A 54,323-nucleotide genomic window follows, 5' to 3' on the forward strand; every position below is an offset into this window, starting at 1 on the left:
CGTTCCGGAGGGGGAACAGCGGGCCGGTCACCGGTTCGTCGTGGAGAACATCGACCTGCCCGCCCTGCTCGCCTACCGCCGCAGCGGCTATACGACGCCGCACGCGCCGATGAAGGCGAGCGGGACCGAGCTGGCCTGGCTCGCGGGTGACGACCCGCTGCCGTTCCTCACGATGCTCGCGCGCTTCGTCCGGCCGGGCGCGAAGCACCTCTACCAGCTGTGGCGGACCAACCGCCGTGGCGGCAGCACCGGTCCGGGCAGCTGACACCGCACGTCCCGGCCGGCGGCACGACCGGTTCGGACGGCCCGCTCGCCTTCCCGACCGGCGGCACGACCGTCCGGGCGGCCCGTCCCGCCGTCCGAGCCCGCCCACGAAGTGACGCATCCGCACGTCAGCACGTTCAGCAGCACGTCCTGGGGAGGGACTTCGTGAACCAACCGGTAGCAGTCATCGGTGCCGGGCCGTTCGGCCTGTCCACCGCCGCCCATCTGCGAGCGCGCGGCGCCCCCGTGCGCGCCTTCGGCGAGCCCATGGTCAGCTGGCGCGACCACATGCCCGCCGGAATGCTGCTGAAGTCGACCCCGGTCGCCTCCAGCATCGGCTGCCCGCAGCGCGGCCACACCCTCGTCGACTACTGCGACGCGGCCGGCATCAAGCGATTGGTGACCGACGAGGACATCATCCCGGTCGAGACCTTCATCGGCTACGGCGAGTGGTTCCAGCAGAAGCTGGTGCCCGAGCTGGAGCGGGTGCGGGTGGTGTCGGTGGACCGGCGGCCGGGCGGCGGCTTCGAGCTGAAGCTGGACTCCGGGGAGCAGTTCACCGCCCGTGCGGTCGTGGTCGCGACGGGCCTTTCGGGCCTCGCCCATCTGCCGCCGGAGCTGGCCGCGGCCGCACCGGACGGCCCCGCACCCACCGGGCCGGTCTCGCACAGTTCTCAGCACCACGACCTGAGTGCCTTCGCCGGCAAGGAGCTGATCGTCGTCGGCGCCGGCCAGTCCGCACTGGAGACGGCGGTCCTCGCGGCGGAGGCCGGTGCGCGGGTGCGGGTGGTGTCACGGAGCCGCGGCAAGGTGGCCTTCGGCGCCCCGCCCTGGGCCCAGCCGAAGCTGCGCCCCGGGTCGCCCTTCGGCCGCGCCTGGTCGCTGTGGGCGCTGAGCCACTACCCGCACCCCTACCGCTACCTCCCGGCCCGCACCCGCCACTACCTGGTCCGCCGCGTGCTCGGCCCGCTCGGCGCCTGGTGGCTGCGCGACCGCTTCGAGGGCACCGTGCCGGTCCACGAGGTGAGCCGCATCGTCAGCGCCGGGACCACCGACGGCCGCCCGGCGCTGACCGTGCGCACCCTGGGCGGCAGCACCCGGGAACTGACCGGGGACCATGTCATCGCGGCGACCGGCTACCGCGTCGACATGGCCGCGATGGGCTTCCTCGGCCACGAGTTGCGCACCGGGCTCGCGGTCAGCCGCGGGGCCCCGAAACTCCGCGCGGGCTACGTCTCCTCCATCCCCGGCCTCTACTTCACCGGCCTGTCCGCGGCGGCCTCGTACGGCCCGGTGATGCGCTTCGTGTGCGGCACGGAGTTCGCCTCCCCGCGGCTGGCCGGGCACCTGGTGGCGGCGCACGGGTGAGCGCGGCGCCGCCCTCGCTGCCGAAGCACCGCTGGTGGCAAGGCAGTTGGGAGAAGCCGACCCGGGAGACGGTGGGCGCCGCCGTCGTCCGGATCTCGTTGGGCAGGTGGGGTGACGGGTCCGTATTCTCTGATCATGGCCGCCTCCCTCGCATATGCCCTCATCGCCACTGACCTGGACGGAACGCTGCTGCGCGGCGACGACACCCTGTCCGAACGGTCACTCGCCGCGCTCGCGCGGGTGGCGGCGGCCGGTGCCCGGCACCTCGTGGTGACGGGACGGCCGGCGCCGAGGGTGCGGGCGCTGCTCGACGCCCTGGGCACCACCGGGCTCGCGGTGTGCGGCCAGGGCGCGCAGCTCTACGACGCCGGAGCGGGCCGCCTGCTGTGGTCGGTCACCCTGGACCGCGAGCTCGCCGAGACCGCGCTCGGCAAGATCGAGGCCGAGGTGGGGGACGTGTACGCCGCGGTCGACCAGGACGGGGCCGACGGGCTGACGCTCATCGAGCCGGGGTACCTCATGCCGCACCCGACCCTGCCCGCGGTACGGGTCGACCGGCGCGACGACCTGTGGCGCGCGCCGATCAGCAAGGTGCTGCTGCGCCATCCCGCGCTGTCCGACGACGAGTTGGCGTCGGCCGCCCGGAGCGTGGTGGGCTCCCTCGCCACGGTCACCATGTCGGGCCCGGGAACCGTCGAACTCCAGCCGTGCGGCATCACCAAGGCGACCGGGCTGGCGCTGGCCGCCGAGCACTTGGGGCTGGGCAGGGAGAGTGCCCTCGCCTTCGGTGACATGCCCAACGACATCCCCATGTTCCAGTGGGCCGCCCGGGGCGTCGCCATGGCCAACGCCCATCCGGAACTCAAGGCGGTGGCCGACGAGGTCACCTTGTCGAACGAGGACGACGGAATCGCCGTCGTCCTCGAGCGGTTGTTTCCCTAGTGCTGCGACCGGGCGGGCGGTCGAGCGGGCTGTCGGTACGCGCCCGTCGGTACGCGCCCGTCGGTGTGCGCCCAGTACACGCCCGTCCTTACGCGCCTGTCAGTACGCGCCGAAGACGTTGTCGATCGAGCCGTAGCGGGCGGCCGCGTAGTTGCAGGCGGCCGCGATGTTCGCGACCGGGTCGTAGATGTCGAACGACGTGCCGGCCACGTGGTAGGCCCTGAAGGTCGGGTCGATGACCTGGAGCAGGCCCTTGGACGGGATGCCCCGGGCGGCGTTGGAGTCCCAGAGGTTGATGGCCCGCGGGTTGCCGGACGACTCGCGCATCACGTTGCGGTAGATGCCGTTGTAGGTGCCCGGGATGCCCTTCTGCCTCATGATCCCGAGCGACGCCCGGATCCAGCCGTCGAGGTTGTTCGGGTAGGCGACCGTGCCGGCCGCCGGGGCGGAGGTCGTGGGGGCCGCGGAGGCGCTGGTCGCACCGAGGAGCGGAAGCGCGAGGACGGCGGCACCCGTGCCGCTGACGGCCAGGGCGCGGACGAGACGAGCTATACGGGAACGGCGCTGACCGTTTGCAGGCATGGGGAATTCCTCTCCACCGCCTGCGAGGTGAGCTGTCGGGTTCGGGCGGGGAGGTGCCCGGCCGCGCTCCGAAGAGCACGGCTTCACCCCAAGCCGTTCCGGCACGGCGTACGAGTGTGACGTACGACGTCCGGCCCGGCGGCTTACCTGGGTCCCCCGCTCCTGCCGTGAGTGGTTCGGTCGATGGGTTCCCGGGCGGCGGCAGGATTAGGCGTCCGCCCGACGGCCGGGAACGTATGCGAGAGCACATATCCAGAACAAGTGCCTGATTCACACCTCGCCCCAATTGACCTTGATCTGAGGCGTATGAGGTACTTGATCCTTTGCGTCTGCCAAGGGTCAACTGGCGTGCGGCGGAAGGGGAAGCGGGGTGGGTGGGTGAGAGTGGCACTGAAGGGCGGGAGTGACCCAACTCACGGTTTGAACGACCCAAGGGCATTTGCGGCCAAGGGGACTTGGAATCTCAATAGGGGTAAATCGGACCGACCGGTGTCGACGGTGTGGGGCCGAAGTCCGACGGGGCGCGGCGGGGCGCGACGGGGTGCGGGCCGGGAGTGGGCCGAGGCGGGTCGGGGCCGCCGGGAGCAGCCGGGGGTGACCGGGGTGGAGGCGGCGCCGGGGTGGGTCGGGGTGCGCAAGGGTGGCGAGTGGCGGGTGGGTGGAGTCGGCGTGGCGGGCGTCGTGGCGGGCGTCGTGTCGAGTGACGTCGCGGCTCGCTCGTACGCGTGTACCGGCAGGCGTGCGTGCACACGAAGCGAGAGGGTGGGTAGAGAGGGGTAAGTCGATAAATATCTACTCATACGTGGTGATCAAAAACATATCGGGCGTGATCCGATACCGCCCGGCCTGTATCGGTGGGCGCTATCGGTGATCGAAACATGACCGGATACGCTGACTCGAGTGATGGCAGCGACCTATCGACAAACCGTGTAATCGCCAGCAGACACCAGCAGACAGGAGACCCCTCGTGACCGTCGTCGGGCCGTTCGGGCTGAGCGTGCGGGACCAGGCTCTCGAAGCCGATGTCCAGGCCGGATTGGCGGCTGTCGAGGAAGGGTTGCTCGAAGCCACCAAGAGCGAGGTTCCCTTCATCACGGAGGCCGCGCAGCACCTCGTCAAGGCGGGCGGGAAGCGGTTCCGCCCCCTGCTCGTGATGCTCGCGGCGCAGTTCGGGGACCCGTACGCGCCGGGCATCGTGCCGTCGGCCGTGGTCGTGGAGCTGACCCACCTCGCGACCCTCTACCACGACGACGTCATGGACGAGGCCGCCGTGCGGCGCGGGGTGGCCAGCGCGAACACCCGCTGGGGGAACTCGGTGGCGGTCCTGACCGGCGACTTCCTGTTCGCCCGGGCCTCGCAGATTCTCGCCGACCTCGGTCCCGAGGCGGTGCGGGTGCAGGCCGTGGCCTTCGAGCGGCTGGTCACCGGGCAGATCCTGGAGACGGCGGGCCCGCAGGACGGCCGGGACCCCGTCGACCACTACCTGGACGTGCTGGGCGGCAAGACGGGGTCGCTGGTGGCCGTGTCGTGCCGGTTCGGGGCGATGATGTCCGGGGCCGACGAGACGGTCGTGGACGTGCTGACGCAGTACGGCGAGCGGCTGGGCGTCGCCTTCCAGCTGGCGGACGACGTGCTGGACATCGCCTCCGACTCGCACGAGTCCGGGAAGACCCCGGGGACGGATCTGCGCGAGGGCATCGCGACACTTCCGGTGCTGCGGCTGCGTGAGCGCGCGGCGAGGCTGGGGCTGGCCGAGGACCTCGCGCTGTGCGAGCTGCTGGACTCCGACCTGAGCGACGACGCGCGGCACGCCGAGGCCCTGGCGGCGCTGCGGGTCCACCCGGCGCTGGAGCAGGCCCGGCGGGACACCGTGCGCTACGCCGAGGAGGCACGCGCCGCGCTGGCCCCCCTGCGCGAGTGCGACGCCAAGGTGGCGCTGATGGAGCTGTGCGACGCGGTGGTCCACCGGGCGGGGTGACCCTGCCGGCCCACGCCGGGCCCGCACCGCCATCCCGCACCCTGCACCCTGCACCGCCATCCCGCACCCCATAGCGCCACGCGCATCCCGCGTCCCGGCGCATCCCGCGTCCCGGCGCATCCCGCGTCCCGGCGCATCCGGCGCATCCGGCGCGTCCGGCACCGCCACGCGCGCCCCGCGTCGCCCCGCGCACCCCGCGTCGCCCCGCGCACCCCGAGCCGCGACTCCGCATGGCCTCCCAGCACCCTGTCCCGGTTCTCCTGCCCGGTGCCCCGACCATCCTTCGCACCCACCACTCCGTCCTCCGTGCTCCGCCTCCGGTCTTCCGCCTTGTGTCCCCTACGGGGCGGGGGAGGCGCGGCGCCGTCGCGTCATACCCCAGACGTACACGGAGTTGGCTCCGCGGTCTGACGCTTTCGCGCGGACGATTTGGTCAGATGGAAACCACGGACAACACCACTCCTCACCGATTTGGGTGAGAATGGCGGCTCGGGGTGGACCCGGTACAGATGGAAAGCCGCCGCCGACGACGGAGGTAGGGCACACATGGCACCGTACGAATCCGACGACAGCGCCGGCGCCGAGGAGGTCGACGACCTGCGCTCGGGGCGGCGCAAGGCCGCGCGCTACGTCGTCCCGGTCGCGGTGGTGGGGGTGGCGGCGGCGACCATCGGTCTCGTCCCGGCGCTCGCCGACTCCGGCGACCCCAACCTGCCGAAGATCACCGCGCAGCAACTCATCGAGAAAATCGCCAAGTCGGACGTCCAGCAGCTGTCCGGCACGGTCAAGGTCAGCACCGACCTCGGGCTGCCGAACCTCGGCGGTCTGGAGAGCGGCCTGCTCTCCGGCGCCACCAAGGGCGGTGACGGATCGTCGGCCGACCCGACGTCCAAGCTGACCGAGCTCGCCGCCGGCACGCACACCCTGCGCGTCGCGGCCGACGGCCAGGACCGGCAGAAGGTCTCGCTGATCGAGAGCGCGGCCGAGTACAGCCTCATCCACAACGGCAAGAACGTCTGGGGCTACGACAGCAAGTCGAACGAGGTCTACCACGGCACCGCGGCCGAGGGCGAGAAGAAGCAGAGCAAGCACCGCGACGAGGTCCCGGCCACGCCCAAGGACTTCGCCGACGAGGCCCTGAAGTCGGTTGACGACACCACTTCGGTGACCGTCGACGGCACCGCCCAGGTCGCCGGCCGCGACGCCTACAAGCTGGTCGTCAAGCCGAAGCACGCCTCCGGCACCACGGTCGGCGTGATCAGCATCGCGGTGGACGCCAAGACCGGGCTGCCGCTGAAGTTCACGCTGACCCCGGCGAGCGGCGGCGCCGCCGTGGTGGACGCGGGCTTCACCCAGATCAGCTTTGCCAAGCCGGCCGCCTCCACCTTCGACTTCACCCCGCCCAAGGGCGCGAAGGTGACCGAGGAGAAGGACAAGGGCGCCGGGGCGACCGCGCACTCCAATGAGTCCGCCCCCTCGCGGAAGGACCTCGCCAAGAGCGGCCCGAAGGTCCTCGGCAAGGGCTGGAACTCCATCGCCGTCTTCGACTCCGGCAGCAAGGGCGGCATCCCGTCGTCCTCCGGCAAGGGGGACCTGAGCCGCTTCCTCGGCTCGCTCGGCGACCACGTGTCCGGCAAGTTCGGCAAGGGCACGGTCTTCTCCACCCGCCTGGTCAACGCCCTCATCACGGACAACGGCAAGGTCTACGTCGGCGCGGTCACCAAGGACGCGCTGGTGAAGGCGGCGAACGCCGGGCAGTGAGCGGGACACGGGCACGACGAATCGAGGGAGCCGATGGACGGGGCGTCCGCCACGGAGTCGCAGCCGGCTGCGCGGGACATGGGTGACAGCGTCATCCTCACCCGCGCGCTCACCAAGCGCTACCGCGGCGGGCAGCTCGCCGTCGACGGTCTCGACCTGACCGTCCCGGCGGGCAGCGTCTTCGGCTTCCTCGGTCCGAACGGCTCGGGCAAGACCACCACGATCCGCATGCTGATGGGGCTGATCGAGCCCACGTCCGGCACGGCGCGGGTGCTGGGGCGCCCCATGCCCCGGTCCTCGCGCGCCGTACTGCCGCAGGTCGGGGCGCTCATCGAGGGTCCCGCCCTGTACGGCTTCCTCTCCGGCCGCGACAACCTCCTGCGCTACGACGCGGCCGACCCGACCGCGGACCCCCGCACCCGGCGCACCCGTGTCGCGGCCGCACTGGACCGGGTGGGCCTGACGGCGGCCGCGGGCAAGAAGGCCAAGGCGTACTCCCTGGGCATGAAGCAGCGCCTCGGCCTCGCCGCCGCGCTGCTCCAGCCGCGCAGGCTGCTTGTCCTGGACGAGCCGACCAACGGCCTCGACCCGCAGGGCATGCGGGAGATCCGTTCCCTGGTGAGGGAGTTGGCCTCCGACGGCACGACCGTCTTCCTCTCCTCCCATCTGCTCGACGAGATCGAGCAGGTGTGCACCCACGCGGCGGTCATGGCCCAGGGCAGGCTGGTCACCCAGGGGGCGGTGACCGAGCTGGCCGCCGGGGCGCGCGGCCGGCTGGTGGTCACCACGCCCGACACCGGGGAGGCTGCCCGGGTGCTGAAGGAGCAGGGGGTGGGTGACCTCGTCGTCGCCGACGACCGGGTGACCGGCGAACCACCGGAGCGCGACCTCGCCGAGGTGAATGCAGCGCTGGTGACGGCGGGCGTCCGCGTCCGTGGCTTCGGGGTCGAACGGGCCTCGCTGGAGGACGCGTTCGTGGCGCTGACGGGGGAGGGCTTCGATGTCGCGGGCTGAGGCGGGGCAGCAGGCGGGTCAGGGGGCGGTTCCGGCCGTGGCCGTCCTGCGCGCCCCGAGTCCTCTGTGGAACTTCGGGCTGCTGCGCAGTGAGCTGGCCGTCACCTTCCGCCGCTGGCGCACTCTCGCGCTGCTGGGGGTGCTGGCCGCCGTTCCGGTCCTGGTCGGGGTGGCGGTCAGGCTCGAGACGAGGGACGGCTCGCCGGCCGGCCGCGGGGGCGGCGGCGAGGGGCCGGCTTTCATCGCGCAGATCACCAACAACGGACTGTTCCTGGTCTTCACCGCGCTGGCGGCCACGCTGCCGTTCTTCCTGCCGATGGCCGTCGGCGTGATCGCGGGCGACGCGGTCGCCGGCGAGGCCAACGCGGGCACCCTGCGCTATCTGCTGGTCGCCCCCGCCGGCCGCACCCGTCTGCTGCTCACCAAGTACGCGACGACGATGGCCTTCTGCCTGGTCGCCACCTTCGTCGTCGCCGTCTCGGCCCTGGCCGTGGGGGCGCTGCTCTTCCCGCTCGGCGACCTGACGACCATCTCCGGTACGCAGATCGGCTTCACCGAGGGCCTGGGCCGGGCGCTGCTGATCGCCCTCGTCGTCGCCGCGTCCCTGACCGGCCTCGCGGCCCTGGGCCTGTTCGTCTCGACGCTGACCAACAGCGGTATCGCGGCCATGGCCACCACCGTGGGTCTGCTGATCACTGTCCAGATCCTCGACCAGATACCCCAGCTCCAGGCGATACAGCCGTACCTGTTCTCCCACTACTGGCTGTCCTTCGCCGACCTGATGCGCGAGCCGGTCTACTGGGACGGCCTGCTGAAGAACCTGGAGCTGCAGGCGCTGTACGTGGCGGTGTTCGGCTCGGCGGCCTGGGCGCGCTTCACGGCGAAGGACATCAACACCTGAGCTCTAGTGCTGCGACCGGAGAGGTTCACCGGCTCGCGACGCCCGGCAGGGCACCTCGCCGCGGTGTCGCAGCACCCGAGTACGTCCAGTACGCGGGCGATGCTCCGCCTTGCGATGCACCGCACCGGACGCCGCGAGCTTTCCGGCAAACCTTTCCGGCAAACCTTTCCGGCCACAGCACTAGCCGGCACTGACCCGCTGGTGCGGGAAACGCCCGAGCGGCGGCTCCTGCGCGAAGAACGTCTTGGCGCGCGCGAGGGCCTGCGTGTCCCTCAGTACGTCGCCGGGCGCGCTGCCGTTGCCGAGCAGCACCCCGCCGAAGCGCATCCGCAGGTACGCGGCCGAGTTGTTGAGGGTCCCGGCCAGCGGGTCGGCGACCGAGGGCTCGTCGTCGGCGAGTGCGGTGACGCCCCACAGGGTGCGCCCTGCCAGGGTCTCCCTGAAGTCCGCGCCGGGGGTGCGCAGCCAGGCGGACCAGTGGTCGAGGTAGCGCTTGGTGTGGCTCGACACCGAGTACCAGTACAGCGGCGAGGCGATCACGATGTCGGTCGCCGCCAGGGTGGCGTCCAGCAGCAGTGCCGCGTTGCCCTCGGTGGGGCGTACGTGGTCGCTGTCGTGCCGCAGGTCGGTGAAGTCGGGCAGCGGATGGTCGACGAGCCGCACCCACTGCTGTTCGACGTCGGCGGGCAGCTGATCGGCGGCCCGCCGGGCGAGGAGCTCGGTGTTGCCCTCACGGCGGGCACTGCCCAGCACGAACAGGAAGCGGCGGTTCATGGGTCCCCCAGGGGCGCACGACGGGCAAGTTCTTGCACCTGCATTATATGCACACGCAAGAATAATGGATGGAGGTCGACCGCGCGGTCAGCGCGGTCTTGCCGCCGTCCCCGTCAGACGGGCCAGCGGCTCGGTCTCGCGCGGCGGCCGCCCGCTCAGGTCGCCGGTCCGCCAGGCCGGCACCCAGGGGACGCGGTAGACGTCGATGACGGACTCGATCGGCTTCACCCGCTGGGCGAGCTGCCGGGGCAGCCGGCCCGGCGCGTCCGCGACGAGCACCACGGCGTCCAGGTCGAGCCCGGTCGGCGCCTCGCCCCTGCGGAACACCTCCAGGGCCCGGGTGACGGCGTCCAGTCCGGCCGCGTGCGTCCGGGCGACCAGCAGTACCGAGCGCGGGGCCTCGGGCCCCGGCCAGTCCCGCCCGCAGTCGTGGCCGCCGTAGACCGCCGCGAGCGTGGTCGTGCCCGCGCCGCCGTGCGTGGCCACCCACGAGAAGCGCCGGGGTGTGACGGGCATGCCCGCGGGCCTGACGGGCATACGTCCAGATGCGTCGGCGACGGCGTCGGCGCCGGTGTCCTCGGCGGCCACCGGCCCGCGGATCCAGATCTCCGGTCCTTGCTGCACGCCTGTGCGCATGCCCGTTCCCTCCCACGTCATCCCCGAAGATCTTCGCGCTCGGGGCGTTACCCGTGTCACAGGGCGACGGTTCCTGGTGCGAGTCTGTGACGTCGTGGTGACGCGGGGAGCGCGGGCGAGCGGAGAGACTCGACAGTACGCGTACGACCGGATGGCACGCATCCGAGTGAGGGAGCCGATGTCTCGACTGAGCCGCGAGAAGAAGCGGGAACTGAAGCACGCCGGGCACTCGGTGGCATCCGTGGCGACGCCGATCACCGTCCATGTCCCCGTGGACGGCGCCGGTGCCTCGGTCGGCGGCGTACCGGTGCACTCGGCTCCGGGAGAGGAGATCCAGCACGCGGTCCTGAACCACCTCCGCCGCCTCGCCCTCGCCAGCGGCCATCCCGTCCTCGCCACGGTCACCGACGAGCGCATCGGCTACGTCGTCCCCCTCCAGGTCCGCGGCGACGGCTCCAGCGCCTTCACGGCGGAGCCCCTGCGCACGGCCCCGCCGCAGCAGGCCCCGACCCGACCGGCCCCGCCGCAGCCGGCCGCACCCCGGCCGGCCGAGCCGCCGCGGGACAGGGCGACGCACGTCCTTCGGCAGGTGCAGGAGCCGACGCGGGAGTCCGCTCCCACGTTCCCGCTCCGTGCCCTCTCCGAACCCCAGCTCCAGCCGCGTCCCCTGCCCGTGCCCCAGCCCCAGCCCCAGCCCCAGCCGCAGCCACCCGCCGGGACGGCCCACACCGAGACCGCGCCCACGTTCCCGCTGCGCGCCCTGCCCGAATCCGCCGACGCCGCCACGGCGGCGCCTCCCGGTACGGCAACGGCTCCCATCGGGGAGTTCGGCCCGCCGCCCGTGATGGACGCACGGCCGCCCGCGACCGACGGGACACCCGCCGCGGAAGCCTCGGCGGAACCCGCCGCAGCAGCAACTGCAGGACCCGCCGCAGAGGCCTCCGCGGTAGCCGCAGGTACGGCAGCCGCCCGCCGGTACCCCGACCCCGCCCTCGGTACGGAGCCCGAACCCGACCCCAAGCCCACCCCCGCCCGCGGTTTCGACGCCGTGGCCGAGGCCGTGCTCGGGGACGACCCGAGGACGATGGCAGGTGAAGGCGGCGCCGTCCTGTTCGCCGAGCCCCTGGCGCGTGTCAACGAGGCCGTGAAGGCGGGGCGGATCGAGGAGGCGTCGGCCCTGGCGGAGCGCACGGTCACGGAGGCGTCCGGCACGCTCGGCCCGGAGCACCCCGAGGTGCTGCGCCTGCGCGAACTCACCGCGTACATCGCCTATCTGGCGGGCGAACCGCTGCGCGCCTTCGGCCTCTCCCTCGACCTCGCCCGCATCCGCCGCCGTGCCCGGGACGCGGAGGGCGCTTACGGCAACGTCCAGAGCGCGACCGCCGCCTGGCGCGCGGTGCGTGACCCCGAGCAGGGCCTGCGGCTGGGCCGCGACCTGATCGACCTGTGGACCGAGCTCACCGCCGAGGACGGCCCCGCCGCCGACGACATCGAACAACTGGAGTCCGCCCGCGCCCGCATGGGCCGCCTCGCCGAACGGGCCCGCAGGTCGGCACCCCGGTCCGGCCTCTGACCAAACCCCGCGACCAGCCCAAAGCCCCAAGCCCCAAACCCAAAGCCCCAAGCCCCAAACCCCAAGCCCCAAGCCCCAAGTCTCAAATCCCAAGACCAGCCTCGCGGTCCTGACCTGCCCCAGCCGCACCGGCCCGCGCAGTCCTGCGACACGCAGCCCTACGAGATGCAGAATTCGTTCCCCTCGGGGTCCGCCATCACCACCCACTCCCCGGCGGGCTCCCTCACGTGCCGCAGCACGCTCGCCCCGAGCGCCTTGAGCCGCTCCGCCTCCTCCGCGCGCCGGCCCTCGCCGGGGTGCAGGTCGAGGTGGAGCCGGTTCTTGACGGTCTTGGCCTCCGGGACTTGCCGGGAAGACGTAACCAGGCGCACGCTGGGGTTATGACTCGTTGTGTTGCTTTGTACTGCCGACTGTCCCCCCGCCCCGATGGAAGCTATGAAGGTGTCGACCTTCAAGAGGGGTGGGGCCGCTCGTACGCCGCGAGCATGTGGCCGGGCCTGCCCGTGGTCGTGTTCGCCGACGCCGGTATCTCCGCTGCCAACGGCGACCACAGACCCCGGTACGAGGCTTTCCGCGCGGCCCTGGCAGGCGGGGAAGTCGCCCACGTGTGGGCCGTCGAACAGTCCCGGTTGGAACGGCGCGAGGTTGAGTGGTTCACTCTCGCCGCAGAACTGGACGCAGCCGGAATCCGTGAGCTGCACACGAACAGGGATGGCGTTGTACGCGTACAGGACGAGGTTGCCGGAATCCGCGCGGTACTCAATGCCGGGGAGGTGCGCAAGATGAAAAAGCGCGTCAACGATCGTCTTGCCGAGAATGCCGCCCAGGGGCGCGCGGCAGGGTCCAAGCCGTTCGGGTACGCCCACGGCGTGGACGAGTCCGGGAACAAGACGTACGTCATCATTCCGGAGCAGGCAGAGGCTATCCGGTGGGCCGCTGAAAAGGTGCTCGATGGATGGTCGCTTGCCAATATCGCTGCCGAGTTGCGCGAGCGGGGATTGGTCGGCGCACACAAGGTCAAGGTCAAAGACGCAAGCGGCGAAATCGTCACCGATGCGACGGGCAAGCCTGTCACGCGTCCGTCGACGCTCACGGCAAGCTCTGTTAAGTCCATGGTGACCAAGCCGACCATTGCAGGGTTCCGGGTGCATCAGGGCGTGATTGCGGGCCGTGGCAACTGGGCGCCCATTCTGGATGAGGCAACGTGGCAGGCGTGCAGGGCAAAGCTGTCTGCCCCGCGCACCGTACGCAAGTCGGACGGATTCACCTACCCGATTACCGACGCGCACAAGGGGAATCCTGCGGGCCGCAAATACACCCTTACCGGTGGCCTGGCCGTGTGCGGAGTGTGCGAGGCGCCCATGGTCGGCTCGGTGAAGAAACTCAAGAACGGCAAGCGGACGCCTTACCTGTTGTGCCACCCGAACCGGGGCGGTAAGGGCTGCACGGGAATCATGCTGGAAGCCACCGAAAAGTACGTTGCGGATGAACTGTTCAACTTGCTGGACAGGCCGGAATTCCTTGATGCGCTCACGTCTGACGACCATGCCGCGCGCCGGGATGAACTGACCGCGCAACTCACGGCAGTTGAGGAAGAGCGCAACGAAATCGCGGCCGAACGGGGACGTGGTGAACTGATGCTCGCTGAGTGGAAGAGCGTGCGGGCCGGTCTGAACGAGCGGGAGGAGCGTCTACGGGGCGAACTTGCCGCCGTACCTGTTCCCGTCGCGGCAATGGACTACAGGGCCGCACGCGGGGCCTGGGGCGCCATGACACTGGACGAGAAGCGCGCGTTCCTGCGCTCGTTCATCGACCGCGTGACGATCAAGCGTGCCAAGCCGGGCACCAAGGGGTTTGATCAAAACCGCGTCATGATCGAATTGCGGCAGATGAACTGAACCCCCCACCGGCGCAAGGAAAGCGGCTCTCCCCAGGGGGCCGCTTTTTCTTTGCCCAAATCATCGCCAATGTGAGGCCGGTCACAAACCCCCTACCGGTGGCAAGCAATGTGTGCTTGCCTGGCTGGCAACCGGGCCGCGACAGCGAGCGGCCCCGTGCCCATGACAGGGCATATCCGGGACGCCTCATGCCCATCTCTCCCGAGGCCGCGCGAATCCGCGCACGCATTGCCGCGCAGAAACGGCATCACCCCGACGCGGACACCTCCGCCCTTGAACGTGAGCTGAAAGACGCCACTCAGGCAGCGCATGTACGGCTTGCAATCGACGATCCCGTACAACTCGCCAAAGCCGCACGCATCGTGCGCGCAGCCCTCGACCGCAAGCGCATCGCTCTGGCGGACCTGACGCCCCTTCCCGCCCCGGACGGGGATTCCCTCGATGCCGCATAGGCAGATATCGCGCCTGTGCACTCTGTGCCCTTGGCGCTAATCCCCACTGCCCACAAGTCCACACCCGCCCAACTGCGAGGGGAACGAACCCTAGGCGCAGCGGCTGAATCCCGAGCGGGGCAGACATCCCGCCATGACCGGTCAGCCATGGGGCGTCATGAATAACCGTCATGCTGATTCGCCAACCAGCCGGAGAGGTGCACCACCATGCCCAAGAAAAAGAAGAAGAGGAAGCCTAGGCCGGCGCCGATAGGACCACCTAAAACGGTCCTCACGTTCGCCCAGAACTATAAATGCAGCCACTGTCACTCGCGCGTTGCTGACATCGTTCAAGACTCATCTGGGGTCTATCACGTCCGGGTTGGTCACGATGAAAGCTGCCCGGTATTGCGGGGTGTCCTGCCGGACGCACCCGATGCAATGCGGGCAGCCATGGCCACCGGTCACGTTTCAAGGGTCATAGATGACCCAAACAGCGGGGGTACCGGTTGAGTGAAGCACACGAAAGCCTATGCACTCACTTTCAAATCAAAGGAATGTGCAACTTCCCAGGGTGCCCGGACGGCACTAGGCCGAATCAGGACCCAAACCCGCAAGCGCCCAAAGAAAGATCCAAAGCAGAAATAACAGCTCGACAGGCTATCGGATACTGGGCATCCCTCGATAATACGGCGTATGACTCGTTCGATGAGGAAGTACAGCGGCTAATCTCACGCATTGGCGCTCTTCTGCCGGATGACATGAAGGGCTTTGACCCTAAAATCAGCGCACTTATGAAGGTGCGAGCGCAAGAGGCCGCCATTGAAGAGAAGGCAGACGAACTTGCCCTCTATTACTTGGCGCAGGATCGAGCCCGTAAGAAGCATGCCGCCAAAAAGTCAGCGGAAATCGTGGCAACTCTTAGAGGCAGCCTTTTCGATGCTGGCGACATAAATGACGTAAAGGTTGAGTACCTCGTTCACTCTCTATTGGCGAAAGACTCGCTTGCATGGATGTATGGCGATCCCGGCTGTTACAAGTCATTTGTTGCACTCGACATAGCGGCATCCGTTGCCCTGGGCGCAGGCGTTGAATGGGCAGGGGCACCAACGAAACAAGGCCCTGTCCTTTATATTGCCGCTGAAGGGTCAGCGGGTATGGCAAAGCGTAAACGCGCCTGGGAGGCAATGACGGGCAAGTCCCTCGACGGCAAATTGAAATTCCTCACTATGGCGATACGTATAACGGAGGAAGGGTTTCTAGAGGAACTTATAGCCATCTGCCAAGAGATCCGTCCAGCTCTGATTGTGATTGACACACAGTCCCGAGTAACGCCGGGCCTAGAAGAGAACGGGTCAGTCATGAGCACATACGTTGACGCAGTTACGGCGCTGCGCATGGCGACAGGGGCATGTGTGCTCACCCTGCACCACACCACTAAGGGAACGGAGGTCCTTCGCGGGCATGGCTCACTGTTTGGAGCTGCCGACACAGTCATATACGTGAGCAAGTCCGCAGGTGCCGAAACCGAGCGCTTTGCAAAAGTCTCAATCAAGAAACAGAAGGACGACAGGGATGATCTTTTCTGGAACGTCCGGATGAGTGTGCAGCACTTTTGCGAGCCGCCTGCCGACCAGGAACACGACGCAACGCAGTGTAGTTCGCTGGTCGTCCGTTCCGCTAACTGGTCGGAAGTGATCAACGCCCAGGCAAACGCCTTTGAACGCGTTCTGCTAGTGATCCGCCAGCTTGAACCGCTGCAATCGATCACTACTGCGCAAGCGGCAGAGCTTACGGGGTTGCCGGTATCCACGACCAGGAACGCACTCAGCACCCTTTGCGATCAGGGAGAACTAGAGAAATCAGGAAGCGGCAAGAACACTGCCTACCTCCGCCCAGCAGCAAAGATCACGGATGATTCCGCTGTTACCGCTAGCTTCCGCCAGCCTGGCTAGCGGTACCGGCATTGCTTCCGCTAGCCGCTAGGCCCCCTTAAAGGGGCCTAGCTAGCGGAACGCTTGGCAGGGCAATGCGCATCACAAAGTCAGGCCCTGAATCCCTGGACGAAAGCCAGCAAAGCAAGCGAAGATGAATGCACGTCTCGCGCGCCCTCCCCGGGGGACAGGAAGGCTCCGTACCTCACTGGTCGGAGCCTTTCCTTATGCCCTGCCCCAGGAACGCGCCATGCGCCCGCCTGGGCGCCTCTGAGACGCCTGCCGGTACCCGGCACCACTGAACCCAGCAACGGCCGTCATGCGCCCGCTGGGCAGCTGACCCGCGCACATCGCGGCGGGGAGGAAACACGCCATGTCCAATAACGAAATGCAGTCCGCTCGCTGCCACATCTCAAGCCTCCGTGATCGCACGGACAAACTCCTATCTGACGTCCTCGACCGTATCGACGCTGACGGCGCCGTAACCGAGGACGGAGAACCGCATCCCTTGCTTGCCGCCGCAGCAATGCTCACCGACACGGGGACAAATCTTCGGGCCCTCGCGCTCGCGCGTCGACTCGGAATCGGAACCCTTGAAACGCGCCCCGCGCGTGGAGAAATGAAATGACCAAGGAACAGCTAATCGAGGATCTGCGCGTCCGTCGCGCTGAAATCCGGAAGAACTTTGACCTTGTCGTCAGTCGCGCAAAGGATGAAGGCCGAGGGATTAACGAGGCCGAAAGCCGGAAGCTCGACACGCTAGAGGAATACGCGAAGCAGATTGACGACCGCTTGGACGAACTTGGGGTGCAGGTCGCTATGGATGCCGTTGCCGCTCCCATGCAGCGAAAGTACGCGCCGCCCGTCGCGCGCAGAAATGGGAGTACGCCAGTGCCCACACAGTCATTCAGCGTGCCTGTTACCGACCCCGGTGAATACCGCCCCAAGCTGCCCGGCTACGCCTACCGCAAGCACTTTACGGTCACGCGTGAGCCGGAGATCTACCGCGAGCACGATCACGAAGTCTCATGGTTCAAGGACCTGTACCTTGCGCGCAGCGCTGGAGACGTAGCGGCAGCCGAACGGCTCGCCCGAAACAACCACATGGCAGCCGACCGCGCGCGTGGTGCCGGCGAAGTGGGAGCAGAAAAACGAGCCATCTCAACGAGCACCGGAGCAGGCGGCGAGTTTGTTCCGCCACTGTGGCTCGAAGCCGAATTTGTGAGGTACGCGCGGCCTGGTCGCGTAACGGCTGACAGGTTCGTTACCGCGCCCCTGCCGCCCTCCACCGACGTCATTTATATCCCCAAGGTGTCAGGAGGCGCGACGGTAGCCGCGCAGGCAACGCAGAACACGGCTATTTCTCAGACGGACATTACGACGACTTCCGTAAGCTCACCCGTAGTGACTATCGCAGGCGGGCAGACTGTCTCTCTCCAATTGCTCGAACAGTCGCCGCTCAACATCGATAACGTGATCCTTGAAGACCTGGCCGCCGACTACGCAATGAAACTTGACACGCAGCTCATTAACGGCAGCGGTACGGGCGGGACGCTCACCGGCCTGCTCACGGTTTCGGGCACGGGCAGTCAGGTATGGACGAATGCCAGTCCAACACTGAGCGGTGCTAATGGGCTCCTTGGGCAGATTGCATCGGCCATTTCCACCGTGCACACGAACCGCTATGCGCCCCCGGACACGATCGTCATGCACCCGCGTCGCTGGGCTTGGGTAGTAGCACAGGTGGATTCGCAAAACCGACCGCTGGTCGTTCCCTCGGCGGCAGGCCCGGTCAACGCTGTAGGCGTCGTCAGTCAGATAATGGAAGAGGGCTACGTAGGCCAGATTCTCGGACTGCCTGTATTCCTCGACAGCAATATTCCCACCAACCTGGGCGCAGGCACTAACCAAGATCGAATTTTTGTGCTGCGCGCCTCGGACCTCCGACTCTGGGAGGGACACGTCCGGGCCGAGGCATTTGCCCAAACGTACGCCAACCAGATGAGCGTATTCGTTCGCCTCTACAACTATGCGGCGGCCATCCCTAACCGCTACACAGCTTCCATCTGTGTCATTTCTGGGACCGGTCTAGTTACGCCTAGCTTCTAGTGCACGCCTTTAACGGTCACATTCCGTGAGGGCGACCGGGGGGGAGTCAATCTCTAGCGCGTGCGCCTCGGCGACCCGGCCCCCATGAAGCGAGACATTTTCGCGAAATTTCGAGCCTGGGAGTCACCTCCCCCTATATTACGGTCTGTGAGCAGAGCACGGAAAACGCCCCTCTGGGTTTCGCTACAGCGAGCCTGGAGGGGCGATTTTTGTGTTTCTAGGCTCTGGAAGGCCTTTAGAGGGTGATTCCTGCCCTCTGAGCGATCCGGGTAAGCCGTTCATTGCTTCGCTTGTGCTTGGACACCAAGACTCGCGTGAGCTCCAATGATGTGGGGTGGACTGCCGCCATTTCTGGTGACGTCGCCCAAGCCTTTTCAAGGCTTTCTAGGGTTCCGTCCTGGTCGCCTAGGGCTAGCTGAGAGCGTCCGAGGTTCATGAATACCGGAGCCACTCGGTTAGCAGGCAGCGTCATACCCGCTCGAATCAGGTTTTCTCCCGTTTCTACTGCCCTTCGGTGCTGCTCCATATCAGAGGCTGTAGAGATGACGTGCGTAGCCGTCTGCTCGGGGCCAAATTGCATCCCATGCTCGGCCATCTCTACCGGGATTTCCTCAGCCATCCGCCAAGCTGCTTCAATGTGCCTTTGGGTGGTCTGCTTGTCCTTCAACCGTCCGGCGAGGGTCAATCCGCGCAGGTGCAAAACCCCAAGCCCGAACGCTCGATCTCGTCCAGTCAGCGTGGATTCCGCCTGGACGATTGCGCGGTCAATGATGGCCAGTCCACCTGAAAAGTCGCCGGAATTAAGGAAGGTGCCAGCATCGTCCCGAGCCGCGACGATAGCCGCGATAGGGTCTGCCCTTTCGGCTGCCAGCCGTTGTTTCATTGTCGCCAATTCGGCGAGATGCATCCACCGATGGCGAGCTGCGAGCCAATAGATGACCCCGTATACGTCCGCGACCAACCCCCATGCCTCCGGTTCGCCTGTGAGGTGCGCATGGTTGGTGACCCTGGTGAGCACTCCGGGAAGCCTCTGGAGAACTTTGGACAGCTCCGTATTCCACCGAAGCTGGTTTAGTTCATCCACTTCCGTTGGGAGTCGTTCAGGATGCTCCGGAGGTGCTCCAGGGATATCAAATCGCCGGATAGCCCAGTTGAGGTCATTGAGGTTTGCTTCCGGGGCGCTGCCCAGTAGTTCGTCAAGAGTGAAATTCATTGCGCGGGCAAGGGCAGCGCCTACGCCCTGCGTGAGCGCGCGGTCCCCAATCTCAATCTTGCTGAGAAGGGATACCGACACCCCCGCCCTACGGGCTAGGGCTACCTGACTCAGCCCGAGTTCCTTCCGGCGCGCAGCGACGTTGGCGCCTGGTCCGGGTACCTGCGTAGCGCTCATACCTTGCGTCTTCCCCGCTCGGTGACGTCCTCACGTCCCATGGTCCCCCAGGCCCGTGCATCCCGCCCCGCATCTGTGCAAGAAGTGTGCAAGTCGGTGGGCCAGATGGGGCGTTGACTCAAGACGACAGAGACCCCCGCGACCGTGCGACCGGCCCGGGGGCATGGCCAACGCTTTCAAGGAGCGCTGACATGAGCGACCTTATCCGAACGGCCCTCGTACGGGTGATCAGTGTCCTGTTAGGGCGACGCGCCCCAGGCAGGCACAGCAACGCCTACACACCCCCCGCAGCGCCCCCAGCGCCCCGCAGGCGCGCCACACCGGACGTCCGGGGCGCCCGCCTGGTCGTCGCCCGCAGGCACCGCCAGGAGCGGCACGCAGGCGCCCCGTACCCGCCCCCGTACGCCGAGCGCGCCGAGTGGTTCCCGCCCCGCGACTGGGAGGCAGAGGAAGCCTGGGACGGCACGGCCACCATGGTCCGGCCCTACGTCGCGCACCTGGACGTCATGCAGCGAACTGCCCGCGTCGGGACGGAAGTTGACCCGTGGGGAGCCGTCCAGTGACCATGACCATCGCTGTGTACCGGATCAATCCGGAAACCGGTGCCCGCACGGTGGTGCGCGAAAAGCGCACGGTGAAACCCCTCGAAGTGCCCGCCGCGACTTCGGCACTTCCGCCGTGTTCCTGCCCGCGCTGCGTCGGCAGCAGCATCCTGCTGCGCACGCGGCTGGCCGAGGTGAACAAGCGCAGCCGGGGGGAATGGTGACCGGCTCGACCCCGGCGGACACGTCGACCATGTCCGCAGAATGCGGAGTCGCCCAGCGGCCTGAATTTAGGGGCATGCACCGTGACTGCCGCCAGACCAGGGACATTCCCCTACCGGGCGCGCCAGGCATTGTGCTTGTGCGTCGCTGCACCTGTACGTGCCACCACTACAACCGGGCGAAAGCCTGAACCGAGCACCACACCGGATGGCTGCCGCTTCCTGGGCGCTGCGAGGCGCAAGGGCAGCACACATGACCCCCGCCCCTGCGGGTCGAGCACCTACAGGGGCGGGATGCAGTACGGCGCGGGGACCGTTTCCCCGCAGCAGCACAACGAAGGGATCAGCACCATGAACGCAGTCCCCGAGTTCGAGTTCCGCACGTCTACCGCGTGCACCTACAACAACAGCGACCCTCGATGTGTGGAAGTCGCGACCAACGTTCCTGGCAAGGTGGCGGTCCGGAATTCCGCGACCGGTGAAACCGTCGAGTTCACGGCAGTGGAGTGGACCGACTTCCTGAGCGGTGCCAGGCTGGGCGAATTCGACGTCACGGCGTAGGGAGTCGTCATGGGGCAGTGTCCGCAGTGCGGCGGCAGCGCACAGAGCGACCCGGAGCACCTCAGCGTGTTGCGGTGCCTGGCGTGCTGGCACGCCTGGACGCTGCCCCATGAGCGCCCTTGCCCCGGCTACCGGCCCACCCTGGGCGCGGCCCTGCGGAAGCTGGAAGACGACAGGGGCCTACGCCGCTAGACCCCCGCGCCGGAACCCCCGACCGTGCGGGCAGCGCCCCCGACTGCATGAGCAAGGGCCGCAGTCGGGGGCGCGTCTGTGGTTACGTCTTCGCTACGACTTGCCTCCGGTACCCGCTGGAACAGCAGCCGCCGCCCCAGCCCCGTGCCCTTCTCCTTGTCGTACGGGTCGTCGGGATGCCGTACGGCGATCAGGTCCCGGAAGGCGGGGCGGCCGTGGAACTCGACGGTGGCCGCGCCCGGCAGTGCCCCGAGCTCCAGCAGCCGCTCGATGAGGGCGCTGTTGTCCTCGAGTTCGTAGTGCAGCGCGGCGGCCCAGAAGTCGGCCTGCGCGTGCGGGTCGGCGGCGTCGATGACGAGCTTCCAGTGCAGCGGTGTGGCCGCGGGGGCCGCAGGCGTCTGTGTCATGTAACCATTTATAGTGGTTACATGAACGCACGGGCAACGGAAACGCCGGAACCGTCACCGGGCCTGGCACTGGTCTCGTACGAGGGCAAGCCCTACCGCTTCGACCCGGGGGCGCTGTGCCTCGAGCTGCTGACGACCGGCGGCCCCGGCCCGTTCGCCCGTCACGAGGTGCTGCGCACCCCCGCCGACCTGGTCGCCTGGGCCGACCGCAGCCGGCTTGCGGGAGGGCTGGAGCTCACCGTCGGCGAGGACGAGGTGGAGCGCGCCCGCGCCTTCCGCGACGCCCTGTTCCTGCTCACCGCCGACCGCGCCCACGGCCGCCCGCCCGCGCCCGCTCACCTGGACCTCGTCAACGAGACGGCGGCCCACCCGCCCCTGGTCTCCCGGCTCACCCCGGCCGGCACCCGCGCCTGGGCGTCCGGCGCAACCGGCAGCCAATTGCTGTCCACCGTCGCCCGTGACGCGATCGACCTGTTCACCGGCCCGTACGCCGACCGTGTCCGCGAGTGTGGAGCCCACGACTGTCACCTGCTCTTCGCCGACACCTCCCGCCCGGGGCGGCGACGCTGGTGCGCGATGGAGCACTGCGGAAACCGGGAGAAGGTCCGGGCCCACCGCGCCCGCGCGAGTACACCCGGCGCATCCGGCTAGTGCTGTGGCCGGAAAGGTTTGCCGGATAGCTCGCGGCGTCCGGTGCGGTGCATCGCAAGAGGGAGCATCCTCGGGCACCGTCGTTGCCCGGAGGCCGGTGCCCAGTGCTGTGGCCGGAAAGGTTCACCGGCTCGCGACGCCCGGCACGGCACCTCGCCGCGTTGTCGCAGCACCCGAGTACATCCAGTACGGTGCCCGAGCAACGAGGGTGCCCGGACCCCCGCCACGTGTCAGGCCTCGACCGGCTCCGAGCTCTGCTGGGCGTCCAGCGGACCGGGGCCCGCCACGGCGGTGCGGGGCGCGGCGAGGCGGGCCCTGAGCTGCGCCGCCCGCCGCGCCGAGCGCAGCCCGTTCCAGGTCAGCAGGGTCAGGGCCAGCCACACCAGGGCGAACCCGGCCCATCGCTCGGCCGGCATGGACTCGTGGAAGTACACCACCCCGAGCAGGAACTGGAAGACCGGCGCGAGGTACTGCAGCAGACCCAGCGTGGACAGCGGCACGCGGATCGCGGCCGCGCCGAAGCAGACCAGCGGCAGCGCGGTGACGATGCCGGTGGAGGCGAGCAGGGCGGCGTGCCCGGCGCCCTCGGCGGCGAAGGTGGCGCGGCCCTGCGCGCCCAGCCACAGCAGATAGCCGAGCGCGGGCAGGAACTGGACCGCGGTCTCGGCGGCGAGCGACTCGACGCCGCCGAGGTTGACCTTCTTCTTCACCAGGCCGTAGGTGGCGAACGAGAAGGCGAGGCACAGGGAGATCCACGGCGGGCGGCCGTAGCCGATGGTGAGGACGAGGACCGCGGCGGCGCCGGTGCCGACCGCCGCCCACTGCACGGGCAGCAGCCGTTCCTTCAGGATCAGCACGCCCATGGCGATGGTGACCAGCGGGTTGATGAAGTAGCCGAGGGAGGCCTCCACGACGTGCCCGCTGTTCACGGCCCAGATGTAGACGCCCCAGTTGACGCTGATGACCGCGGCGGCGACCACGACGAGCCCGAGCCTGCGCGGCTGCCGCAGCAGTTCTCCGGCCCAGGCCCAGCGGCGTACCACGAGCAGCGCGGCGACGACGAACGCCAGCGACCAGACCATCCGGTGGGCGAGGATCTCGATCGCACCGGCGGGCTTGAGCAGGGGCCAGAAGAGGGGCACGAGGCCCCACATCCCATAGGCCGCGAAGCCGTTCAGCAGTCCTGTGCGCTGCTCGCCCCCGGCCTTCTCGCTCACGGGCCCCTCCTTCGTGCCTGGCTGCGTGTCGTGCAGCAAGCACGAAGGTAGCGCCGAGCACCCCCGCCTGTCATGCCCGTATCGGCATACGGTCATGACAGGCGGGGAAGGGGACGGCCGGGCCGGGCGGGTCAGCCCTTCAGCGCGGCGCCGATCGCCTCGGCGAGCGGGGTGGCCGGGCGGCCCGTCAGACGGGACAGGTCGCCGGTGTCGACCACCAGTTCGCCGTTCTCGATCGAGGCTTCCACGCCCGCCAGGACCGCCGCGAGCGGCCCGGGCAGCCCGGCGCCGGCCAGGATGCCCTGGTACTCCTCGACGGAGACCGGGCGGTACACGATCTCCCTGCCGGACTGCCGGCCCACCTCGGCGGCGAACTCGGCGAAGCTCCACGCCTCGTCCCCACCCAGCTCGTACGTCCTGTTCTCGTGCCCTTCGCCGGTCAGCACCGCGACGGCGGCGGCCGCGTAGTCGGCGCGCGAAGCGGAGGAGACGCGGCCCTCGCCGGCGGCGTGCACGACGGCGCCGTGCTCCAGCACGGGGGCGAGGTTCTCGGTGTAGTTCTCGTGGTACCAGCCGTTGCGCAGCAGCGTGTACGGCACTTTGGAGGCCAGCAGCGCCTCCTCGGTGCCGCGGTGGTCGTCGGCGAGGGCGGCCTTCAGGGTGCCGGGGGCGCTGGTGTAGGCGAGCAGGGCGACCCCGGCGGCCTCGGCGGCGTCGATGACGACCCGGTGCTGCTGCACCCGGCCCTTGTCGAACTCGTTGCCGGAGACCAGCAGTACCTTGTCGCCGGCCGCGAACAGGCCGTCGAAGGTCTCGGGTGCGTTGTAGTCGGCGACCGCGATCCGCACGCCGCGCGCGGCGAAGTCGGCGGCCCTCTCCGGCGTGCGGACGACGGCGGTGATCCGGTCGGCGGGAACCTTCTCCAGCAGCTGTTCCACGACGTGACGGCCGAGGTGTCCGGTGGCGCCGGTGACGACGATGCTCATGACGGAAATCTCCTTGTGGGTGCGTCTGGCGCTAACCCTAGGATGTGCGCTTACTTCTGGAAAGTACCCACTTTGAAGTAAGGTACTGTCATGGCAGTAAGTACCGAGGGAGCCGTGAAGGCCGCGCAGGACGACACCGGTGCGGCGGTGTGCCCGTACCGGCTGGTCCTGGAGCACGTCACCAGCCGTTGGGGCGTCCTCGTCCTGATCGAGCTGCTGGAGCGGTCCTACCGCTTCAGCGAGCTGCGCCGTGCCGTCGGCCGGGTCGGCGGGAAGGGCGTCAGCGAGAAGATGCTGACGCAGACGCTGCAGACCCTGGAGCGCGACGGCCTGGTCCACCGCGACGCCAGGCCGGTGATCCCGCCGCGCGTCGACTACTCCCTCACCGGGCTCGGTCGTGAGGCCGCCGAGCAGGTACGGGCGCTCGCGCGGTGGACGGAGGACCGCATGGCGGACGTGGAGCAGGCCCGGCAGGCGTACGACGAGGCCCGGGCGGCGCTCACCACCCGGGCCTCGTGACGGACTGGCCGGCTCAGCCGACGACCGTCCAGGTGTCCCCGCCGGCCAGCAGGGCGGCCAGGTCGCCCTTGCCGCGCTGTTCGACGGCGGACTCGAGCTGGTCGGCCATCGCGGTGTCGTACACCGGGCGGTCGACGGAGCGGAACACGCCGATCGGGGTGTGGTGCAGGGTGTCCGGGTCGGCCAGCCGGGACAGCGCGAAGGCCGTGGTCGGCGAGTCCGCACGGGCGTCGTGGACCAGGATCTCGGCCTCGTTGTCCGCGGTGACGTCGACGACCCTCAGATCGCCGGTCTGCCGGTCGCGCACGACACCGCGAGCGCCGTCCGTGCCGAACCGGATCGGCTGTCCGTGCTCCAGCCGGATCAGGGCCTCCTGGGCCTGCTGGCGGTCCTTGAGGGCGTCGAAGGCACCGTCGTTGAAGATGTTGCAGTTCTGGTAGATCTCGATCAGCGCGGTGCCGGGGTGGGCGGCCGCCGCGCGCAGCACCTCGGTGAGGTGCTTGCGGTCGGAGTCGATGGTGCGGGCCACGAAGGACGCCTCCGCGCCGATCGCCAGCGACACCGGGTTGAAGGGCGCGTCCAGCGAGCCCATCGGCGTGGACTTGGTGATCTTCCCGACCTCCGAGGTCGGGCTGTACTGCCCCTTCGTCAGGCCGTAGATCCGGTTGTTGAACAGCAGGATCTTGAGGTTGACGTTGCGGCGCAGCGCGTGAATGAGGTGGTTGCCGCCGATGGACAGCGCGTCGCCGTCACCGGTGACCACCCACACGCTCAGGTCGCGCCGCGAGGCCGCGAGGCCGGTGGCGATGGCGGGGGCGCGGCCGTGGATGGAGTGCATCCCGTAGGTGTTCATGTAGTACGGGAAGCGCGAGGAGCAGCCGATGCCCGAGACGAAGACGATGTTCTCCCTGGCCAGGCCCAGCTCCGGCATGAAACCCTGGACGGCCGCGAGGATCGCGTAGTCGCCGCAGCCGGGGCACCAGCGCACTTCCTGGTCGGACTTGAAGTCCTTCATGGACTGCCGGGCCTCGGCCTTCGGCACGAGGGAGAGCGCCTCGACCGTGCCCGTGCCCTCCGTGGACGTCTCAGCCATCGATGGCCTCCTTGAGAGCCGTGGCGAGCTGTTCGGCCTTGAACGGCATGCCGTTGACCTGGTTGTAGGAGTGCGCGTCCACCAGGTACTTCGCTCGCACCAGGGTGGCGAGCTGCCCGAGGTTCATCTCGGGGATCACCACCTTGTCGTAGCGCTTCAGGACCGCGCCGAGGTTCTTCGGGAAGGGGTTGAGGTGGCGCAGGTGCGCCTGCGCGATGGACTCCCCGGCCGCGCGCAGCCGGCGTACGGCCGCCGTGATGGGCCCGTACGTCGAACCCCAGCCCAGGACGAGGGTGAGCGCGCCGTTGGGGCCTCCCCTGCTCGAACGCAGTTGAGAGCCTGGGGAAGGGTCGTCGACCTCCACGTCCGGGACCTCGATGCCGTCGATCTTGGCCTGCCGGGTGCGGACCATGAAGTCGTGGTTGGCGGGGTCGTAGGAGATGTTGCCCGTGCCGTCCTGCTTCTCGATGCCGCCGATGCGGTGCTCCAGGCCCGGCGTGCCCGGGATCGCCCAGGGGCGGGCCAGCGTCCTGGCGTCCCGCTTGTAGGGCCAGAACACCTCGGTGCCGTCGGCGAGCGTGTGGTTGGGGCCCTGCGCGAACTGCACCCGCAGGTCCGGCAGCTCGTCCAGTTCGGGGATGCGCCAGGGCTCGGAGCCGTTGGCCAGGTAGCCGTCGGAGAGCAGGAAGACGGGCGTGCGGTACGTCAGCGCGATCCGGGCCGCCTCCAGGGCGGCGTCGAAGCAGTCCGCCGGGGTGCGCGGGGCGACCACCGGGACCGGGGCCTCGCCGTTGCGCCCGTACATCGCCTGCAGCAGGTCCGCCTGCTCGGTCTTGGTCGGCAGACCGGTGGACGGGCCGCCGCGCTGGATGTCGACCACCAGCAGGGGCAGCTCCAGCGACACCGCGAGGCCGATGGTCTCCGACTTCAGTGCCACACCGGGGCCGGACGTCGTGGTCACGGCGAGCGAACCGCCGAACGCGGCACCCAGCGCGGCGCCGATGCCCGCGATCTCGTCCTCGGCCTGGAAGGTGCGCACGCCGAAGTTCTTGTGCCGGCTCAGCTCGTGCAGGATGTCCGAGGCCGGGGTGATCGGGTACGAACCCAGGAACAGCGGCAGGTCCGCCTGGCGGGAGGCGGCGACCAGGCCGTAGGCCAGGGCCAGGTTCCCGGAGATGTTGCGGTACGTGCCGACCGGGAAGGCCTTGGCGGCCGGGGCGACCTCGTAGGAGACCGCGAAGTCCTCGGTCGTCTCCCCGAAGTTCCAGCCCGCGCGGAAGGCGGCGATGTTGGCGGCCGCGATGTCCGGCTTCTTGGCGAACTTCGACTTCAGGAACTTCTCGGTGCCCTCGGTCGGCCGGTGGTACATCCAGCTCAGCAGGCCCAGCGCGAACATGTTCTTGCTGCGCTCGGCCTCCTTGCGGGAGAGCTCGAACTCCTTGAGCGCCTCCACCGTCAGGGTGGTCAGCGGCACCGGGTGCAGGTTGTAGCCGTCCAGCGAGCCGTCCTCCAGCGGGGAGGCGTCGTAGCCGACCTTCTGCAGGGCGCGCCTGGTGAACTCGTCGGTGTTGACGATGATCTCCGCGCCGCGCGGCAGGTCGCCGATGTTCGCGCGCAGCGCGGCCGGGTTCATGGCGACCAGGACGTTCGGCGCGTCGCCCGGGGTGAGGATGTCGTGGTCGGCGAAGTGCAGCTGGAAGGAGGACACGCCCGGCAGGGTGCCTGCGGGCGCCCGGATCTCGGCCGGGAAGTTCGGCAGCGTCGACAGGTCGTTGCCGAAGGACGCCGTCTCGGATGTGAAACGGTCGCCGGTGAGCTGCATACCGTCACCCGAGTCACCCGCGAACCGGATGATCACCCGGTCCAGACGGCGTACGTCCTTGGCTCCGGCCGCCCTGCGCTGCTCTCCTACGACGGCTCCGTCGGCCTGCTCCGCTGGACTGCTGACCTGGCTGGTCACTGAACTGGACCTCCTTCGAGGCGGCTGTGTGGGAGCGGCCTTCCCGAAGACCTTCCCAGGTTCAACCCTACGACCGTGAAGGTCGCCTTCCCTGTGCCGTTCGTATGCTGGACGCACTCATGAGACGGCGTGTTGCCCTGATTCGCCATGTTCTGCCAGTCCCCCCGTACCTCTTGTGAAGACGCTCCCCGCCCTGTTCCCGGTTCTCGGTGATCCGGGCTCCACCCTCCGTGTCGCGTGGCGCGCACGGTGGCCGAACCCCTTACTTGACACAGTGTCAGCCCATCAGGAGTTCAGGTACGTGAGCACGGCCAGAACACGCCGGTGATCCCCGTCACTCTGTGCCAGGCCGAGCTTCAGGAAAATGTTGCTGACGTGCTTCTCCACCGCTCCGTCGCTCACCACCAGCTGCCGGGCGATCGCCGAGTTGGTGCGCCCCTCGGCCATCAGCCCCAGGACCTCCCGCTCCCGCGGGGTGAGCCCGGCCAGCACGTCCTGCTTGCGGCTGCGTCCGAGCAGCTGGGCGACCACCTCCGGGTCCAGGGCCGTACCCCCCTGCGCCACCCGGACCACCGCGTCCACGAACTCCCGCACCTCGGCCACCCGGTCCTTGAGCAGATAGCCGACCCCACGGCTGGAGCCGGCCAGCAGTTCGGTGGCGTACCGCTCCTCGACGTACTGCGACAGCACGAGCACGCCGAGTCCCGGGTGCGCCTTGCGCAGCTGCACCGCCGCCCGCACCCCTTCGTCGGTGTGCGTCGGCGGCATTCGCACGTCGGCCACCACGACGTCGGGCAGCGCTCCCTGGTCGTGCAGCTCGGTGATGGTCTTGATCAGCGCGTCGCCGTCGCCCACACCCGCCACGACCTCGTGTCCGCGGTCGGTCAGCAGCCGGGTCAGTCCCTCCCTGAGCAGTACTGAATCCTCGGCGATGACCACCCGCACTCTGTCCTCCACGATCCTCGGCCCCCCACAGCCTCGCTCCACGGTCGTTCGCATGAGTGTTCACGACCCCCATGAGTCCTCACGAGTCCCAAGTTCTCACGAGTCCCAAGAGTCATCACAAGTCCTGCGAGTTATCACAAGTCCTGCGAGTCATCACAAGCCCCACGAGTCCCCACGAGCCCCCCACGAGTCACCACGAGTCACCACGAGTCACCACGAGTCCTTATGACGTGGTCCAGCATTCCAGCATTCGGACCCCGCCGCGTCGGGGCCGGCGGAAGTGGGGGAGCCCTCCACTGGTTCGCGGCCTGCCGTCCATGGCCCTCGGGGCCACGGCCGGCAGGCCGCGATCACATGACTTCCGGTGCGCTCAGCGCCGCCAGGGCAGCTCCGCCGTCACCCGCGTGGGCCCCCCGGCCGGCGAGTCGACGACCAGGATCCCGTCCACCGCGTCCAGCCGCTCGGCCAGCCCCGCGAGACCCGACCCCGCGGCGGTGCCGGCGCCTCCGACCCCGTCGTCCACGACCTGCAGCATCAGCCGGTCGTCCGCCCGCCACACGTCCACGGAGGCGGACCTCGCACCGCTGTGCTTGCTGATGTTCTGCAGCAGCTCGCAGACCGTGAAGTACGCGATTCCCTCGATCGCCGGCGCAGGGCGCTCGGCCAGGTCCACGTCCACCCGCACCGGCACCGTGCAGCGGGAGGCGACCGAGGACAGCGCGGCGTCCAGGCCCCGGTCGGTGAGCACCGCCGGATGGATCCCGCGCGCCAGGTCCCGCAGCTCCTGCAGCGCCGTCTTCACCTCGCCGTGCGCCTCGTCCACCATCCGCGCCGCCGCCCGGGGGTCCTCCGCCAGCTTCTCCTTCGCCAGCCCCAGATCCATCGCCAGCGCCACCAGCCGGGCCTGCGCACCGTCGTGCAGGTCCCGCTCGATGCGCCGCAGGTCGGCTGCCGCGGTGTCCACCACGACCCCGCGGTCCGACTCCAGCTCCACCACCCGGGCCGACAGCCGCGACGGCCCGAGCAGCCCGCGCACCAGCACCCGGTCCACCATCGTCAGCGCCCGCACGATCCACGGGGCGGCCAGCGTGAACACCAGCCCCACCAGCGCGGTCACCGTGATCTCGAACGGGTTGTCGAGGAAGACCCGGTGATGCTCGTCGCCGTAGAGCTGGATGCCGCCGTGGCCGACCCACACCGGGAAGACCCAGAACCACAGCGGGTACGTCACCAGCGTCCAGCCCGTCGTCCACACGGTCACGGCGACCACGAAGGAGAACACCGACCACGGGAACTGCAGCACGGAGTAGAGCAGGGCCCGCCACGAGGCGCCGCTCTTCAGCACCGCACCGGTCCAGGCCGGCACGCCCTGGCGCTTCATCAGCAGCGGCTCCGGCTCGGCCACCTCCAGGCCGAGCAGGCCGCGCGCCCGGGCCCGCTCCAGCACGCCGAACCCGCGACAGCCCGCCAGCGCCGCCGCCAGTACCGGAATCCCCAGGAACGTCACCAGCAGCCCCGCACCCAGCGACACCATCGTGACCGCGTACGTGAACAGCAGGATGCCGATCGGCAGACTCAGCAGCACATACCCGAACTCGCGCCAGCTGCGAGCCTCGAACGGGGCGCGCAGGCCGGCGGGCACCCGGTGCCCCCGTCCGAATTCCGCTCCGTACTCCGCTCCGTATTCCGTTCCGTACTCGGTGGCCATCGGCGCCGTCCCGTTCCCCTCGGTGTCTGCTGGTTCCAGCCGCGTTGCGCCGCGTCTGCTGCGTCTGCCGCGTGCTGCTGGGTTCCTGCGGTTGTGTCCCGCCGTGTCTCCAGCCTGCTGGAGCGCAGGTCACCGGACCATGGAGCGCGTCGGCGTCTCGATCGGGGGGTTTTCCCCACCCCCGGCGGAGGTGTGCGTCACCCTGGCGGAGGGTTCCGTCACCCCCCGGCGGGGGTTCCCTCACCCCTGACGGAGGTGCCTGTCCCCGCCGTGCCCGCAGCGTCCGTCCGGTCCCGCCACGGCAGCTCCGCCGTGACGGTCGTCGGGCCGCCCGGCGGCGACTCCACGACGAACAGGCCGTCCACGGCGTCCAGCCGCTCGGCCAGCCCCCGCATGCCCGTACCGCCGTCCAGTCGCGCCCCACCGCGGCCGTCGTCCCACACCTGGATGAGCAGCCGGCCGTCTGAGCGCCACACGTCCACGGAGGCGGACCTCGCACCGCTGTGCTTGCTGATGTTCTGGAGCAGCTCGGAGACCGTGAAGTAGGCGATGCCCTCGATGGCCGCGGCCGGACGCGCGTCCAGGTCGGCCGTCACCTTCACCGGCACCGTGCAGCGCGAGGCGACCGCCGACAGGGCCGCGTCCAGGCCGCGGTCGGTCAGTACGGCGGGATGGATGCCGCGGGCCAGGTCGCGCAGCTCCTGCAGCGCCAGTTTGACCTCGCCATGTGCCTCCTCGACCATCGCCGCGGCCGAGTCGGGATCCTCCAGCAGCTTCTCCTTGGCCAGACCGAGTCCCATGGCCAGGTTGACCAGCCGGGCCTGCGCCCCGTCGTGCAGGTCCCGCTCGATGCGCCGCAGGTCCGCGGCGGCGGTATCGACCACCACGCCCCGGTCGGACTCCAGCTCCGCGATCCGCCGCTCCAGCTCGTCGGAGGGCGAGAGCAGCGCGCGCGTCATCGCCCGGTCCACGTTCGCCATGCCCCGGGCAAGGAAGGGCAGTACCGGCCACAGCACGAAGAGCGAGGTCAGGGTGACGGCGAAGGTGAGGATGCCCCAGGGCAGCCGGATGAGGCCGTACAGGGCCGTGCGCCAGCCGACCGGGTCCTTCAGTATCAGCCACAGCCGGTTGAGCGGCCCCTTCGTCCGGTGCAGCGGCAGCGGGCTCGGCTCGTCGATCCGCGTCCCCAGCAACGACCCGACCCGGGCCCGCTCCAGCCTGCCCAGCTGCCGTGACCCCATCAGCCCGGCCGCGAGCAGCGGGAACCCGACCACGGTGAGCGTCAGCGCGGCACCGGTGCTCAGCACCACCACCACGTAGACGAAGCCGAACAGTGCCACGGGCAGGTTCGCCAGGAGATGCGTGATCTCCCTCCACGTGGGCAGGTCGTAGGCGAAACGAGCCGGGGGCAGACGGTCCTCGCCGTCGTCCGCCGCCGGATCGGCGCAGGAGATGGGTGCGGTCATACGCGCTAGCGTGCCGCGCGGCGCGGCACCGCGCCATGAGGTCGGCCGCCCTGGCCGGCTGGGGAAAACCCCACCCCCGCGTCTCACGGTGTGACGGGCTGCTTACCCTCTCTTTATCAGGGCCTAGACTCCCGTGCGTACAGATCGTCGAACAACACGAGGCCAGGGAGCGAGGGACGGACGGTGCCTGAGACGTTGTGGGAGACGTTGCGGGGGTCGACCGTCGTGGCGGCGGACTACTTCCACTCCTATTCGGCTGTCGGACTGCTCGCCGTCGTGGGCGTGCTGTTCGTCGCCGTCGCGTTCGGAGCGGGCCGCCTGCTGCGCCCGGTGGTCCCCACCCCGGAGAAACTCCTGACGTACGAGTGCGGCGTCGACCCCGTCGGCGAGGGCTGGGCCCACACCCAGGTGCGCTACTACGTCTACGCGTTCCTGTACGTGATCTTCGCCGTCGACTCGATCTTCCTGTTCCCCTGGGCGACGGTGTTCGCCGCCCCCGGCTACGGCGCGGCGACGCTCGTGGAGATGTTCATCTTCCTCGGCTTCCTGGCCGTGGGCCTGCTGTACGCATACAAGAAGGGCGTCCTGGCATGGACGTGAACCCCCCCACTTCAGCGGTTTTCGAGCCGGTGCCGCCGCCCGAGCTCCTGCCCGAGCCGAAGCGGCTGGGCGCGCTCGCCCGGCTCGCCCCGGAGCCGATGAAGGTGGTCCTGAACTGGGGCCGCCGGTACTCGCTCTGGGTCTTCAACTTCGGCCTCGCCTGCTGTGCGATCGAGTTCATCGCCGCGTCGATGGCCCGCCACGACTTCATCCGGCTCGGCGTGATTCCCTTCGCGCCCGGGCCGCGCCAGGCCGACCTGATGGTGGTGTCGGGCACGGTCACGGACAAGATGGCTCCGGCGGTGAAGCGCCTGTACGAACAGATGCCCGAGCCGAAGTACGTGATCTCCTTCGGCGCCTGCTCCAACTGCGGCGGCCCGTACTGGGACTCTTACTCCGTCACCAAGGGCGTCGACCAGATCATCCCGGTGGACGTCTACGTCCCCGGCTGCCCGCCGCGTCCGGAGGCGCTGCTCCAGGGCATCCTGAAGCTCCAGGAGAAGATCGCCCGGGAGTCGCTCGGGGAGCGGTACGCGACCGGGACGGCGCGTCCTTCGACGGCTGCGCTGCAGAGCGGGCTCGTGCGGCCACCGGCCGCCGGAACGGCCGCCGAAGCTGCCGCCGGAACCGCCGCGGGAACCGCCGCCGGAACCGCCGCGGGAACCGCCGGCGAGGAGGACGCACGATGAGCGGTGCCGGCTGGCTGCCCGCGCCCGCCGAGGAGCTCTTCGGCGAAGAGGCCACGGCGGAGGAGTCCTACGAGGTCCTGACGGTCGACGTACCGCCGAGCGCGTGGGTGTCCGCCCTGCTGACCGCCCGCGACGAACTGGGCTGCACCTACTTCGACTGGCTGAGCGCCGTCGACGAACCGGGCACGGGCTTCCGCGTCTCGGCCCACGTCGTGGCCCTCGCTCCGGTACGGCGCCTGCTGCTGCGTACGACGGTTGCGCACGAGGCGCCGGTCCTGCCCACCGCGGTGGAGGTCTACGCGGGCGCGGCCTGGCACGAACGCGAGACGCACGAGATGTTCGGCATCGGCTTCGAGGGCCACCCCGCCCTGGACCACCTCCTCCTCCCCGAGACCTTCGAGGGCCACCCCCTCCGCAAGGACTTCGTCCTCGCATCCCGTGTGGCCAAGGCCTGGCCGGGAGCCAAGGAACCGGGCGAATCGGACCACGGTGGCCCCAAGCGCCGGCAGATGCTGCCGCCGGGCGTCCCCGACCCCAACGAGTGGGGCCCCTTGAAGGGCCAGCTGCCACCCGCGCCGGCCCGCCCGGCCAGGGGCGCCGGCCGGGCTGCGGGCGAACGTCCGGCCCGCGCGGCGGGCGACCGGCCGGTGCGCCGTACCCGCACGGCAGCGGAGGGCTCGGCGAGCCAGGCGGGTGCGCCGGCGGGAGCTGCTGGGGCCGGTGGAGCCCGTGAGGCCGATGGGGCCGATGGGGTTGCGGAGGCGGCGGGAGCCAGTGAAGCCGCCGGTGCCGCCGGTGCCGCCGGTGTAGCCGATGGCGCTGGGACGGCGGGGGCAGGTGAGGTCTCGCCGCAGGGTGCGGCTCCGGGGACTGCCGCTGCCCGGCCGCGCCGGATGCGCAGCGCGAGCCAGGGGTCGGTGAGCCAGACGGCACCCCGTACCGAGGCCACGGAGGCCGGCGGGGCGGCGAGTGACAGCGTCACGCCGGCGCCCGAGGGCGCCGCGGCAGAGACGCGGGCCGTGGCCGAAGGCGCCGCGCCGCGGCCCCCGGCGGCCGAAGGGCCGGCCACGGAGGCATCGGTGGTGCAGGAACCGGTCGGTCCGGTCGCTCCGGCGGAGGAGGCCGAGGGAGCCAAGGAGATCGAGGGGGCCAAGGGGATCGAGGGGGCCAAGGGGATCGAGGGGGCCAAGGGGATCGAGGGGACCAAGGAGATCGAGGGGGCCAAGGGGATCGAGGGGACCAAGGAGATCGAGGGAGCCAAGGGGATCGAAGGGCCCGAGGAGTCCGGGACGCCCGGGGGAGCGTCCTCCGGAGCACCACCGGCGGCCCGGCCGCCACGCCGTGCGCGCACCGAGTCCGGGGGGTCGGCCTCGCAACGCGAGCAGGCGAACGCGCCCAAGTCGCCCGCCTCGCCCGCCGCCCCACGCGGCTCGGACGCCCCCTGGCACCACGCCCGCCCGGCGTTCGACGAACCCGAGCCGAAACCGAGGCGCAAGCCCGAGGACGACACCCCTGACACCACCGGTACCAGCGAGACTCCTGGTACCAGCGAGACTCCCGGTACCCGCGACACCCCCAGTACCCGCGACACGCCTGACGAGACCGAAGGAGGCCCGCAGTGAACGACGCGGTCGACGTCGCCCTGCGACTCCTGATCGTCTTCGTGGTCTTCCTCACCTTCCCCCTGATCGTGGGGCAGACCGAGCACAAGGTCATGGCCCACATGCAGGGCCGCCTCGGTCCCATGTACGCCGGTGGCTTCCACGGCTGGGCCCAGCTCGTCGCGGACGGCGTGAAGTTCGCGCAGAAGGAGGACGTGGTCCCGGCGGGCGCGGACCGCCGCATCTTCCAGCTCGCTCCCGCCGTGGCCCTCCTGCCGTACCTCCTCGTGCTGTTCGCCATCCCGATCGGCCCCGGCCAGGGCGACGTCGGCCAGGTCCTCGACGCGGGCATCTTCTTCGTGCTCGCCGTGATGGGCGTGGGCGTCCTCGGCTCGCTCATGGCGGGCTGGGCCTCCGCCAATAAGTTCTCCCTCCTCGGCGGCCTGCGCACCGCCGCCCAGCTCCTCGCCTACGAGCTCCCGATGCTGCTCGCCGCCGCCTCCGTGGCGATGGCGGCCGGCACGGTCTCCCTGCCCGGCATCCTGCACGCCTTCCACTGGTGGTGGCTGCCCTGGCAGATCGTCGGCGCGCTCGTCTTCTTCATCGCCGGCCTGGCCGAACTGCAGCGCCCGCCCTTCGACATGCCCGTGGCCGACTCGGAGATCATCTTCGGCGCGTACACCGAGTACACCGGCCTGCGTTTCGCCCTGTTCCTCCTCGCCGAGTACGCCGGAATCGTCGTCCTGTGCGGCCTGACCACCGTTCTCTTCCTGGGCGGCTGGCACGGCCCCTGGGGCGCCGACGGCCTCGGCTGGGTGTGGACCCTGCTGAAGACGGCCGTCCTCGCCTTCGTCGTCATCTGGCTGCGCGTCACCTACCCCCGGCTGCGCGAGGACCAGCTGCAGAAACTCTCCTGGACCCTCCTCGTCCCCCTCTCCCTCGCCCAGATCGCCCTCACCGGCATCGTCAAGGTGGTGATCTCGTAACCATGGCTCCCATCCCTGGCTCCGGCCTCGCCAAGGGCCTGGCCGTCACCCTGCGCACGATGACGAAGAAGACCGTCACCGAGCAGTACCCGGACGCCCAGCCCGACCTCCCGCCCCGCACGCGTGGCGTCATCGGGCTGTTCGAGGAGAACTGCACGGTCTGCATGCTGTGCGCCCGCGAGTGCCCGGACTGGTGCATCTACATCGACTCCCACAAGGAGACGATCCCGGCGGCGGCCCCCGGCGGCCGTGAACGCAGCCGCAATGTCCTCGACCGCTTCGCCATCGACTTCTCCCTGTGCATGTACTGCGGTATCTGCATCGAGGTGTGTCCTTTCGACGCCCTGTTCTGGTCCCCGGAGTTCGAGTACGCCGAGACCGACATCCGCGACCTCACCCACGAGCGCGACAAGCTGCGGGAGTGGATGTGGACGGTCCCGGCTCCGCCCGCCCTCGACCCCGGCGCGGAGGAACCCAAGGAGATCGCCGCCGCCCGCAAGACCGCCGAGAAGCTGGCGGCCGCGCAGGCCGAGCAGTCCGCGCAGGCCGAGCCCCGGGAGGAAGACGCGTGAGTCCCGCTTCCTTCGCGCTGGCCACGGCTGCCACCGAAACCCACGGCTTCCTCTCCCCGACCGGCGTCGAGATCGCCTTCCTCCTCGTCGGCCTGGCCACCTTCGGCGCCGCACTCGTCACCGTGACCACCCGGCAGCTGGTGCACGCCGCCCTGTGGCTGGTGGTGGCCCTTGGTGGTCTCGCCGTCGAGTACCTCCTGCTCACGGCCGAGTTCATCGCCTGGGTGCAGGTCCTCATCTACGTCGGTTCCGTCGTCGTCCTCCTCCTGTTCGGTCTGATGCTCACCAAGGCCCCCATCGGCCGCTCCCCGGACGCCGACTCCGGCAACCGCTGGGCCGCCCTCACCGTGGCCGTTGCCGCCGCGGCCGCCCTGGTCTGGGTGGTCGTCGACGCCTTCCGCACCACCTGGATCGACTTGGACGGCGCCGCCGCCGGCTCGACGAAGGTCACCGGTGCCAGCCTTTTCCAGAACTGGGTCCTCCCCTTCGAGGCGCTGTCCGTCCTCCTTCTCGCCGCCCTGGTCGGCGCGATCGTCCTGTCCCGCAAGGCGAAGGCGGACGCGGCGGCCCCCGAGCTCCCGGGTGCCCGCGGCGGCCGGACCGCCGAGGAAGGTGTCCGCTGATGCACCTCGCCTATCCCGCCGTGCTCTCCGCCCTGCTCTTCTGCACGGGCCTGTACGGTGTCCTGGCCCGCCGCAACGCGATCCTGGTCCTGATGTCCGTCGAGCTCATGCTCAACGCGGTCAACCTCAACCTGGTCGCCTTCGACGTCTGGCTGAGCAAGGCCGCCCGCGAGACCCTGCACTCCGGCCAGGCCCTGACCCTGTTCACCATCGCCATCGCCGCCGCAGAGATCGGCATCGGCCTGGCGATCGTCCTCGCCGTGTACCGCAACCGCGGCACCTCGGACATCGACCGGCTCCGCGACGCCGCCGAGGGCCCCGGCGACGACTCCGACGACGGCCCCGGCAGCGACGCCGCCGCGATCGCGCAGGACGCTGAGAAGGCTGAGGCCACCGCGTGACCACGACCACCCTCGCCGTCCTCGTTCCTCTCCTTCCGTTCCTCGGCGCCGTGGCCGGCCTCCTCCTCGGCCGCACGGCACCCGGCTTCACCCGCCCGCTCGCCGTCCTGCCGACCCTCGCGTCCCTCGTGCTGGCCGTCCTGGTCGCCGCGGACCAGGGCGGCGGCCGGGCCGTCGACGCGGCCACCGAGCTCACGCCCACCGGCTCGGTGCCCATCGAACTCGCCCTGTACATCGATGGCTTCGCCGCTCTCGTCGCCGTCCTGGTCGGCGTCGTCGCCACCTGCGTGCAGATCTACTCGACGGGCTATCTGCGTGACGATCCGCGCTACCCCTCGTACGCCGCTCTCGTCTCCCTGTTCACCTCCGCCATGCTGCTCGTCGTCTACTCCGGCGACCTGATCGTGCTGCTGGTCGGCTGGGAAGTCATGGGCATCTGCTCCTACTTCCTGGTCGGCCACTACTGGGAGACCCCCGAGGCCCGCGCCGCCTCCATCAAGGCCTTTCTGGTCACCAAGCTCGGCGACGTCCCCTTCCTGATCGGTCTGTTCGCGCTGGGCACCGCCGCCGGGTCCTTCCAGATCACCAAGGTCCTCGGCACCGTCGCGAGCGGCGGGCTGCACCACCCGACTGTGATCGCCCTGCTGCTCCTCGCGGGCGTCGCGGGCAAGTCGGCGCAGTTCCCGCTGCACACCTGGCTCCCCGACGCCATGGCGGGCCCGACGCCCGTCTCCGCGCTGATCCACGCCGCGACGATGGTCGCCGCGGGTGTCTACTTCGTCGCCCGTCTCCTCCCCGTCTTCCAGGCATCCTCGGCCGCGATGATCGTCCTGGCCTGCATGGCCGGCGTGACGATGGCCGGCTCGGGACTCGCCGCGCTCGCCCAGGACGACATCAAGCGCGTCCTCGCCTACTCCACGATGGGCCAGCTCGGCTACATGACCGGCGCGCTCGCCGTCGGCGACCGCGGCGCGGCCGTCTTCCACCTCCTGTCCCACGGCGCCTTCAAGGCGCTGCTCTTCCTCGCGGCCGGCGTGATCATCCACGCCGCCGGCACCAACTCGCTGGCCGCCATGTCCCGCATGAGCAATCTGCGCGACCGCGTCCCGGACGCCTACTGGACGATGACCGTGGCGCTCCTCGCGCTCGCCGCGATCCCTCCCTTCAGCGGCTTCTTCTCCAAGGAGTCCGTCCTCGGCGCCGCAGAGCACGTCGCCACCGGCCACACCGGCCGCGCCCCCGGCGCGGCGGGCTGGATCGTCCTCGTCACCGGCCTCCTCACCGCTCTGCTCACCGCCGCGTACGCGATGCGCCTGTGGCTGCTGGCCTTCCGCGGCCGGGGCGCCGAGGCCCCCGACCACGGCAAGCAGCCCCTGGTCATGAACGCCGTGCTCTGGGTGCTCGCCGTACCGTCCCTCGCCTTCGGCGGCCTCGCGTTCCGCGTGCTGCCCGACTGGTTCGACGGTCTCGGTCTCGCCCCGACCCTGACCACCTCCGTCCTCGGCACGGGCCTGGCCCTGGCCGGCGGCATCGTCAGCTACGGCGCCTGGCGGCACACCACCGCGCTCGCGGCCCGCGTCCCGCCCCCAAGCTCTCGGCTTCCCTCGAGCAGGGGGTACCCCCTTGGCGCGGTCGCGGCCCACCCGGAGGCCGGCGCCGGAATCGTCGAGGCCGAGGCCATCGCCAGCCACAAGCCGGCCTACGGGGACATCGCCTACGCTCCCGACCCCGCGGACCCCGGACGGCTGCTGCTCGGTCCGCTGCACCGCCCCGCGGCCGCCGGCTTCCACCTCGACACCGTGTACGCGGCCCTCTTCGTCCGCCCGATCCTGGCCGGAGCGAGTCTCGTGCGGTTCCTCGACCGGGAGGTCGTCGAGACCTACGTACACGGTGCGGCGGCCGTACCCCGGCTGCTCGGGGCCGCCGTACGGCGGGCCCAGACCGGCAATGTGCAGACCTATGTGAGCGCGCTGCTCGCCGGCACCGTCGTCCTGGCGGTCGCCGTCGTCCTCGTCGCCGCGGGAGCGTGAGCAGGCGTGATCGATATCAGCGAGTCCGTGATGCAGTTCCTTCTGGCATTCGTCGTAGTCGGCCCGCTCCTCGGGGCGCTCGCCGCTCTCCTGCCCGCGCCCCCCGGACTGAAGGGGAAGTCGCCCGAGCAGGCCGTACTCCGGCACGGTGTGACCGTCACCGGCGCGGTCCTCGTCGCCACGTTCGTCCTCGCGCTCGGCTTCGACCACGACCACCCGTCGAAGATGCAGGCCACGACCGACATCAGCTGGATCCCCGCACTCCACGTGCGCATCCACCTCGGCATCGACGGCATCTCCCTCCCCCTCGTCGTCCTGACCGCGCTGCTGACCTTCCTCTGCGCGCTGTACTCCTACTTCAAGACACCTGCGGGACCCACCCCGAAGGCCTTCGTCGCGCTGGTGCTCCTCCTCGAGTCCGGCACCCTCGCGACCTTCTCCGTCCTCGATCTGCTGCTGTTCTTCCTCGCGTTCGAGACGGTGCTCATCCCGATGTACTTCCTCATCGCCCGCTGGGGCGGCGAGGGCCGCCAGGCCGCGGCCTGGCGGTTCATCCTCTACACCCTGCTCGGCTCGGTCGTCATGCTGCTCGGCCTGCTCCTGATCGGGATCAAGGCCGGCACATTCGACATGGTCGCACTCGCCACTGACAACGGCCGGTCACTGACCGCATCCGTGCAGGTCATCGCCGTTCTGGCGATCGGGATCGGGCTCGCGGTCAAGACGCCGATGTGGCCGCTGCACAGCTGGCTGCCGGACGCCCACACCGCAGCGCCGACCGTCGGCTCGGTCCTGCTGGCCGGTGTCCTGTTGAAGATGGGTACGTACGGATTCGTCCGGATTCTGCTGCCGGTCGCTCCGCACGGCTTCCACACCTTCGCTCCCTACCTCGCCGCCCTCGCCGTCGTCGGGATCATCTACGGATCCCTGGCCTGCCTCGCCCTCGCCAAACGCGGCGCCAAGGGCGACCTCAAACGACTCATCGCCTACTCCTCCGTGGGCCACATGGGCTTCGTGCTCCTCGGTATCGCCACGACGACCCCGACGGGTGTGAACGGCGCACTGTTCGCCAACATCGCCCACGGCCTCATCACCGGCCTGCTCTTCTTCCTGGTCGGCGCGCTCAAGGACCGCACCGGCACCACCGACCTCGACACGCTGGCCCTCCAGTCGCCCGGCCACCGCCCCTCAACGAGCGGCTCCGCCGCGCCGGATCCATTCGAGTCGGGGGCCGCGCTGTACGGCAAGGCGCCGCGCCTGGGCGGCCTGCTCGCCTTCGGCGCGGTCGCCTCGCTCGGACTGCCGGGCCTGGCCGGCTTCTGGGGCGAGATGCTCGCCCTGTTCGGCGCGTTCAAGCCCGCCGCCGATCTCAGCCGGCCCGCCTTCCTCACGTTCATGGCGATCGGCGCGTTCGGCACCCTGCTGACCGCCGCCTACATGCTCGTCGTGGTCCGCCGGGTCTGCATGGGCACGCCGGCGCAGGACGCTCCACAACTGGCCGACGTCCGCAGTTACGAGTTCGCGGCCTGGACCCCACTGGTGGTTCTCACCGTCGTCGCCGGGCTCTGGCCGAAGGCCCTGCTCGGGCTCACCGACCCGGCCGTGCAGCAGCTCCTCGCAGGAGGCACCCGATGAGCGCCCTGGCCCAGCCACTGGCAGCGTCGGCGGTCCAGTCCGTCGACTGGCTCGCCATCGCGCCGCCAACCCTCACCGCGGTGGCCGCCCTCGTGGCGCTCGTCGCCGACCTCTTCCTGCCCGAGGCGCGCAAGCCCGTCCTCGGCTGGATCTCGGTCGCCGGGCTCGCCGCCTCCGCGCTGTTGCTGCTGCCCCTCCTCGACGGCGACCGCAGCACCTTCTGCCTGGCCGGCCACCCCGACGTCTGCAGCTACACCGCGGACCACTTCACCCTCGTCATCCAGTTCCTGGTCCTCGGCGGCGCCCTCCTCGCCGCCCTGCTGTCCGTCACCGCGCTGAAGGACGCGCGCGGGGGACTCCCCGAGGGGGAGTACTGGTTCCTGCTGCTGTCCTCCGCCGCCGGAGCCGCACTCCTGCCCGCCTCCCGCGACCTGGCCACACTCATCGTCGCCCTGGAGGTCGCCTCCCTGCCCGCCTTCGCCCTCGTCGGCCTGAGGCACGGCGACCGGAAGTCCTCCGACGCGGCCCTGAAGTTCTTCCTGTCGTCGGTCACCGCCACCGCCGTCAGCCTGATGGGCATCAGCTTCGTCTACGCCTCCACCGGCACCCTCTACCTCACCCAGGTCGCCGACCGCCTCCAGCACGTCGACGGACAGCTCCACACCCTCGCCCAGACCGGTGTCGTCCTCACCCTCGTCGGCTTCGCCTTCAAGACCGCCGCCGTCCCCTTCCATTTCTGGGTGCCCGACACCTATGTGGGCGCGCCCCTGCCGATCGCCGCCTACCTGTCGGTCGTCGGCAAGGCGGTCGGCTTCACCGGCCTGATCCTCGTCACCGTCGTCGCCTTCCCGTCGTACGCCGGCGTCTGGGGCCCCGCGCTCGCCGCGCTCGCCGCGCTCACCATGACCGTCGGTAACGTCGGTGCCCTCCGCCAGCAGGCCACGCGCGCGTACAGCGCGGTCCGGCTGCTCGCCTGGTCCTCCGTCGGTCAGGCCGGATACCTCCTGGTGCCGATCGCCGCGGCCGGGTACTCCAAGGACGCCCAGAAGGCGATCGGCTCCACCGTGGCGTACGCCCTCATGTACGCCGCCGTGAACCTCGGCGCCTTCGCCGTGGCCGCGCTCGTGGGCCGCACCAGGACCCGCAACCGCATCACCGACTACCGCGGCCTGTACGCCACGAACCCCCTGACCGCCCTCCTCATGGCCTTCTTCCTGCTGTGCCTGGCCGGGCTGCCCCCGGGTGTCATCGGCCTCTTCGCGAAGGTCACCGTCTTCTCCGCGGCCGTCGGCGCCGGACTCGGCTGGCTCGCCGTCGTCATGGCGGTCAACGTCGTCATCGCGCTGTTCTACTACCTCCAGTGGACGGCCCTGCTGTTCCGTGCCCCCGTGGGCGAACCCGTCCGGCACCGCGCGCCGGCCCCCCTCACGGCTGCCATCACCTTGACGGCCGTCCTCGGCATCGTCCTCTCCGGCGCCCCCCAACTGGTGCTGCGCTTCGCGGGCAGCGGCCTGTTCTGAACCCCGGGCGTCAGGACCCGCGCGTGGGGCACTCGACCGCCACGCGCGCGTGCCGCCCGGTGCCCCGCTCACCCGGACGGCCCGCGCGCCTTCGCACGCACCAGGGAACCAGGGGCTCTCGCCTGGCGTTGACCAGTACGGAAGGGTCCACTGGACGTGACACCACGACACGTCACGACACCAGTGGCACCGCACAGCAGCAAGCGAAGGGTTCCCCTGCCGCACCACTTGGAGGGCGTACCGTGCACCGCCGGCACAACGGGCTCAGGACCGCAGTACTCCTCGGGGGACTGTCCGCACTCATCATCGTCATCGGCAGCTTCTTCGGCCGCACCGGCCTGATCGTCGCGGTCCTCGTCGCCATCGGCACCAACGCGTACGCGTACTGGAACAGCGACAAGCTGGCCCTCCGCGCGATGCGCGCCCGCCCGGTCAGCGAGTTCGAGGCCCCGGCGCTCTACCGGATGGTCCGCGAGCTCTCCACCCAGGCCCGCCAGCCCATGCCCCGCCTGTACATCTCCCCGACGGAGGCACCGAACGCCTTCGCGACCGGCCGCAACCCGCGCAACGCCGCCGTGTGCTGCACGGAGGGCATCCTGCGCATCCTGGACGAGCGCGAACTGCGCGGGGTCATCGGCCACGAACTCAGCCACGTCTACAACCGCGACATCCTGATCTCCTCCGTCGCCGGCGCCCTCGCCTCCGTGATCATGTTCCTGGTCAACTTCGCCTGGCTGATCCCCATCGGCCGCTCGGACGACGACGACGGCCCCGGCTTCGTCGGCCTGCTGCTGATCATGATTCTCGGCCCGCTCGCGGCCACGGTCATCCAACTGGCCATCAGCCGCTCACGGGAGTACGAGGCCGACGCGTCCGGCGCTCGAATCACCGGCGACCCGCTCGCCCTCGCCGGCGCCCTGCGCAAGCTCGAAGTGGGCACCCAGCAGCTCCCGCTGCCCCCCGAGCCGCGCATCGAGACCGCGAGCCACATGATGATCGCGAACCCCTTCCGCCCGGGCCAGGGCCTTTCGAAGATGTTCTCCACGCACCCGCCCATGGCGGAGCGGATCGCCCGACTCGAACAGATGGCAGGTCGCCACCAATGAAAACAATCCTCAACCTCATCTGGCTGGTCCTCAGCGGCTTCTGGCTGTTCCTCGGCTACCTCCTCGCCGGTGTGCTCCTGTGCATCACGGTGATCGGCATTCCGTTCGGCATCGCTTCGTTCCGAATCGGCGTCTACGCCCTGTGGCCCTTCGGGTACACCACGGTCGAGCGCCCTGACGCGGGCGCCCCGTCCTGCGTCGGCAACGTCCTGTGGCTGCTGCTCGCGGGCTGGTGGCTGGCGCTGACCCACATCGTCACGGGCATCGCGCTGTGCGTCACGATCATCGGCATCCCGTTCGGCATCGCCAACTTCAAACTGATCCCGGTCTCGCTGCTCCCGCTGGGCCGTGAAATCGTGCGCACGGACGAGCCGTTCGCCACGCGCTGACGGGCCCGTCGTCCACAACGCACGAGTTGTCCACAGGCCGGACCGGTTGTCAGTGGCGGCCTGCATGATGAACCCATGACCGAGCACGAGCAGTTGCTGACACGGGTGGCGGCCAAGGCCCGCGACACCCGTCCGTGGGGCTGGACTTCTCTTCCCGCCCCCGTGGACGCGGCCACGCTGTCCCGCGCCGAGGCGGCGCTGGGCTTCCGGCTGCCCCCGTTGCTCGCTGGTCTGTACGTGCGGATAGGCGACGGCGGCTTCGGCCCGGAGTACGGCCTGCTGCCCCTGCTCGACAGCCCGCCGGCCGGTGAGCCGGCCGCTGTCACCCAGTACCTCGCCAACCGTGCGCAGGGCAGCGAGGACCCCGACTGGCCCTGGCCCGAGGGAGTGCTGCCGATATCCCACTGGGGCTGCGCGATGTACGCGTGTGTGGACTGCCGCTCCCCGGAAGCCACCGTGCTCCTCTTCGAGCCCAACCCCGGCGACCCGGACCGCGCCTGGTACGTGGACGCCGCCGGCCTCGCCGACTGGCTGCAGGCCTGGGTCGACGGCACCGGCTGGTACGACGAGGCGGGCGAGGAGTTCGAGATGGCGCCCTGGACGGAGTTCCGCATACGCACGGCATCTGCCAAGGCCTGACCGGTGGAGCGCGCACACACGGGTGGCTACCGCGCCGCCACCCACTGCCTCACGCCGTAGACGGCCGCGCCCACCGCAACGACCCCTGCGCCCACCACCACGGAGATCCAGGGCAGCGCGAAGGCCAGCGTCACGCACCCGATGAACCCCACCACCGGAGCCACCCGGCGGGCCGGGGCCGGATCGAGGGTCCAGGCCGAGGCGTTGGCCACCGCGTAGTACGCCAGCACACCGAAGGAGGAGAAGCCGATCGCGCCCCGGACGTCCACCGTGGCGGCCAGGACGGCGACCACCGCGCCCACGGCCGGCTCCGCCCGGTGCGGAACCTGGAAGCGGGGGTGCACGGCGGCCAGCGCACCCGGCAGATGCCGGTCGCGGGCCATCGCCAGCGTGGTCCGCGACACGCCCAGGATCAGGGCGAGCAGCGACCCCAGCGCGGCCACGGCGGCACCGGCCCGCACCACCGGCGCCAGCCCCGGCACCCCCGCCACCCGCACGGCGTCGGCCAGCGGTGCGGCCGCGTGCCCGAGCCCGTCCGAGCCCAGCACGGAAAGGACAGCCACCGCCACACACACGTACACGGCCAGCGTGATCCCCAGGGCGAGCGGGATCGCGCGGGGGATGGTCCGCGCCGGGTCCCGTACCTCCTCGCCGAGGGTCGCGATCCGCGCGTACCCGGCGAACGCGAAGAAGAGCAGCCCGGCCGCCTGCAGTACACCGCCGGCGCCCGCCGAGCCGCCGATGGCCAGCCGCCCGGCGTCAAAGGCACCGGAGCCCAGACACGCCACGACCACGGAAGCGAGGACCGCCAGGACCACCGCCACGATCACCCGCGTCAGCCAGGCGGACTTCTGGATGCCGCCGTAGTTCACCGCGGTCAGCGCCACCACGGCGGCCACCGCCACCGCGTGCGCCTGCCCCGGCCACACGTACGCGCCCACGGTGAGCGCCATCGCCGCACAGGAGGCGGTCTTGCCGACCACGAACGCCCAGCCCGCGAGATAGCCCCAGAACACCCCGAGCCGCTCGCGCCCGTACACATAAGTGCCGCCCGAGGCCGGATAGCGGGCGGCCAGCCGGGCCGAGGAGGTGGCGTTGCAATAGGCGATCACGGCGGCGACCGCGAGACCGGCCAGCAGCCCGGAGCCGGCCGCGCGTGCCGCCGGGCCCAGGGCGGCGAAGATCCCGGCCCCGATCATCGAACCGAGCCCGATGACCACGGCGTCCCCGACCCCCAGGGTGCGCCGCAGCTCGGGGACGGACGCGGGCGTGGCAGCGGAGCGTGTCATGGCCGGAACCCTACTGACCGGTGCAACCACCGGGTGTGGCCATGACGTCCTGTTCATCAACACGGTACGAACAGTCGTGTGGTGGGAACGATCATCGGCACGACGAGAGACGCATGGCCTGCGGGCACAGCCTGTCCGGACCGGAATCACAGCGCCGGGACAGTGCAGGCACAGCGTGGAAGGGCAGGTTCAGGGCATGGGCATCATCAGCTGGATCATCCTCGGGCTGTTGGCCGGGGCCATCGCGAAGTTCCTGTTGCCGGGCCGCGATCCGGGCGGTTTCATCGGCACGACCCTCATCGGTGTCGCGGGCGCCTTCATCGGCGGCTGGATCTCGGCCCGTTGGCTGCACCACCCGATCTCCAAGCACTTCTACGACGGCGCCACGTGGGCCGCGGCGATCGGCGGCTCCCTCGTGCTGCTGATCGCCTACCGCATCCTCTTCGGCAATTCGCGCGACTGAGCGCACCCCGGCCAGCCGCCGGCAGGCGAGAAGGGTGGGCACCGCCCGGGTGCCCACCCTCCCTCATACCCACCTCGTACCCACCTCGTACTCACGCGTCCCCGCGCCCCACGGGCGCGGGATACGGGGTACGCGGTACGAACCGCGGGGTGCGGGTGACCTACCGGTAGTTCACGAACTGCAGCGCGAAGTCGAAGTCCTGGCCCTTCAGGAGGGCGATCACGGCCTGCAGGTCGTCGCGGCTCTTGGAGCTGACGCGGAGCTCGTCACCCTGGACCTGGGCCTTCACGCCCTTGGGGCCCTCGTCGCGGATGAGCTTGGCCACCTTCTTCGCGTTCTCCTGGGAGATGCCCTCCTGAATCGACGCGAACAGCTTGTACTCCTTGCCGGAGAGCTGGGGCTCGCCCGCGTCCAGGGCCTTCAGCGAGATGCCGCGCTTGATCAGCTTGGACTGGAAGACGTCGAGGACTGCCTTCACCCGGTCCTCGGAGTTCGCCTCCATGAGGATCTTGTCACCGGACCACGAGATCGAGGCACCCACGCCCTTGAAGTCGTAGCGCTGCGAGATCTCCTTGGCGGCCTGGTTGAGGGCGTTGTCGACCTCCTGCCGCTCGACCTTCGAGACGATGTCGAAACTGGAGTCGGCCATGTCCTGTGGCTCCTTGTATCGGGGTGTGTCGGTGAGTTTCAGGTGCGTGCCGGCGGGCGTGGGGAGGCCGCCGGGCCCGGCCTTCGGATGCCGGGCCGCATCCGCACAAGCCTAGCCACCCGCCGACGCCGAGGCGCCGATCAATCGGGTGGCGAAGCACCCCTGCGTATCGGGTATTGTTTACGTCGTTGCCAGGGAGCACCGCCGGAAGGCGGTCCGACCGGCATCAACCCCCGGCGGTGTGCCCGAGCGGCCAAAGGGAGCAGACTGTAAATCTGCCGGCTCAGCCTTCCCAGGTTCGAATCCTGGCGCCGCCACGCTGAGAGAGACCCCCTCCGAACTGCGGAAACGCAGAGCGGAGGGGGTCTCTTCGTGCGCGCAGGTCCCGCCGGCCTCGGCCGGTCGCATCCGCAGGCGCACCCGCCCAGGGACCAGGTGGCGATGGGGGCACGCCGGTGCGACCTGGGCACGCCGCCGGCGCCGGCCATCCGCGTGGTCCACTCGTCCACGTATCGCAGCCCGGTCTCCGGGCTGCCCGGGGTGGCAGGCGGCAGAGTGGAGCCGTGAGCTCCAGCGAGGCAGGCTTGGTGCATGAGGTCGCTCTTGCGCTCACCCCTTCTGCCAGGAGCAGCCAGTCGTAACCGGGTCCTCTTCACACTGATGCAGTGTGTGCCCTTCCTGATCGCGCTGGCCGTGCTGGTCATCGAGCTCACGCCTGCGCACTTCATCTACACCGGCCCCTTCCTCACCGCGGTCCCGGCGCTGGCGGCAGTGACGATGGGGCCCAAGGGCACCACCGCGGCGGCGGCTCTCGCGCTGGCGATCAGCGTGACCACCGCGACCTACAACGAGGCCTGGGGCACCCTGCAGGTCTACACCAATTTCCTGGCCCTGGCCCTGGTCTCCGTGGCTGGATTCATCACCAGCAGCGCCGTGCAGACGCGCAGGCGGAGAGAGCTCGACCAGGTCCGCCGGATCGCCGTGGCGGCCCAGGAGGTCGTGCTGCGGCCCGTACCCGCGCGCCTGGGCCCGGTGTTGGCGGGCAGCCTGTGCCTTGCGGCCGGGACGGGGGCACGGGTGGGCGGCGATCTGTACGAGGCCGTGCAGACGCGGTACGGCGTCCGGATGATCGTGGGGGACGTCCGGGGCAAGGGGCTGTCCGCGGTGCGAGCCGTGGCGGTGGCGTTGGGCGCGTTCCGGGAAGCCGTGCACTACGAGGATGAGCTGGTGGAGGTCATGAACCGCTGCGCGGCTGCGCTGCGACGGGAAGTCGCGGTGCCGGGTGCGTACGATCCGGAAGTTCTGCTGGAGGGGTTCACCACGGCGCTCATCGCGCAGGTGCCGGACGAACCCGTGGTGCAGCTGGTCAACCGTGGGCATCCGCCACCGCTGCTGCTGCACCGGGGCAGGGCTGTGACACTGATGCCGCCCTCGCCGTTGCCGCCTCTCGGCCTCGAGGACCTCACCACCGACCTCCCCGCCAAGCCTGAGAGCTATCCGTTCCTCCCCGGTGACCGTCTGCTGCTCTACACCGACGGCGTGATCGAGGCCCGCAACCGCGACAACGAGTTCTTCGCCCTGCCGGAGGCCATGGAGGGGATACGCGTCGGCGCCACTCCACCGGAATTCCTGGACCAACTGCACCAGGCGCTGATCCGCCATACCGGGGGCGACCTCGCGGACGATGTGGCGATGATCCTCGCCGACCGGCTCAACGGCGGACGTGGGGGCCAGGGCGTTGCCGGCTCCATGCCGGAGCCACCTTCCGGTGGGGCGGACGCGGGGTAGCGGTCGTGGGGCAGCGGTCGTCGAGGGCAGCCCTTGAACCTAGGTTCAGGGGGCTGCCGAACCTCGGTTCAGGGCTGCCCAATCGTGGTTCAAGGCTGCCGGACCTCGGTTCGGGGGCCGCCGTGCGCGCGGTCCGTGCATCTGCCGGCTCGGCCTTCCCGGCAGTCGGTTGTCATTGGTGCGGTGCACACTGGCCCCATGTCCACCCGTCCGTCTCCCCGGCGCAGAGCCTGCCCGGTGTGCCGCCGTGAGATCGCCGTGGTCGCCGGGCGGTTCGCGCGGCACGATCCGCCCGGGGCGCGGGAGAGCGGCGAGCTGACATCCTGTCCGGGGTCGCGCCGGGTCGCACAACTCGGCGCGGTGCAGCCTTCGCTGGACGGATACGTCGTCGCGGAGTTCCCCGGCCAGCTCCCGCTGTTCTGAGTGCCGTCCGGACCGCCGGCGCCGGCCGGCGCCGCTGCCGTCAGTTTCCCGCCACCGACTTCACCGCCACCGACACCGGCGTCGAGCCGCTGACCAGTTCGAGGGTCAGGCCGGACGTCGCCGGGGTGTCCACGAGTTCGGCGAGGACCGCGGCCACGTCGTCGCGGGGGATCGCGCCGCGGCCCGTGTGGGCCTCCAGGCGGACCAGGCCGGTGCCGGCGTCGTCCGTCAGGGCGCCGGGGCGCAGGATCGTCCAGTCCAGGGCCTCCTGGCCGCGTACGTAGTCGTCCGCCTCGCCCTTGGCTCGCAGATACACGTCGAAGACCTCGTCGCCCTGGTGCCTCGCGTCCGCGCCCATCGAGGAGACAACCACGTGGCGCCGTACCCCCGCGCGGACCGCCGCGTCCGCGAACAGCACCGCCGCGCCCTTGTCCACCGTGTCCTTGCGGGCCGCGCCGCTGCCCGGGCCCGCGCCCGCCGCGAACACCGCCGCGTTTGCGCCCCGCAGCCGTTCTGCGACCTCCTCGACCGAGGCCGACTCCAGGTCGAGCACGATCGGTTCGGCCCCCGCCGCCCTCAGGTCGTCGCCCTGCTCGGCGCGCCGGATGATGCCCGCAACCTCGTCCCCGCGCGCGGCGAGCAGCCGCTCCAGCCGCAGCGCGATCTGACCATGACCACCAGCGATGACAATGCGCATGTTTCCGACCGTACGCCCGGACGGCCCCATCCGCCGCACGACTTCGGCCACGCCCCGGTGACCCCCTCCTGCGACTTCCCGCCGGTCACGACAGTTCGCCCCGCCCCTGTCGCGGCAGCCCCAGTTCCACCGCCGCCGCCGAGTCGCAGAACTCACGGACCGCGCTCGTCCGCGCCACCACGCGCCCCCGGTGCACCACGATGCGGCTGTAGGCGAGGGACAGCGCCCCCGCGAGCCGGTCGCCGCGCACCGCGAGCAGCTCGGCGGGGAAGCCCGCCTCGACCCGCACCTCGGGCAGGCCGAGTACCTCGCGCGCCGACGCGCTCACGCTGTCGTAGGCCTCCTCGGGGCGCAGCCCGTGGCACGAGGCCAGCAGGTACGCCGCCTCGAGCGGGTCGCCGCGCCCCACCGGGTTCGACACGTCCCGCAGGGCGCCGCTGCCTGCGGCCACCCGCACCCCGGCGGCCCGCAGCAGCCGTACCGGAGCCGTGCCGCGCCGCTCGGCGCCCCCGCAGCCGCCCTGTGGCAGGCACACCACCGTGACCCCGGCGGCGGCCAGTTGGTCCGCGGCCCGTGAGGCCGCACCGGCGGGCAGCCGGGCCAGGCCGCCGCACGGGCCCAGCGTCACCCCCGGGCGCAGCCCGCCCGCCATCGCCGCGATGCGCGCCAGGCGGGCCGGGTCGGTGGCGTCGGTGTGCAGGTCGACGGGGCAGCCGTGTTCGGAGGCGACGTCCAGGACCGCCTCCACATAGCCCGCGGGGTCCGGGTCCACGTCCGGGCAGCCGCCCACCACGCAAGCGCCCATCTTCACCGCGTCCCGCAGGATCGCCAGCCCGTCCGCGCCGGCGGCCCCGGTCAGCACGCGGGGCACCGCCACCGTCGTCAGCTCGGCGAGTCCGCGCAGTGCCCGCCGCGCCCGCAGGACGGCCGTCAGGGCGCCGAGGCCCTGGACGTCACCCACGCGCACGTGTGCGCGCACAGCGGTGGCGCCGTGGCCGAGCTGCAGCAGCGCGGCCTCGGTCGCCCGGCGCTGTACGTCCTCCGCGTCGTACGACACCGGTCCCTCGTCGTCGGCGGTCAGGGCGGTGTCGGCGTGGGCGTGGGCCTCCGCCGGGGCCGGCAGGAGCAGGTAGCCGGTGAGGTCCACGCGCGCCCCGGCGTCTGCGGGACCGCCCGCGCCGGGACCGCCCGCGCCCCGACCACCCGCGCCGGGGGCGCCGGTCGTGCCCGGCCCGCGTGTCGTGCCCAGGCTGCCGGCCGTGCCGACCGCCTCGATGCGTCCGCCGGCCAGCCGTACGTCCACGGTCCGCCCGTCGGTCAGCCGCGCCCCGCACAGCAGCAGGCCGTCCGGGTCCGTCGGTTCCGGCGGTCCCGGCGGGGAGGACGAGTGGGGCGGCTGCGGGTCACCGGGGGGCATCGCACTCCAGCTACGGCGGACAACGAGGGGAAACGGGCAACGGGCGGAGCGGGGGCGGCGGAGGACAGCAGGAAACGCAAGATCACGCAGAGTGAGACGAGCCTAGGGCGGCCGCCCGCCGGAACGGGGGAGGAGCGCAATAGTCGTACCGGTGTGGCCGTGCGGCCGGACGGTCGTGAGGGCCGTGCGGCGGGGCCGGACGGGGGCCGCGAAACGGATTTGGGCGAACGGCGGCGGAGCGTGTAATGTCTTCATCGCTCGCCCCAATAGCTCAGTCGGCAGAGCGTCTCCATGGTAAGGAGAAGGTCTACGGTTCGATTCCGTATTGGGGCTCTGGTGTGAGAGGTTCCCGCCGCGAGGCGGGACTGATCTCATCAAAGCGGTGTAGCTCAGTCGGTAGAGCAAGCGGCTCATAATCGCTGTGTCACCGGTTCAAGTCCGGTCACCGCTACTGACAGTAGCCGATTGCGGGGTCGGTCCTTCGATCGGCTACTCTTTCTTGCGTTGAATAACCCACCCGTTCGTCAAGGAGCACTCACGTGGCTGCCACCGACGTCCGCCCGAAGATCACGCTGGCCTGCGTGGAGTGCAAGGAGCGGAACTACATCACCAAGAAGAACCGGCGTAACAACCCGGACCGTCTTGAGATGAAGAAGCACTGCCCGCGTTGCAACGCGCACACCGCGCACCGCGAGACGCGATAAATCAGGCTCATTCATGAGGCCGCCCCCGCACCAGGGGGCGGCCTCATGGTGTTTCAACCGAGAGTGACACCAGGAGGTGCCGGGCCATGGCGCTCGACCAGTCCTTCGTGGGGCGGTCCTACCCGCCCACCGCCCCCTACGAGGTCGGGCGGGAGAAGATCCGGGAGTTCGCGGAGGCGGTGGGTGACGCCAACCCGGCGTACACGGACCCGGAGGCCGCCAAGGCGCTCGGCCACCCCGATGTGATCGCCCCGCCGACCTTCGTCTTCGCGATCAGTTTCAAGGCCGCCGGACAGGTCGTGCAGGACCCGCTGCTCGGCCTCGACTACAGCCGTGTGGTGCACGGCGACCAGAAGTTCGCCTACACCCGGCCCGTGCGCGCCGGTGACCGGCTCACCGTCACCTCCACCATCGAGGCGATCAAGTCCCTGGCGGGCAACGACATCCTGGACATCCGCGGCGAGGTGCACGACGAGGCCGGCGAGCACGTCGTGACCGCCTGGACCAAGCTGGTGGCCCGCGCGGCCGAGGAGGCGTGAGGAAGCGATGACGGCGAAGATCGCCTACGACGACGTCGAGGTCGGCACCGAACTGCCGGCGCAGACCTTCCCCGTGACCCGCGCCACCCTCGTCCGGTACGCGGGCGCCTCCGGGGACTTCAACCCGATCCACTGGAACGAGAGGTTCGCCAGGGAGGTCGGGCTGCCGGACGTGATCGCACACGGCATGTTCACCATGGCCGAGGCGATCCGCGTCGTCACCGACTGGACGGGCGACCCCGGCGCCGTCGTCGAGTACGGCGTCCGCTTCACCAGGCCCGTCGTCGTCCCCGACGACGACGAGGGCGCCCTGATCGAGGTCGTCGGCAAGGTGGCGGCCAAGCTCGACGACAACACCGTGCGGGTCGACCTGACGGCCACGAGCGACGGGCAGAAGGTCCTCGGAATGTCCCGGGCGGTCGTACGACTGGCCTGACGGCCGGCGAAGGGTGCGGGACCGTCGGCGTGCGGGGCTGTCAGTGGGGTCTCGTAGTCTTGGGCGCGTGCAGGAACTCCACGACGCGCCCCTCGCCCCGCTGACCACCTTCCGGCTGGGCGGCCCCGCGACCCGGCTGATCACCGCGACCACCGACGCGGAGATCGTCGACGCCGTCCGCGGGGCCGACGCCGCCGGCACCCCGCTGCTGGTCATCGGCGGCGGTTCCAACCTGGTCATCGGTGACAAGGGCTTCGACGGCACCGCCCTGCGCATCGCCACCCGCGGTTTCGAACTCAGCGGTACGACGCTGGAGCTGGCCGCCGGCGAGGTGTGGACCGACGCCGTCGCCCGCACCGTGGAGGCCGGGCTCGCGGGAATCGAGTGCCTCTCCGGCATCCCGGGCTCCGCGGGCGCCACCCCGATCCAGAACGTGGGGGCGTACGGCCAGGAGGTCTCCTCCACCATCACCGAGGTCGTCGCCTACGACCGCACGGCCGGCGAGACGGTGACGCTGGCGAACGAGGAGTGCGCGTTCTCCTACCGCCACAGCCGCTTCAAGGCGGACCCCGAGCGGTACGTGGTCCTGCGTGTCCGCTTCGAACTGGAGGACGAGGACGGGCTGTCCGCGCCGCTGAGGTACGCCGAGACCGCCCGCGCGCTCGGCGTGGAGGCGGGCGACCGGGTGCCGCTCGCCAGTGCCCGTGACACCGTGCTGAAGCTGCGGGCCGGGAAGGGCATGGTGCTAGATCCCGAGGACCATGACACCTGGTCGGCCGGGTCCTTCTTCACCAACCCGATCCTCACCGACACCGACTTCGCCGCCTTCCGCGCGCGCGTGCGGGAGCGGCTGGGCGAGGGCGTCGAACCGCCCGCGTACCCGGCGGGTCAGGGCCACACCAAGACCTCGGCGGCCTGGCTGATCGACAAGGCGGGCTTCACCAAGGGCCACGGCACCGGTCCGGCCCGAATCTCCACCAAGCACACCCTCGCCCTCACCAACCGCGGCGGCGCGACGACCGAGGACCTGCTGACGCTGGCCCGCGAGGTCGTGACCGGGGTCCGTGAGGCGTTCGGCATCACGCTGGTGAACGAGCCGGTGAC

The 54,323-nt window shown here is 70.1% G+C and carries 53 protein-coding genes, 3 tRNA genes, 2 pseudogenes and 1 riboswitch (2 of these 59 running past the window's edge); of the genes and pseudogenes, 40 read left to right on the top strand and 18 right to left on the bottom strand.

Annotation, left to right across the window (positions count from 1 at the left end):
* The 3 genes from ACH4UM_RS00530 to ACH4UM_RS00540 form a co-directional block, all read left to right on the top strand.
* On the top strand, positions 1 to 265 hold the end of the coding sequence (locus ACH4UM_RS00530) for an ATP-grasp domain-containing protein (protein ID WP_398172033.1). It extends 983 nt beyond the left edge of the window; 265 of the gene's 1,248 nt are visible here — the last part of the coding sequence; the start codon falls outside the window, past its left edge; it ends in the stop codon at positions 263 to 265.
* 164 nt (positions 266 to 429) lie between these two features.
* Positions 430 to 1,632: an FAD-dependent oxidoreductase gene (locus tag ACH4UM_RS00535; RefSeq protein ID WP_398172035.1), complete on the top strand. Its 1,203-nt coding sequence runs from the start codon at positions 430 to 432 to the stop codon at positions 1,630 to 1,632.
* Between the two features lie 135 nt (positions 1,633 to 1,767).
* A complete protein-coding gene (locus ACH4UM_RS00540) occupies positions 1,768 to 2,574 on the top strand; it encodes an HAD family hydrolase (protein WP_398172037.1) in 807 nt (268 codons plus the stop codon).
* 99 nt (positions 2,575 to 2,673) lie between these two features.
* On the opposite strand, the gene ACH4UM_RS00545 is transcribed toward ACH4UM_RS00540, so the two are convergent.
* A complete protein-coding gene (locus tag ACH4UM_RS00545) occupies positions 2,674 to 3,156 on the bottom strand; it encodes a transglycosylase SLT domain-containing protein (protein ID WP_398172039.1) in 483 nt (160 codons plus the stop codon).
* 4 nt (positions 3,157 to 3,160) lie between these two features.
* Positions 3,161 to 3,348, bottom strand: a riboswitch (cyclic di-AMP (ydaO/yuaA leader).
* A gap of 775 nt (positions 3,349 to 4,123) precedes the next feature.
* Here ACH4UM_RS00545 and ACH4UM_RS00550 point away from each other — a divergent pair.
* The 4 genes from ACH4UM_RS00550 to ACH4UM_RS00565 all read left to right on the top strand — a co-directional run bounded on the left by ACH4UM_RS00550 (position 4,124) and on the right by ACH4UM_RS00565 (position 8,810).
* Positions 4,124 to 5,134: a polyprenyl synthetase family protein gene (locus tag ACH4UM_RS00550; RefSeq protein WP_398172041.1), complete on the top strand. Its 1,011-nt coding sequence runs from the start codon at positions 4,124 to 4,126 to the stop codon at positions 5,132 to 5,134.
* Between the two features lie 546 nt (positions 5,135 to 5,680).
* Positions 5,681 to 6,895, top strand: coding sequence for an outer membrane lipoprotein carrier protein LolA (locus tag ACH4UM_RS00555; RefSeq protein ID WP_398172043.1), 1,215 nt, complete (start codon positions 5,681 to 5,683; stop codon positions 6,893 to 6,895).
* Between the two features lie 33 nt (positions 6,896 to 6,928).
* A complete protein-coding gene (locus ACH4UM_RS00560) occupies positions 6,929 to 7,909 on the top strand; it encodes an ABC transporter ATP-binding protein (protein WP_398172045.1) in 981 nt (326 codons plus the stop codon).
* Positions 7,896 to 8,810 (top strand): ABC transporter permease, encoded by a 915-nt coding sequence (locus ACH4UM_RS00565; protein WP_398172047.1) that lies wholly within the window; start codon positions 7,896 to 7,898, stop codon positions 8,808 to 8,810. Before ACH4UM_RS00560 ends, ACH4UM_RS00565 begins: the two co-directional genes overlap by 14 nt.
* Before the next feature lie 180 nt (positions 8,811 to 8,990).
* Here ACH4UM_RS00565 and ACH4UM_RS00570 read toward each other — a convergent pair whose 3' ends face one another.
* Together ACH4UM_RS00570 and ACH4UM_RS00575 are read right to left on the bottom strand one after the other, a co-directional pair.
* On the bottom strand, positions 8,991 to 9,584 hold the full coding sequence (locus ACH4UM_RS00570; protein WP_398172049.1) for a flavodoxin family protein: 594 nt from the start codon (positions 9,582 to 9,584) through the stop codon (positions 8,991 to 8,993).
* Positions 9,585 to 9,671: 87 nt separating this feature from the next.
* Positions 9,672 to 10,220 carry a DUF6668 family protein gene (locus ACH4UM_RS00575; RefSeq protein ID WP_398172051.1) on the bottom strand — a complete coding sequence of 183 codons (549 nt, stop codon included), beginning with the start codon at positions 10,218 to 10,220 and terminating at the stop codon, positions 9,672 to 9,674.
* A 178-nt stretch (positions 10,221 to 10,398) separates the two neighbouring features.
* Here ACH4UM_RS00575 and ACH4UM_RS00580 point away from each other — a divergent pair, with 178 nt between their 5' ends.
* Complete coding sequence (locus ACH4UM_RS00580) at positions 10,399 to 11,793, top strand: tetratricopeptide repeat protein (protein WP_398172053.1); 1,395 nt, start codon at positions 10,399 to 10,401, stop codon at positions 11,791 to 11,793.
* Between the two features lie 158 nt (positions 11,794 to 11,951).
* Here the strand turns inward: ACH4UM_RS00580 and ACH4UM_RS00585 are convergent.
* Positions 11,952 to 12,143, bottom strand: a pseudogene (locus ACH4UM_RS00585) (VOC family protein); the annotation flags it as partial.
* A 30-nt stretch (positions 12,144 to 12,173) separates the two neighbouring features.
* Here ACH4UM_RS00585 and ACH4UM_RS00590 point away from each other — a divergent pair.
* From ACH4UM_RS00590 to ACH4UM_RS00605, 4 genes are all read left to right on the top strand, one after another.
* Complete coding sequence (locus tag ACH4UM_RS00590; RefSeq protein WP_398172055.1) at positions 12,174 to 13,691, top strand: recombinase family protein; 1,518 nt, start codon at positions 12,174 to 12,176, stop codon at positions 13,689 to 13,691.
* A 188-nt stretch (positions 13,692 to 13,879) separates the two neighbouring features.
* The gene (locus tag ACH4UM_RS00595) at positions 13,880 to 14,143 is read left to right on the top strand and encodes a hypothetical protein (RefSeq protein WP_398172057.1); all 264 of its coding nucleotides are present in this window, start codon (positions 13,880 to 13,882) and stop codon (positions 14,141 to 14,143) included.
* A gap of 740 nt (positions 14,144 to 14,883) precedes the next feature.
* Positions 14,884 to 16,077, top strand: a complete 1,194-nt coding sequence (locus ACH4UM_RS00600) for an AAA family ATPase (RefSeq protein WP_398172059.1) — start codon at positions 14,884 to 14,886, stop codon at positions 16,075 to 16,077.
* 603 nt (positions 16,078 to 16,680) lie between these two features.
* Entirely contained in the window at positions 16,681 to 18,165 is a 1,485-nt protein-coding gene (locus ACH4UM_RS00605) for a phage major capsid protein (RefSeq protein ID WP_398172061.1), read from the top strand.
* A gap of 235 nt (positions 18,166 to 18,400) precedes the next feature.
* Here the strand turns inward: ACH4UM_RS00605 and ACH4UM_RS00610 are convergent, their stop codons facing one another.
* A complete protein-coding gene (locus tag ACH4UM_RS00610) occupies positions 18,401 to 19,072 on the bottom strand; it encodes a DNA-binding protein (RefSeq protein ID WP_398173534.1) in 672 nt (223 codons plus the stop codon).
* A gap of 294 nt (positions 19,073 to 19,366) precedes the next feature.
* Positions 19,367 to 19,555 (bottom strand): annotated as a pseudogene (locus ACH4UM_RS00615) (helix-turn-helix domain-containing protein); the annotation flags it as partial.
* 191 nt (positions 19,556 to 19,746) lie between these two features.
* Here ACH4UM_RS00615 and ACH4UM_RS00620 point away from each other — a divergent pair.
* The 3 genes from ACH4UM_RS00620 (at position 19,747) to ACH4UM_RS00630 (ending at position 20,879) form a co-directional block, all read left to right on the top strand.
* Complete coding sequence (locus tag ACH4UM_RS00620; protein ID WP_398172063.1) at positions 19,747 to 20,118, top strand: hypothetical protein; 372 nt, start codon at positions 19,747 to 19,749, stop codon at positions 20,116 to 20,118.
* Complete coding sequence (locus ACH4UM_RS00625; RefSeq protein WP_398172065.1) at positions 20,115 to 20,321, top strand: hypothetical protein; 207 nt, start codon at positions 20,115 to 20,117, stop codon at positions 20,319 to 20,321. The genes ACH4UM_RS00620 and ACH4UM_RS00625 overlap by 4 nt, the downstream gene beginning before the upstream one ends.
* A 348-nt stretch (positions 20,322 to 20,669) precedes the next feature.
* Complete coding sequence (locus ACH4UM_RS00630; protein ID WP_398172067.1) at positions 20,670 to 20,879, top strand: DUF397 domain-containing protein; 210 nt, start codon at positions 20,670 to 20,672, stop codon at positions 20,877 to 20,879.
* 188 nt (positions 20,880 to 21,067) lie between these two features.
* Here the strand turns inward: ACH4UM_RS00630 and ACH4UM_RS00635 are convergent, their stop codons facing one another.
* Positions 21,068 to 21,478, bottom strand: coding sequence for a VOC family protein (locus ACH4UM_RS00635; RefSeq protein WP_398172069.1), 411 nt, complete (start codon positions 21,476 to 21,478; stop codon positions 21,068 to 21,070).
* 21 nt (positions 21,479 to 21,499) lie between these two features.
* Here ACH4UM_RS00635 and ACH4UM_RS00640 point away from each other — a divergent pair, with 21 nt between their 5' ends.
* On the top strand, positions 21,500 to 22,129 hold the full coding sequence (locus ACH4UM_RS00640) for a CGNR zinc finger domain-containing protein (protein ID WP_398172071.1): 630 nt from the start codon (positions 21,500 to 21,502) through the stop codon (positions 22,127 to 22,129).
* A gap of 230 nt (positions 22,130 to 22,359) precedes the next feature.
* Here the strand turns inward: ACH4UM_RS00640 and rarD are convergent, their stop codons facing one another.
* Positions 22,360 to 23,283 carry an EamA family transporter RarD gene (rarD, locus tag ACH4UM_RS00645; RefSeq protein ID WP_398173536.1) on the bottom strand — a complete coding sequence of 308 codons (924 nt, stop codon included), beginning with the start codon at positions 23,281 to 23,283 and terminating at the stop codon, positions 22,360 to 22,362.
* A gap of 194 nt (positions 23,284 to 23,477) precedes the next feature.
* Entirely contained in the window at positions 23,478 to 24,332 is an 855-nt protein-coding gene (locus ACH4UM_RS00650) for an SDR family oxidoreductase (protein ID WP_398172073.1), read from the bottom strand.
* A 90-nt stretch (positions 24,333 to 24,422) separates the two neighbouring features.
* Here ACH4UM_RS00650 and ACH4UM_RS00655 point away from each other — a divergent pair, with 90 nt between their 5' ends.
* Positions 24,423 to 24,851 (top strand): winged helix-turn-helix transcriptional regulator, encoded by a 429-nt coding sequence (locus ACH4UM_RS00655; RefSeq protein WP_398172075.1) that lies wholly within the window; start codon positions 24,423 to 24,425, stop codon positions 24,849 to 24,851.
* A gap of 13 nt (positions 24,852 to 24,864) precedes the next feature.
* Here the strand turns inward: ACH4UM_RS00655 and ACH4UM_RS00660 are convergent, their stop codons facing one another.
* From ACH4UM_RS00660 to ACH4UM_RS00680, 5 genes are all read right to left on the bottom strand, one after another.
* Positions 24,865 to 25,944, bottom strand: coding sequence for a 2-oxoacid:ferredoxin oxidoreductase subunit beta (locus ACH4UM_RS00660; RefSeq protein WP_398172077.1), 1,080 nt, complete (start codon positions 25,942 to 25,944; stop codon positions 24,865 to 24,867).
* On the bottom strand, positions 25,937 to 27,904 hold the full coding sequence (locus ACH4UM_RS00665) for a 2-oxoacid:acceptor oxidoreductase subunit alpha (RefSeq protein ID WP_398172079.1): 1,968 nt from the start codon (positions 27,902 to 27,904) through the stop codon (positions 25,937 to 25,939). The genes ACH4UM_RS00660 and ACH4UM_RS00665 overlap by 8 nt, the downstream gene beginning before the upstream one ends.
* Positions 27,905 to 28,189: 285 nt before the next feature.
* Positions 28,190 to 28,903 carry a LuxR C-terminal-related transcriptional regulator gene (locus ACH4UM_RS00670; protein WP_398172081.1) on the bottom strand — a complete coding sequence of 238 codons (714 nt, stop codon included), beginning with the start codon at positions 28,901 to 28,903 and terminating at the stop codon, positions 28,190 to 28,192.
* Positions 28,904 to 29,219: 316 nt separating this feature from the next.
* Positions 29,220 to 30,557: a sensor histidine kinase gene (locus tag ACH4UM_RS00675; protein WP_398172083.1), complete on the bottom strand. Its 1,338-nt coding sequence runs from the start codon at positions 30,555 to 30,557 to the stop codon at positions 29,220 to 29,222.
* Positions 30,558 to 30,775: 218 nt separating this feature from the next.
* On the bottom strand, positions 30,776 to 32,023 hold the full coding sequence (locus ACH4UM_RS00680; protein WP_398172085.1) for a sensor histidine kinase: 1,248 nt from the start codon (positions 32,021 to 32,023) through the stop codon (positions 30,776 to 30,778).
* A gap of 207 nt (positions 32,024 to 32,230) precedes the next feature.
* Here ACH4UM_RS00680 and ACH4UM_RS00685 point away from each other — a divergent pair, with 207 nt between their 5' ends.
* From ACH4UM_RS00685 to ACH4UM_RS00745, 13 genes are all read left to right on the top strand, one after another.
* Positions 32,231 to 32,623 carry an NADH-quinone oxidoreductase subunit A gene (locus ACH4UM_RS00685; protein ID WP_398173538.1) on the top strand — a complete coding sequence of 131 codons (393 nt, stop codon included), beginning with the start codon at positions 32,231 to 32,233 and terminating at the stop codon, positions 32,621 to 32,623.
* Complete coding sequence (locus tag ACH4UM_RS00690) at positions 32,614 to 33,312, top strand: NADH-quinone oxidoreductase subunit B (protein WP_398172087.1); 699 nt, start codon at positions 32,614 to 32,616, stop codon at positions 33,310 to 33,312. The genes ACH4UM_RS00685 and ACH4UM_RS00690 overlap by 10 nt, the downstream gene beginning before the upstream one ends.
* A complete protein-coding gene (locus tag ACH4UM_RS00695) occupies positions 33,309 to 34,934 on the top strand; it encodes an NADH-quinone oxidoreductase subunit C (protein WP_398172089.1) in 1,626 nt (541 codons plus the stop codon). Before ACH4UM_RS00690 ends, ACH4UM_RS00695 begins: the two co-directional genes overlap by 4 nt.
* Complete coding sequence (locus ACH4UM_RS00700) at positions 34,931 to 35,899, top strand: NADH-quinone oxidoreductase subunit H (RefSeq protein ID WP_398172091.1); 969 nt, start codon at positions 34,931 to 34,933, stop codon at positions 35,897 to 35,899. Before ACH4UM_RS00695 ends, ACH4UM_RS00700 begins: the two co-directional genes overlap by 4 nt.
* A 2-nt stretch (positions 35,900 to 35,901) precedes the next feature.
* Positions 35,902 to 36,471, top strand: a complete 570-nt coding sequence (locus ACH4UM_RS00705; protein WP_398172093.1) for a NuoI/complex I 23 kDa subunit family protein — start codon at positions 35,902 to 35,904, stop codon at positions 36,469 to 36,471.
* Positions 36,468 to 37,094, top strand: coding sequence for an NADH-quinone oxidoreductase subunit J (locus tag ACH4UM_RS00710; RefSeq protein ID WP_398172095.1), 627 nt, complete (start codon positions 36,468 to 36,470; stop codon positions 37,092 to 37,094). The genes ACH4UM_RS00705 and ACH4UM_RS00710 overlap by 4 nt, the downstream gene beginning before the upstream one ends.
* Entirely contained in the window at positions 37,094 to 37,495 is a 402-nt protein-coding gene (nuoK, locus tag ACH4UM_RS00715; RefSeq protein ID WP_398172097.1) for an NADH-quinone oxidoreductase subunit NuoK, read from the top strand. Before ACH4UM_RS00710 ends, nuoK begins: the two co-directional genes overlap by 1 nt.
* Entirely contained in the window at positions 37,492 to 39,525 is a 2,034-nt protein-coding gene (locus tag ACH4UM_RS00720) for an NADH-quinone oxidoreductase subunit L (RefSeq protein ID WP_398172099.1), read from the top strand. The genes nuoK and ACH4UM_RS00720 overlap by 4 nt, the downstream gene beginning before the upstream one ends.
* A gap of 6 nt (positions 39,526 to 39,531) precedes the next feature.
* Positions 39,532 to 41,160 (top strand): NuoM family protein, encoded by a 1,629-nt coding sequence (locus ACH4UM_RS00725; RefSeq protein ID WP_398172101.1) that lies wholly within the window; start codon positions 39,532 to 39,534, stop codon positions 41,158 to 41,160.
* Positions 41,157 to 42,680 (top strand): NADH-quinone oxidoreductase subunit N, encoded by a 1,524-nt coding sequence (locus ACH4UM_RS00730; protein WP_398172103.1) that lies wholly within the window; start codon positions 41,157 to 41,159, stop codon positions 42,678 to 42,680. Before ACH4UM_RS00725 ends, ACH4UM_RS00730 begins: the two co-directional genes overlap by 4 nt.
* 242 nt (positions 42,681 to 42,922) lie before the next feature.
* Positions 42,923 to 43,786: a zinc metalloprotease HtpX gene (htpX, locus tag ACH4UM_RS00735; RefSeq protein ID WP_398172105.1), complete on the top strand. Its 864-nt coding sequence runs from the start codon at positions 42,923 to 42,925 to the stop codon at positions 43,784 to 43,786.
* Positions 43,783 to 44,175 (top strand): YccF domain-containing protein, encoded by a 393-nt coding sequence (locus ACH4UM_RS00740; RefSeq protein ID WP_398172107.1) that lies wholly within the window; start codon positions 43,783 to 43,785, stop codon positions 44,173 to 44,175. The genes htpX and ACH4UM_RS00740 overlap by 4 nt, the downstream gene beginning before the upstream one ends.
* Positions 44,176 to 44,250: 75 nt before the next feature.
* Positions 44,251 to 44,814 carry an SMI1/KNR4 family protein gene (locus ACH4UM_RS00745; protein WP_398172109.1) on the top strand — a complete coding sequence of 188 codons (564 nt, stop codon included), beginning with the start codon at positions 44,251 to 44,253 and terminating at the stop codon, positions 44,812 to 44,814.
* A gap of 26 nt (positions 44,815 to 44,840) precedes the next feature.
* Here ACH4UM_RS00745 and ACH4UM_RS00750 read toward each other — a convergent pair whose 3' ends face one another.
* Entirely contained in the window at positions 44,841 to 46,103 is a 1,263-nt protein-coding gene (locus ACH4UM_RS00750; RefSeq protein WP_398172110.1) for an APC family permease, read from the bottom strand.
* A 196-nt stretch (positions 46,104 to 46,299) separates the two neighbouring features.
* Between ACH4UM_RS00750 and ACH4UM_RS00755 the strand changes: the two genes are divergently transcribed.
* Positions 46,300 to 46,566 (top strand): GlsB/YeaQ/YmgE family stress response membrane protein, encoded by a 267-nt coding sequence (locus ACH4UM_RS00755; RefSeq protein WP_398172112.1) that lies wholly within the window; start codon positions 46,300 to 46,302, stop codon positions 46,564 to 46,566.
* 160 nt (positions 46,567 to 46,726) lie between these two features.
* Here ACH4UM_RS00755 and ACH4UM_RS00760 read toward each other — a convergent pair whose 3' ends face one another.
* The gene (locus ACH4UM_RS00760; RefSeq protein ID WP_398172114.1) at positions 46,727 to 47,215 is read right to left on the bottom strand and encodes a YajQ family cyclic di-GMP-binding protein; all 489 of its coding nucleotides are present in this window, start codon (positions 47,213 to 47,215) and stop codon (positions 46,727 to 46,729) included.
* A gap of 235 nt (positions 47,216 to 47,450) precedes the next feature.
* Here ACH4UM_RS00760 and ACH4UM_RS00765 point away from each other — a divergent pair.
* The 3 genes from ACH4UM_RS00765 to ACH4UM_RS00775 all read left to right on the top strand — a co-directional run bounded on the left by ACH4UM_RS00765 (position 47,451) and on the right by ACH4UM_RS00775 (position 49,426).
* Positions 47,451 to 47,532: transfer RNA gene (locus ACH4UM_RS00765), tRNA-Tyr, on the top strand.
* 343 nt (positions 47,533 to 47,875) lie between these two features.
* Entirely contained in the window at positions 47,876 to 49,003 is a 1,128-nt protein-coding gene (locus ACH4UM_RS00770; RefSeq protein ID WP_398172116.1) for a PP2C family protein-serine/threonine phosphatase, read from the top strand.
* A gap of 198 nt (positions 49,004 to 49,201) precedes the next feature.
* On the top strand, positions 49,202 to 49,426 hold the full coding sequence (locus ACH4UM_RS00775) for a hypothetical protein (RefSeq protein ID WP_398172118.1): 225 nt from the start codon (positions 49,202 to 49,204) through the stop codon (positions 49,424 to 49,426).
* Between the two features lie 40 nt (positions 49,427 to 49,466).
* Here ACH4UM_RS00775 and ACH4UM_RS00780 read toward each other — a convergent pair whose 3' ends face one another.
* Entirely contained in the window at positions 49,467 to 50,123 is a 657-nt protein-coding gene (locus tag ACH4UM_RS00780; protein ID WP_398172120.1) for an SDR family oxidoreductase, read from the bottom strand.
* An 85-nt stretch (positions 50,124 to 50,208) separates the two neighbouring features.
* Positions 50,209 to 51,540 carry a hydrolase gene (locus tag ACH4UM_RS00785; protein WP_398172122.1) on the bottom strand — a complete coding sequence of 444 codons (1,332 nt, stop codon included), beginning with the start codon at positions 51,538 to 51,540 and terminating at the stop codon, positions 50,209 to 50,211.
* Between the two features lie 260 nt (positions 51,541 to 51,800).
* On the opposite strand from ACH4UM_RS00785, the gene ACH4UM_RS00790 reads away from it, so the two are divergent.
* The 6 genes from ACH4UM_RS00790 to ACH4UM_RS00815 all read left to right on the top strand — a co-directional run.
* Positions 51,801 to 51,873, top strand: a tRNA-Thr gene (locus tag ACH4UM_RS00790).
* Positions 51,874 to 51,918: 45 nt separating this feature from the next.
* Positions 51,919 to 51,991 (top strand) — tRNA-Met (locus ACH4UM_RS00795).
* Positions 51,992 to 52,079: 88 nt separating this feature from the next.
* The gene (gene rpmG / locus ACH4UM_RS00800; protein ID WP_003948671.1) at positions 52,080 to 52,244 is read left to right on the top strand and encodes a 50S ribosomal protein L33; all 165 of its coding nucleotides are present in this window, start codon (positions 52,080 to 52,082) and stop codon (positions 52,242 to 52,244) included.
* An 86-nt stretch (positions 52,245 to 52,330) separates the two neighbouring features.
* The gene (locus ACH4UM_RS00805; protein ID WP_398172124.1) at positions 52,331 to 52,783 is read left to right on the top strand and encodes a MaoC family dehydratase N-terminal domain-containing protein; all 453 of its coding nucleotides are present in this window, start codon (positions 52,331 to 52,333) and stop codon (positions 52,781 to 52,783) included.
* A 7-nt stretch (positions 52,784 to 52,790) separates the two neighbouring features.
* Entirely contained in the window at positions 52,791 to 53,219 is a 429-nt protein-coding gene (locus ACH4UM_RS00810; protein WP_398172126.1) for a MaoC family dehydratase, read from the top strand.
* Positions 53,220 to 53,286: 67 nt separating this feature from the next.
* Positions 53,287 to 54,323, top strand: the 5' portion of a protein-coding gene (locus tag ACH4UM_RS00815) for a UDP-N-acetylmuramate dehydrogenase (RefSeq protein ID WP_398172128.1). 19 nt of this gene lie beyond the right edge of the window; only the first 1,037 of its 1,056 coding nucleotides appear in the window; the start codon lies at positions 53,287 to 53,289; the stop codon falls past the right edge of the window.

This window comes from Streptomyces sp. NPDC020801 (genome assembly GCF_044334385.1).
Lineage (GTDB): Bacteria > Actinomycetota > Actinomycetes > Streptomycetales > Streptomycetaceae > Streptomyces.

What these genes read in the sequence shown, in the direction of transcription:
- ACH4UM_RS00540 (WP_398172037.1), top strand. Translation starts at nt 1,768, where the DNA reads ATGGCCGCCTCCCTCGCATATGCCCTCATCGCCACTGACCTGGACGGA.
- ACH4UM_RS00545 (WP_398172039.1), bottom strand. Translation starts at nt 3,156, where the DNA reads ATGCCTGCAAACGGTCAGCGCCGTTCCCGTATAGCTCGTCTCGTCCGC.
- ACH4UM_RS00555 (WP_398172043.1), top strand. Translation starts at nt 5,681, where the DNA reads ATGGCACCGTACGAATCCGACGACAGCGCCGGCGCCGAGGAGGTCGAC.
- ACH4UM_RS00560 (WP_398172045.1), top strand. Translation starts at nt 6,929, where the DNA reads ATGGACGGGGCGTCCGCCACGGAGTCGCAGCCGGCTGCGCGGGACATG.
- ACH4UM_RS00565 (WP_398172047.1), top strand. Translation starts at nt 7,896, where the DNA reads ATGTCGCGGGCTGAGGCGGGGCAGCAGGCGGGTCAGGGGGCGGTTCCG.
- ACH4UM_RS00570 (WP_398172049.1), bottom strand. Translation starts at nt 9,584, where the DNA reads ATGAACCGCCGCTTCCTGTTCGTGCTGGGCAGTGCCCGCCGTGAGGGC.
- ACH4UM_RS00575 (WP_398172051.1), bottom strand. Translation starts at nt 10,220, where the DNA reads ATGCGCACAGGCGTGCAGCAAGGACCGGAGATCTGGATCCGCGGGCCG.
- ACH4UM_RS00580 (WP_398172053.1), top strand. Translation starts at nt 10,399, where the DNA reads ATGTCTCGACTGAGCCGCGAGAAGAAGCGGGAACTGAAGCACGCCGGG.
- ACH4UM_RS00590 (WP_398172055.1), top strand. Translation starts at nt 12,174, where the DNA reads ATGACTCGTTGTGTTGCTTTGTACTGCCGACTGTCCCCCCGCCCCGAT.
- ACH4UM_RS00595 (WP_398172057.1), top strand. Translation starts at nt 13,880, where the DNA reads ATGCCCATCTCTCCCGAGGCCGCGCGAATCCGCGCACGCATTGCCGCG.
- ACH4UM_RS00600 (WP_398172059.1), top strand. Translation starts at nt 14,884, where the DNA reads ATGAAGGGCTTTGACCCTAAAATCAGCGCACTTATGAAGGTGCGAGCG.
- ACH4UM_RS00605 (WP_398172061.1), top strand. Translation starts at nt 16,681, where the DNA reads ATGACCAAGGAACAGCTAATCGAGGATCTGCGCGTCCGTCGCGCTGAA.
- ACH4UM_RS00610 (WP_398173534.1), bottom strand. Translation starts at nt 19,072, where the DNA reads ATGCATCTCGCCGAATTGGCGACAATGAAACAACGGCTGGCAGCCGAA.
- ACH4UM_RS00620 (WP_398172063.1), top strand. Translation starts at nt 19,747, where the DNA reads ATGAGCGACCTTATCCGAACGGCCCTCGTACGGGTGATCAGTGTCCTG.
- ACH4UM_RS00630 (WP_398172067.1), top strand. Translation starts at nt 20,670, where the DNA reads ATGAACGCAGTCCCCGAGTTCGAGTTCCGCACGTCTACCGCGTGCACC.
- ACH4UM_RS00635 (WP_398172069.1), bottom strand. Translation starts at nt 21,478, where the DNA reads ATGACACAGACGCCTGCGGCCCCCGCGGCCACACCGCTGCACTGGAAG.
- ACH4UM_RS00640 (WP_398172071.1), top strand. Translation starts at nt 21,500, where the DNA reads ATGAACGCACGGGCAACGGAAACGCCGGAACCGTCACCGGGCCTGGCA.
- rarD (WP_398173536.1), bottom strand. Translation starts at nt 23,283, where the DNA reads ATGTGGGGCCTCGTGCCCCTCTTCTGGCCCCTGCTCAAGCCCGCCGGT.
- ACH4UM_RS00650 (WP_398172073.1), bottom strand. Translation starts at nt 24,332, where the DNA reads ATGAGCATCGTCGTCACCGGCGCCACCGGACACCTCGGCCGTCACGTC.
- ACH4UM_RS00655 (WP_398172075.1), top strand. Translation starts at nt 24,423, where the DNA reads ATGGCAGTAAGTACCGAGGGAGCCGTGAAGGCCGCGCAGGACGACACC.
- ACH4UM_RS00660 (WP_398172077.1), bottom strand. Translation starts at nt 25,944, where the DNA reads ATGGCTGAGACGTCCACGGAGGGCACGGGCACGGTCGAGGCGCTCTCC.
- ACH4UM_RS00670 (WP_398172081.1), bottom strand. Translation starts at nt 28,903, where the DNA reads ATGCGAACGACCGTGGAGCGAGGCTGTGGGGGGCCGAGGATCGTGGAG.
- ACH4UM_RS00675 (WP_398172083.1), bottom strand. Translation starts at nt 30,557, where the DNA reads ATGGCCACCGAGTACGGAACGGAATACGGAGCGGAGTACGGAGCGGAA.
- ACH4UM_RS00680 (WP_398172085.1), bottom strand. Translation starts at nt 32,023, where the DNA reads ATGACCGCACCCATCTCCTGCGCCGATCCGGCGGCGGACGACGGCGAG.
- ACH4UM_RS00690 (WP_398172087.1), top strand. Translation starts at nt 32,614, where the DNA reads ATGGACGTGAACCCCCCCACTTCAGCGGTTTTCGAGCCGGTGCCGCCG.
- ACH4UM_RS00695 (WP_398172089.1), top strand. Translation starts at nt 33,309, where the DNA reads ATGAGCGGTGCCGGCTGGCTGCCCGCGCCCGCCGAGGAGCTCTTCGGC.
- ACH4UM_RS00705 (WP_398172093.1), top strand. Translation starts at nt 35,902, where the DNA reads ATGGCTCCCATCCCTGGCTCCGGCCTCGCCAAGGGCCTGGCCGTCACC.
- nuoK (WP_398172097.1), top strand. Translation starts at nt 37,094, where the DNA reads ATGCACCTCGCCTATCCCGCCGTGCTCTCCGCCCTGCTCTTCTGCACG.
- ACH4UM_RS00730 (WP_398172103.1), top strand. Translation starts at nt 41,157, where the DNA reads ATGAGCGCCCTGGCCCAGCCACTGGCAGCGTCGGCGGTCCAGTCCGTC.
- ACH4UM_RS00740 (WP_398172107.1), top strand. Translation starts at nt 43,783, where the DNA reads ATGAAAACAATCCTCAACCTCATCTGGCTGGTCCTCAGCGGCTTCTGG.
- ACH4UM_RS00745 (WP_398172109.1), top strand. Translation starts at nt 44,251, where the DNA reads ATGACCGAGCACGAGCAGTTGCTGACACGGGTGGCGGCCAAGGCCCGC.
- ACH4UM_RS00750 (WP_398172110.1), bottom strand. Translation starts at nt 46,103, where the DNA reads ATGACACGCTCCGCTGCCACGCCCGCGTCCGTCCCCGAGCTGCGGCGC.
- ACH4UM_RS00755 (WP_398172112.1), top strand. Translation starts at nt 46,300, where the DNA reads ATGGGCATCATCAGCTGGATCATCCTCGGGCTGTTGGCCGGGGCCATC.
- ACH4UM_RS00760 (WP_398172114.1), bottom strand. Translation starts at nt 47,215, where the DNA reads ATGGCCGACTCCAGTTTCGACATCGTCTCGAAGGTCGAGCGGCAGGAG.
- ACH4UM_RS00770 (WP_398172116.1), top strand. Translation starts at nt 47,876, where the DNA reads ATGCAGTGTGTGCCCTTCCTGATCGCGCTGGCCGTGCTGGTCATCGAG.
- ACH4UM_RS00775 (WP_398172118.1), top strand. Translation starts at nt 49,202, where the DNA reads ATGTCCACCCGTCCGTCTCCCCGGCGCAGAGCCTGCCCGGTGTGCCGC.
- ACH4UM_RS00780 (WP_398172120.1), bottom strand. Translation starts at nt 50,123, where the DNA reads ATGCGCATTGTCATCGCTGGTGGTCATGGTCAGATCGCGCTGCGGCTG.
- ACH4UM_RS00785 (WP_398172122.1), bottom strand. Translation starts at nt 51,540, where the DNA reads ATGCCCCCCGGTGACCCGCAGCCGCCCCACTCGTCCTCCCCGCCGGGA.
- ACH4UM_RS00805 (WP_398172124.1), top strand. Translation starts at nt 52,331, where the DNA reads ATGGCGCTCGACCAGTCCTTCGTGGGGCGGTCCTACCCGCCCACCGCC.
- ACH4UM_RS00810 (WP_398172126.1), top strand. Translation starts at nt 52,791, where the DNA reads ATGACGGCGAAGATCGCCTACGACGACGTCGAGGTCGGCACCGAACTG.